This window comes from Haloterrigena salifodinae, assembly GCF_003977755.1.
GTDB lineage: Archaea > Halobacteriota > Halobacteria > Halobacteriales > Natrialbaceae > Haloterrigena > Haloterrigena salifodinae.
Genome location: NZ_RQWN01000001.1, coordinates 111,630 through 168,819, shown reverse-complemented (window position 1 = coordinate 168,819; position 57,190 = coordinate 111,630). Strand labels below are relative to the sequence as shown.

Sequence of the window (57,190 nt, the reverse complement as noted above, 5' to 3'; positions counted from 1 at the left end):
GCGCTGGACACCTCGCGGCGGCCGAACGTGGTCTCGGCGCTGACGCTGAGCGAGGAGACCGGTCGCGTGACGATCTTCGAGGGCGGCTCGTTCGAGACCGACAAGCGGTCGGAACTCGGCGGCGAATGGAATCCGGAGACGTACGCGTGAGTTCGTCTCGAGCAGGTCGCCGGAACGGTTCACACCGATCGCGTTACTGGAGTCGGCTCACTCGGATTCGATCGCGTCCTCCCCAAGTCGCTCGCCGCAGTTCGGACAGCGGTCGTATCGAAGGTCACGGCTCGAGCGGTGGACGGCTTCCATCGCCGCCCTGATCCGTTCTTCCGCGTTCGATTCGTCGGTCGGCGAGAGGGAGGCCCCTTCGACCTCGATCAGGAACCGGGCCACCTCCGTCGCTTCGTAGACGATGTCGTCGACCTCGTCGGCCGTGAAGAAGTCGGCGTAGGCGCCGTAGAGAAACGTCGCGCCCGCTCTGCGAACCTTCTCCTCGAAGGAGCGGCGCGACTGGCAGACGGCCTGGCGCGTGTACTGGTCGTCCATGAAGGGGACGAGATCGGGAAGGTGTTCCCCGACGGTCGTCATCTCGACGCCCGTCCCGGTTCGAAAGTCGGCACAGAGGCGCGCGATCGCCCACTCGCGGGCGGTGAAGGCGACGCGGTCGCGAAGGAACTCGGTGACGCGGTCGTAGTCGGCGCCCTCGAGTCGCTCGAACCGATCGGTCTCGGATGCGTTGCTCTCAGCGGGTGAATGCGTATCTTCGGGCATGGTTGGTTTCTGCGGTTGCCCGCGTCACGTACAGGGGTTCGACGAGGATAACGCTGTCCGTCGGGGGTGGGATCGAGCGATCCGACCCCTCGTACCGACGGCCGATCGGCCGGCGAACCGCGGTGGTTGAAACCAGTACCGTACCGCTTGCTCAGCTCGAACCGGCCAGTTTCACTTTCACCGCGGTACGCGAGTCCTTTTTACCGGCGATCCCCTTCCCAGCACATGGTCCTCACGAAAACGAGCATGGGACACGCAGCAGCGGGTGACGAGCGAACAGCCGACTCGCGAGTCGATCGCGACTCGACCGAGGTGACCGGCAGTGTCGCGTAGTTCATCGCCCGACGGTATCGCGGCCGATCCGAACCATTCCCGCGCGGAGAACGGCCCCACGCTCGAGCGAGTGACGTTCCGAGCCACGGACGAGCAGCTCTCGGCGCTCGAGTCGCTCGTCGACGACGGCGTTTACCACTCCAAGAGCGAAGCCCTCCGAGCCGGCGTCCAACAGCTTCTGGAGCGACACCGAGACGCCGAGACGGACGCGGGAGGTCGGTCCAGTTCGGCCTCGAGGTAGCCCGTCCAGGCGCCGCGATCGGCTGCGAGAACGGATACGGTCGACGATCAGTTCGCCATCGCTCCAACGGGCGCTATTCGACGGGTGTGCGAACGGACCGTTCTCGACCGACCGCCGAAACGTACGCGTCGTAGCTGCCGAAGCTCGCAACGACGGTTCCCGCGATGACGTCGTTCCACAGCGGCAGTCCCTCGAAGCCGAGGACGAACGGGGCGAGAAGGAGCCAGAGCCCGAGAGTCGCGACGAGCCCCGCACCGGTCGCGCTCGCGGGATGGCGTCCGGTGGTCCCGACGCGGTTGTAACCGACGACGAGCAGTACGACTGCGCCGACGACGACGTCGTTCCAGCGACCGATCGCCGGCGCACCGAGGACGAACGGCGCCGCGATCAGCCAGCAGCCGAGTATCCCGTTTCCGCTGGCGGTCAGTTTTGCGGTCGCGTACATGAATCCGAGTTCGTGGCTCGATGAACGGCGGTCGGCGCTCGCAGCTCCCGATTGAGACCGTGGCCGTCCCGATCAGGCCGTCGCCATGTTTCGGCAGGTCTCCGCGCAGTCGCGGAGGGCGTCCGCACAGACCTGACAGTGGTCGTCGTCATGGCGTTCGCACTCCTCGGCGCACTCCTCGCAGGCGCCGGCGCAGGCTTCGGCGAGCTCCGCGCTGTAGTTCGAGTTCCGAGCCATGAACCGGGCGTGCATCGTCGTCAGGTCGGCGACGTCGCGACAGAGTCGGAGACAGTCGGCCATCTCCTCGCCCTCGCCGGCGCACTCGTCGGCACACCACTCGCACGCTTGGGCGGCTTCGAAGCAGTTGTCGATACACTCCTGCATCTCCTCGTTCTCGCTGACGTGGTCGATTTGAGTCAGTGCCATTGCGATCGAACGGTCGCCGGCGACCGGCTTTGTTATCCACAGGCCACCGCGATCCGACCGAACGGTGAGGCGCGATACTCGCGGTGGGAACCGAGGGATAGCCGATCGGTGAGGGGCGGTTCACGGACGATTACTAGGGCTCTAATGACGGATTCGACGGGACCACTGCGCTGCTTCTGGCCGTTATCGCCCAGCGTCGGGGTCTCCCTACCCGGTCAACACACCGATGAAATACCATGCCGCAGCTTAACGACTACCGAAACTGAAGTCCGCGGTGTGATCCGTTCCGTCCACCTTCTCGGCATTCCGTTCGCGATCATCGCCGGCACCGGCGCCGGGGTGTTCGCGCTCCTGTCCTGGGGCATCTTTCGAGACTCGCCCTTCGGTACGGCGATCGCGCTCCTCTCGGTCGGGATGGCCGCGCTGACGATCTACCACACGATGTTGCTCGTCGTCGAGCCGGCGTCGCCGGTTCTGGACGTTCTCCGGAGCGCGGCGAACACGATCGTCGCGATCTTCATCGGCCTGCTGATACTCCGCCACCGACAGCTCCGCCGCGAGCGATCGGGAGGTGAGGCCGCGTGGACGGACTGACCCCCGTCATCGGCTACAACCTGGCGATCGGCGTCGTCGTCGCCCTCGAGCTCCTGTTCCTCCTCTCGCTCGAGGAGTCGGTGACGGCGTACCGTCGGTTCGTCCTCGTCACCGTCGCCGGACTGGTGCTGGCCGTGATCGGCGGCCCGATCGTCGAGTTGGTCGCGCCGCAACTGGTCCACTGGGTTCACGGCGCGGCCGCGTTGCTGGTCGTCTACGGTCTCTACGATCCCGTGACGAACGACGTGCGGACGACGGAGTGGGAGCGCGTGCTATTGAGCGAACCGTCGCAGCTCCGGCGGCCGGCCGAGTGGATGACGCCGATGGACGACGAGATCCTCGGTGCGCTTCACGGCACGGACCTCGTGTTGACGCCGGCGGTCGTCGCCTTCAACACCGGGTTCAGCCGGAAGGAAGTGAACCGGCGCCTAATCGAACTCGCGGACCACGGATTCGTCGAAAAGGTCGAACGGGGCAAGTATCGGCTGACGCGGCGCGGCGAGCGGTATCTCCGGGGACAACTTCGGGCGACCGCGTCGGCGGACGCCGAAACCGGGGTTCGGGGTTGAGTCGTCCGCCAGACACCGGTTCGGCGTTGAGCCGCCCGGCAAGCAACGCGCCGCCTATCCCGAAACTCACTCCCGATCAATCGCGGTCACTCGCGACGTTCCGCGAGCGCCCGCGCACCGTATCCGAGCGAGGCGACGGGATCGGACGGTTCGTCGTGTTCGTAGAGCAGCCACTCGGCACCGGCATCGCGGGCGGCCGCCGCGCACGCGTCGGTATCGACCTCGCCATCACCGAGTTCGACTGGACGGCCGTCGGCCACGTCCTTGAGGAGGACCAGCGGGCTCCGACTCTCGAGTCGCTCGAGTAACGCGGTCGGATCGTGACCGGCCGCGGCCGCCCAGCCGACGTCGAGTTCGATCAGCAGGGAGTCGTCGGTCTCGTCGAGCAGGAATTCGAACGCGCACCGATCGTCGCCCTCGAGCGGAGCGAACTCGTGGTCGTGGTTGTGTGATGTATCACGCGGGGGAAGAACATCATCGTTCGCCGTCGGCTGTGTACTCGGAGAGTAACGGCGGTATCGGACGCTCGTTCGACCGGCTGAACGGATGTCGCTTCTCGTTGGCGTTTCCTGCCAATTGAGGGAGAAGAATTGATGAATTCGCAGGAAAAGAGTGTCCGGTAACGAATGCCCACGGAACAGCTGGAGATGCTCCTCACCGACCCCTCGATGCAGGAGGCCATCTCGGTGATTCTGGAACGGTCTAACGACGGCAGGGAGGAACTCGAGTGGAGCGACGTCAGCGATGCGCTCTCGAGTGCGCAGTGGGGCCGACTCATCGAACAGGAGGTACTCGTCAGCGCCGGCGCCGGGTTCACGGTCGCCGAACCCGAGGGGGTTCGTGCCCGACTCGAAACGGACGACCGACGCCCGAGTTCGAACCGCGAGACGATCGAACCGTACCGCTGGTTGGCACTGGATAAGGCCGCGGGAGCGACCGCAGTCGCGTTGTTTGCGGGGTACTGGAGCCCGCAGCTCCGAGACGTCGTCGCGTCGACCGAAAGCGTCGTTCTCGGACCGATTACCGAGATCATTCCCTTCTACGGGATCATCGTGCTGCTCTCGATCGCCACGGGCCTCTATTCGACCGTGTTGCAGTCTCGGCTGACCGACCACGAGAAGATCCAACAGTACACCCAGCGGATGGAGGCGTTACAGAACCGAAAGCAAGCGGCCGAAGAACGTGGCGACGACGAGGCTCTCGAGCAGATCCGACAGGAACAACGGGAGGCCGCCGGCGATCAACTCGGGCTGTTGAAGGTCAAGTTCCGCCCGACGGTGTGGGTGATGCTGGTGACGATTCCCGTGTTCCTCTGGCTCCGCTGGAAGGTCAACGGCGGCCATCTCGGCGCCGGCCAGATGGGGTTAGTCGTCCCATTAGCGGGTCACGTCACTTGGCAGCAGTCCCTCGTCGGACCGATGTCGACGTGGATCGTCTGGTACTTCCTCTGTTCGATGGCGTCACGCCAGATCATCCAGAAAACGCTCGGTATCCAGCGGTGAGCGACGGACGAGTTCGAAACCGCTCGCGCCGTTTCGGCCGAAACCGAGCGATAAAGACGGATTGATGCCGTATCGCTCGAGCGGCTCCGTCGGCGTGTCGTCCGAAACGGATGAGGGACGAGCGTATGCATGCTATATCGATTTGTCTCGGACGGACGGAGAGTAAGCAAATGCCATACGAACCGCCGGTCGAGTGTCCGCTCTGTCAGGAAACGCTGGAACTGGACCAGACGCTCGAGATGCACCTCATCGGCTCCCACACCCAGCGCGAGGTCGCCCGCTATCTCGCCTCCCACCACGAACGAGTACAGCCCCGCTCGGTTTCGGACTGAACGTATTCTCCGTCCTCTCTGACCGTCGATCACGGCGCCGTCTCGCGATCCATCCCTCGCCGGTGTTCTCGGCGACGACTGCCGGCGACCCCGGATTGCCGACGTCGCGCCAGCCGAGGGCTCACAGCACGTCGATCACGTCGATGTTGGCGCCCGAGGCGCCGTCGACGGTCGGGTCGCTCGTCGGATAGTCGGCCCGCTCCGGCGGGAGCGGGGCCAGGGGTCGCGCTCGAGTCAGTCGCTAACCAGAGCGACGGCGTCGGTGACAGCGTCCGTCGATCGGATGCTCGAGGGACGCGCGGATCGCTGGTCTGGCTGCTCGAGGGGATCGTCGCTGGTGACCGGCTCGGTCGGGCACACATCCACAGACTTTGCCCAGAAAAGAATCGGTGGCCGGTCGCTTTGCATACCGGACCAGCTATCAGGCTGACTGAAAGACGGTGGCCCTGAGAGTGACGGTCCCCGCCTCGCGCTCGAGCGAGAGGCGCGACGGTTCGGCTTCGACGGGAAATCGCCCGCGAGCCGGCGGTACCGATCGACGCCCGAACGAGAACCGGTTATCGAACCAAAGCGGAACCGGTGTTCGATCCGCGATTCGTTAGTCCGAACCCCGTTAAATACGCATCGCCTAGGGATGAACATGGATCGAGAGGAGTACCCGATCTTGATGCTCGTCGCGATCGCGGTGATCGGCATCGGCATCGTCACGACGTCGAAACCGCTCGCGCAGTTCTTTGTCGCGGGAACGCGCGAGTTCGTCTCGACGACGGTCGCCATGGCGTGGATCACGTGGTGGGCGCTGGTCATCGGCTTCGCCATCGCCGGCGGCGTGGAGGCCTGGACGTCGACGGAGGCCGTCTCGGACCTGCTCGAGGGTCACGGCCCGCGCGAGATCGGCTACGGGTCGCTGTTCGGCTTCGTCTCCTCGTCGTGTTCCTACAGCGCCATCGCCACCGCGAAGAACCTCTTCAAGAAGGGGGCGTCAGCGGCGGCGTCGCTTGGTGCGTTCATGTTCGCGTCGACGAACCTCGTCATCGAGATCGGCGCGGTCATCGTGCTCCTGCTCGGGTGGCAGTTCCTGGCCGCTGACGTCATCGGCGGCTTCCTGCTCATCGGGCTGATGGCGCTCGGGTTCATCTACGTCGTCCCCGACGGTATCATCGAGCGGGCGCGCGAGAACGTCCGCGAAGAGGGCGAGCCGACCGCGCAGGACCCGGTCTGCGGGATGGAAGTGAATCCCGAGGAGACCGACTACTCCACCGAGGTAGACGGCGAGACCTACTACTTCTGCTCGCAGTCGTGCATGGAGAGCTTCGATCCCGACGAAGCGAACACGACGATCCGCGAGCAGGCCACCTCGCTCTCGGGCTGGGAAGCGCTAGCTGACAAGCAGTGGAAGGAGTGGGGGATGCTCTGGGACGAGATCGCTATCGGGTTCGTCTTCGCCGGCCTCATCGCCGGCTTCATCCCTCGCTCGGTCTGGACCTCGGTCTTCTCGGGACCGATCCTCGGGATGCCGACGTACGTCGTCTGGACGTCCGCACTGGGCGCGATCATCGGCGTCGCCACGTTCGTCTGCTCGGTCGGAAACGTCCCCTTCGCGGCCGTCCTCTTCACGAACGGCCTGCCGTTCGGGAGCGTCCTCGCGTACATCTACGCCGACCTGATCGTCCCGCCGATCGTCGACGCCTACCGGGAGTACTACGGGACGACGTTCGCCGCCGTCCTCTCGGCGATGATCTTCGTCTCTGCGGTCGTCGTCGGCGTCGTCGTCCACTTCCTGTTCGCGGGACTGGGACTGATCCCCCCACGCTCGAGCGCGACCGTCGCGGAGGTCTCGATCGAACTCAACTACAAGATGGTGCTGAACGTCTTCGCTACCGCCGTCTTCGCCATCCTCTACTGGCTCCACCGCTCGAGTCCCTCCGAGAGCGGCGGCGGTGAACAGCCGACCCACGCGCAGATGGGCGACTGACGGTCGGCGGAGACACCGAAACGGCACGGCGGAGTCAGTCGTCGGAGCGCGACGGCGACGGTCCGATATCAGTCGCTCGCGCGCCCTTTCCGACCCACTTCCGAACGACCCGTTTCAGGGACGACTGGACAGGGCGGTGCTTCCGCGTCATGACGACCGTTCCGTCGAACTCCTCGCCGATCGTTTCCGGGATCTCGCCGAACAGGACGCGCTGGAGGATGCCCTCACCGGCCGCTCCGATGACGATCGTGTCGAACCCACCGTCGCGGGCGTATTCGAGGATCGCGTCGTCGATCTCGTCACGCTCTGCGATCGCGGTATCGATGTCAACGTCGATACCGGCGTCGGCCAACGCCTCCTTTCGCTCGCGGAGGTGCGACTCGGCGGCGTCGGCATCGCCGTCGGTGACGGCGTGAAAGAGCGTAACGTCGGCACCGATATCCGCGTACGCGATCGCGAACCGTTCCGCGAGGTCCGCGTGGGGTCCGCCGGCCGTGGGCACGAGAACACGGCTCGATGCCGGCGCTCCGTTGGTCTTCATTACGGCGACGTCACACGGTCCGTTCTCGACGACGGTGTCGATGTTGGAACCGAGCGCGTAGTCCGAGAATCGTTTGCGTCTCCCCCGCCAGCCCATGACGACGAGATCGCTATCGCGCTGATAGGCTACGTTGTTGATACTCGTTCCGACGTCGTGGCCGATCGTCACGGTCCGGTGGGCGGGGACGTCGTCGGGAATGTATTCCAGCACGTTGTCGAGGAGCGCTCCCTGCTCGTCCGCGTAGCGGCGACCTTCTGAGAGCGGCGTCTGGTCGGGTACCGTTGCGACGCTCGTCAGAAGGAGTTCTCCGTCTTCGCGGCGAGCGATCGCGCTTCCCGCGCGGATCAGTTGCTCGGCGTTACTCGGGTCTGCGAGGGGAACAAGCACCTGATACTCGCGATCCACCGGCGCGCGTTCCTCGGTGATGAATCGCGTTTCTTCCCTGGCTTCCGTCTCGCGGACGCGGCCGCGGGAGTACAGGAAAAAGATGCCGACGCCGACGAGGATCCACGCGAGCGCGCCGTACCACGCCAGCGGACTGTAGTTGAACAGGTAGACGGCCAGGGCGAGTTTCGTGAGGATGCCGATGATCGGGACGTAGGGGAAGTACGGCATCACGTAACCGTAGTCGATCTGATCGCCCCACTCGCGGCGGATCACGATCGCGGCGTAGTTCACCTGTAAGAAGAGCAGAAGGAACATCACGTCCGTCGCTGCCGCCACGGCCTCGATCGGTAGCACGACGGCCATGAAGATGATGAGCGCCCCGGAGAGCGCCGTCGCGACGTGGGGCGTCTGTTTCTCGGGATGGACCGATCCGAATGCGTCCGGAAGAACGTGGTCCCGCCCCATCGCGAACGACACACGCGTCGAGGAGTAGGTCGTCGCGTTCAGCGCCGACAACGTCGAGAAGATACCGGCCACGAGGATGACCACCGTCCCGTACGGCATGATCTGTCCGGCGGCCCGCGCGAGACCGAACTCGCCGAGATGCCCGAGGATCTCCCAGACGGCCGCGTCCTCGATATTCGCCGGAACCGGCGGCAGGTTGGTCGCACCGTGCCCGCCGGAGGCGGCGCCCTCCTGGGCCAGTTCGAACAGCCCGGGCGTCACCGACACCGCACCGATGAGCACGATCGCTACGAGCATGTAGATCGTAACGACAATCGACATCGAGTAGAAGACCGCCTTCGGAACCGACTTCTTCGGCTCGACGACCTCCTCGCCGGACTGGACGATGATCTCGTACCCCTCGAAGGCGATGAACGTTAGCCCCATCGCGATGAAGATGCCGCTAAAATCCCGGGGAAGAAACGGGCGAAACCGACCGCTCGCCTCGGCCGGGTGACCGACGATGTACCCGAGGCCAAACGCGATGAGTACGAGGATGACGGTGATCTTGACGAGTGTAACGACGTTCCCGGCGAGGCCGGTCTCCTTCGCCCCCCGGTAGTTGATGTACGCGAACAGGACGCCGGCGAACGCGGCAAACACCTTTTCCGGACCGATCGCGAGCACGGCCAAGTCGATCGGCTCGAAGAGCGGGATGCCGAAGTAGTCGGTCAGGAGCAGGTGGACGAAGGCGCCGAATCCGAGGGTGTACAGCGATCCCGCGACGGCGTGGGCGAACCACGACATCCACCCCGCAAGGAACGCCTGTGATCGGCCGAGCGCTTCCCGGACCCAGAGGTACCCGCCGCCGGCCTCCGGGATCGCAGATCCCAGTTCGGCGTACACCATCCCCGTAAAGATCGTGATGAAGCCGTTGAACGCGAAGGCCATCACGAGACCCGGGCCCGCCTGTCCCGCGGCTAGTCCCGTGAGTACGAAGATGCCGGCGCCGATCATCGCCCCGACGCCGATCATTGTGATGTCGAACAGTGACATGTCGCGCGCCAGTTCCTCATCGTGCTCGTGTCCCGGCAGCCCTTCGGCCTCGCTCATGGCGACTCCTCTCCGTCGGGTCGGTCCAGAGGCCCCTTCCGGTACTCGCCCGCGGCGATCTTATCGACGACGTATTTTCCGTGAAGAACGGCGAGCTGGAGCCACACCCACGCCAGCAGCGTGAGGACGGCTCCGAGTACCAGCGTCGAAACCATTGTTAGCTATTCAACCCAGGGATAGGTAAACAATCAGCATGCATCGCCGGTTCGCGCCCGCATTGAGGCGGTCCGATCGTCGCCCTCGAGTTCCTGTATCTCCGCTCGCTCAAGGCGTCCGTGACGGCCTACCGATAATTCGTCCTCGTCACCGTCGCCGGGCTCGTCCTCGCGGTGATCGGCGGTCCGATCGTCGAACTGGTCGCGCCGCAACTGGTCCACCGGGTCCACTGCGCGGCCGCGCTGCTAGTCGTCTACGGACTGTCCGATCCCGTGACGAACGGCGTGCGGACGAGCGAGTGGGCGCGCATGCTGTTGAGCGAGCCGTCGCGTGCCCCGAAGACCGATCGCGAACCGCTGCGAGCGTCCGTGCCCCGCCGCGGTCGCCCAACAGACGTCGAGTTCAATCGACAGCGCGTCGTCGGTCTCGTAGCGTGTACAGTTGAATCCCGATCCGGATCATGTTGTCGACCTATCACGAGGCGGAGAAATGAGCGTCGCAGTTCGGCGCCGGTGCTACGTTCGCGCTTCGTCGACGCAGAAGCTCCGTCGACGCCGAAGACGCTGCTGATACCTGCCGGTCAGCGAGCACGTCTCGGTCATCGAAATCGGGCGGAGTGCGATCGGAATCAGCGGTCGCGACGCCGGCCCGCGATGCGTTCCTCGCCCGTGTTCTCGGCGACGACTTCGTAAAGGAGTGCACGACCGCCGTCGGTTTTCGGACGGAGAATTCGACCGAGTCGCTGGGTGAACTCCCGCTCGCTGCCGCTACCCGAGAGCACCACCGCGACCGACGCGTCGGGGACGTCGACCCCCTCGTCCAAGACGTTCGAGGTCGCGATCCGGGTGTAGGTCCCCTCCCGAAAGCGCTCTAAGATCTCCCGTCGCTCGGCGGCGCCGGTCTGGTGGGTGATCGTCGGTATCAGAAATCGTTCGCTGACGTCGTACGCGAGGTCGTTGTGGGCCGTGAAGACGATCGTCCGCTCGCCGCGGTGGTCGTCGAGGATCCCCTCGAGGGCCTCGAGTTTGGCCGCGCTGCCGAACATAAGCTCCCGTGCGCGCTGGCGAGCGAGCAGGGCCTCGCGGGCCTCGGGATCCGATCCCGACCGCTTGACCAGTTCCTGATAGTCCGAGCCGCTGCGCATCTCGATCCCCGATCGGGCGAGGTAGTCGGTGAACACCTCCTGGTTGCGCTCGTAGGCCTCGCGCTCGTCGGGTGTCAGCGACACCGCGAGGCGCTTGATATCGTAGTTCGCCAGGTGGTCGCCCGCCAGTTCGTCGGCCCCGACGCGGTGGACGAGCGGCCCGACGATCTCCGCGATCACCTCGTGGGCGCCGTCGGGGCGTTCGAACGTCGCCGTGAGTCCGAGGCGGGCGGGCGCCGCGAGCAGGCGCCCGATCTCGCGGTAGCCCTCGCCTCCGAGGTGGTGGACCTCGTCGAAGACGACCAGTCCGAAGCGGTCGCCGACCGAGTCGGCCTTCAGGTATGCCGAGTCGTACGTCGAGACCGTGATCGGCTCGAGGCGCTGCTCGCCTCCGCCGAAGCGTCCGATCGGACACCGAAACTCCCGCTCGAGTTCGCGCTGCCACTGCTCGAGGAGGTCGATCGTCGGCACGACGACGAGCGTCGGCACCGAGAGGCGCTCGATCGCCTTCAACGCGATGACCGTCTTGCCGCTGCCCGTCGGGAGTTCGAGGACGCCTGCGGGCGCTCGTTCCGGGGCCGGTCCGGCCCCGGATCCGAGGCCATCGCGCCAGCGGTCCGTCTCGAGCCACGCCGACAGCGCCTCGTGTTGATACTCGCGGAGTTCGTACGCCGAGTGGAGGTCCGGAAGGGACTCGAGTTCCAGCACTCGGTCGTCGATTCGGTCGGCGTCCGCGGTCGCGTCCACCAGGGCAGCCCGAAGGTCGGCGTAGCGAAACGCGGGAACGCGCCGCCCGTCGGTGCGCGGATCGGCCGCGAGGTCGGGGACCGCCTCGCGGACGGCGTCGAGGGCGTCGCTCTCGAGGTCGTCGATCCGGACGGTGCCGTCCTCGTACCGGAGCGCGATCGGCGGTGACTCCGGACGGTCGTTCTGGGGCCGCGTCACGGTCCCTACTCGCGGCCGAACGACCAAATACTGTCGGGCTGGCGACGGGCGGGACGACGATCACGGTACCTCAACCCTTTTATTACCGCTGTTCGTTGACAGCCACATGAGCGAAGACGAGGGCACGGACGCTCCCGCCCAGGGTGTCCCGTCCGAGGACCACTCCGGCGACGCCGATCCGTCCGACAGCGAATCGACGACGGACGCCGACGAATCGGCCGTCAACGCCGACGCGACGAAGACGGAGACCGACTCGTCGAACTCGTCGGCCGCCGGCGAGGGCTCGGAGGAGCACGCGGGCGACGAATCGAGCGCGGACGCGACCGGCGAGACGGCGTCGCGACCCGAAACGAGCGACGACGTCCAGCAACTCCTCGATCGCGTCACGGAGTACGACGACGAACTCGCGCACAAGATCAACGCCATCGTCGAGGAGGCCCGGGACCTGAATGGGACCGTCTCCGACCAGCGCGAGGAACTCGAGGACCTGACCGAACGCGTCGAGGAACAGGCCGCGACGATCGAGGACCTCCAGGACGAACTCGAGGCCCGCGAGGAGCGACTCGAAGAGACCGAAGACGAGGTCGAGGACCTGAAGAGCCGGCTGAAGCGCAAACAGGCCGACTTCCAGAACTACAAGAAGCGGGCCAAGAAGCGCCAGGAGCAGATCAAGGACCGCGCGACCGAGGACCTCGTCGAACGACTGCTCGGCGTCCGGGACAACCTGAAACGCGCCCTCGAGGAGGACAGCGACGACGCCGACAGCCTCCGCGAGGGCGTCGAGATGACCCTCAGGGAGTTCGACCGCATCCTCGAGGACGAGAACGTCTCGGAGATCGATCCCGAACCCGGCACCGAGACCGATCCGCAGCGCCACGAGGTCATGATGCAGGTTGACAGCGCCCAGCCCGAAGGGACCGTCGCCGACGTCTACACACCCGGCTACGAGATGGGCGACAAGGTCATCCAGAACGCGCAGGTGACCGTTTCCAACGGCGAACTCGAGGCCGAAGACGGCGAGGACGACGCGACGGACGAAAGCGACGAGGCTGTGGACGACGGATCGACGGCCGATTCCGACGGGGACGAATCGGACGACGAGAGCGAAGGTGCGATCGAACTCGGCGGCGAGGTCGCAGACGAGGACGGTCAGACGGAGGGCGACGACGAAGCGACCGCCGACTCGGAGTAAGGTTGCAGACTGGATAGAAATCTACCATTTCTCTCGGCGATTTCGCGTCGATTATCGGCCGTTTTTCGACTTCGTGTCATATTCACAAGATCGCGTTTTGGGCCGTTAGAGTGGCCTCTATAACCCGTTCGGGAGATTTTATTCGGCCCCCGATATTCCCTAGTAACCTTTAAAACAAAGTGCGCACAATAGCCCTCCACGATGGCGAGCAACAAGATTCTCGGAATCGACCTTGGGACGACGAACAGCGCCTTTGCAGTAATGGAAGGCGGCGATCCGGAGATCATCGTCAACTCCGAAGGCGAACGGACGACGCCCTCCGTCGTCGGCTTTACCGACGACGAGCGACTCGTCGGGAAACCGGCGAAGAACCAGGCCGTTCAGAACCCCGAGAAGACGATCCAGTCGATCAAGCGCCACATCGGCGAAGAGGACTACACCGTCGAGATCGAGGACGAGGAGTACACGCCCGAACAGATCTCGGCGATGATCCTCCAGAAGATCAAGCGCGACGCCGAGGACTATCTGGGCGACGAGATCGAGAAGGCCGTCATCACGGTCCCGGCGTACTTCTCGGACCGACAGCGCCAGGCGACCAAGGACGCCGGCGAGATCGCCGGCTTTGAGGTCGAGCGCATCATCAACGAGCCGACGGCCGCCTCGATGGCCTACGGCCTCGACGACGATTCCGACCAGACCGTTCTCGTCTACGACCTCGGCGGCGGGACGTTCGACGTCTCCATTCTCGATCTCGGCGGCGGCGTCTACGAGGTCGTCGCGACCAACGGCGACAACGACCTCGGCGGCGACGACTGGGACGAGGCGATCATCGACTGGCTCGCCGAGGAGTTCGAGGCGGAACACGGTATCGACCTCCGCGACGACCGACAGGCCCTCCAGCGGCTCAAGGACGCCGCCGAGGAGGCCAAGATCGAACTCTCCTCGCGCAAGGAGACCGAGATCAACCTGCCGTTCATCACGGCGACCGACGACGGCCCCATCCACCTCGAGGAGTCGCTCACCCGCGCCAAGTTCGAGTCGCTGACCAGCGACCTCATCGACCGCACCGTCGAGCCCACCGAGCAGGCCCTTGATGACGCGGGCTACGAGAAGGACGATATCGACGAGGTCCTCCTCGTCGGCGGTTCCACCCGCATGCCCCAGGTCGAGGAGAAGGTCGAGGAACTGACGGGCAAAGAGCCCCAGAAGAACGTCAACCCCGACGAGGCCGTCGCACTGGGCGCGGCGATCCAGGGCGGCGTGCTGGGCGGCGAGGTCGACGACATCGTCCTGCTCGACGTCACGCCCCTCTCGCTCGGTATCGAGGTCAAGGGCGGTCTCTTCGAGCGCCTCATCGAGAAGAACACGACGATCCCGACCGAGGAGTCGAAGATCTTCACCACGGCGGCAGACAACCAGACCTCCGTGCAGGTCCGGGTCTTCCAGGGCGAGCGCGAACTGGCCGAGAAGAACGAACTGCTCGGCGAGTTCCACCTGACCGGCATCCCGCCAGCCCCCGCCGGAACGCCCCAGATCGAGGTCACGTTCTCCATCGACGAGAACGGGATCGTCAACGTCTCCGCCGAGGACAAGGGCTCCGGCGAGAGCGAGGAGATCACCATCGAGGGCGGCGCCGGGCTCTCCGACTCCGAGATCGAGAAGATGCAGGAGGAAGCCGAGAAACACGCCGAGGAGGACAAGGAGAAACGCGAGCGCATCGAGGCTCGCAACACCGCCGAGGCGACGATCCAGCGCGCCGAGACCCTCCTCGAGGAGAACGACGAGGAGGTCGACGACGATCTCCGCGCCGACATCGAGGCCGCGATCGAGGACCTCGAGGAGACGATCGACGACGGCGACGCCGACGCCGAGGACATCGAGGCCGCAACCGAGGACCTGAGCAAGGAACTCCAGGAGATCGGCAAGCAGATCCATCAGGAGGCCGGCGCAGCGGGCGCCGGCGCTGGCGGTGCGGCCGGTGGCGCCGCAGGCGGCGCAGCCGCCGGCGGCCCCGGCGGCATGGGCGGCGGCCCGAACCCCGGTCCCGACGCTGGTGCGGCCGGCGGCGAAGACGAGGAGTTCGTCGACGCGGACTTCGAAGACGTTGAAGACGACGACGAGTAAGTCGTCGTCTTCAGCCCGTCAGACGTAGTCTGACGACGTCGACGACGAGGACGAGTAACTCGAGTCCGAGTCGTCGGCTCGGAAGGCGGACGGCAGTGAGCCTTCCGTAGTTTCGAAAAGTGAGCGAAGCGAACTTTTCGAAGTAGACGAAGATGAGGACTAACAGGACGAGTCCTCTGTAGAGACCATACCTAGCGGTCGCGGTGTAAGCACTACACCCGCGAGCGAACGAAGTGAGCGAGCGGCCTTTTTAGCGTAGATTTTTGCGCCGAGCGGTTCCTCGCGAAGCGAGGAATCCCGAGGCGAAAAAAGGTACTTGTGGAACGTTCGTTTCAAGTGTCTCAATCGACAATCGGTGTACAACGAATGAGCGAGGACTTCTACGACGTACTCGGTGTTGACGCCGACGCGTCCGCCGAGGAGATCAAACAGGCCTACCGGCAGAAGGCCACCGAGTATCATCCGGACGTGAGCGACGACCCCGACGCCGAGGAGAAATTCAAGAAGATCCAGAAGGCGAAGAAGGTCCTCACCGACGAGGAGAAGCGCCAGGCCTACGACCGCATGGGCCACGACCGCTACGAACAGGCCGAGAAACACGGCTTCGACGCCAGCGAGGGCGGCGCCGGTGCCGGCGGGATGGGCGGCGGCCCGTTCGGCGGCATGGGCGGCGGTGGCGGCATGGGCGGCGGCGGTCTCGGCGACATCTTCGAGCAGGTCTTCGGCGGTGGCGGCGGGCGCGGCCGCCGGCGACCGCGCAAGGGTCGGGACCTGCGAACCGAACTCGAGATCAACTTAGAGGAGGCCTACGAGGGCGTTCAAAAGCAGTTCACCGTCGAGCGACCCGAGGAGTGCGACGTCTGTGAGGGCGAGGGCCATCCGCCGGAGGCGGACTCCCAGACCTGTCCGGAGTGTCAGGGCCGGGGCCAGGTGACGCAGGTCCAGCAGACGCCGCTGGGCCGGGTCCAGCAGACGACCACCTGTCCGCGCTGTGAAGGCGACGGAACACTGTACTCCGAGTCCTGCGACGAGTGTCGGGGCGAGGGCTACGTCCGCAACGAGGCCCAGTTGACCGTCGAAGTCCCCGCCGGTATTCAGGAGGGCCAGACACTTCGGATGGAGCGCGAGGGCGCGCCGAGTCCCGAAGGCGGCCGGCACGGCGACCTCCTGATCGACGTCTCGGTTCAGGACCACGAGGAGTTCGAACGCGAGGGCGACGACCTCCAGTATCGGCTCCCCATCTCGTTCCCGCAGGCCACCTTCGGCGACACCGTCGAAATCCCGACGCTTTCCAGCGCCGTCGAACTCGACATCCCGAAGGGAACCCAGAGCGGCGAGACCTTCCGCCTCGAGGGCGAGGGGATGCCCCGACTGCGCGGCCGCGGGCACGGCGACCTCCACGTGCAGGTGCAGATCGTCACCCCCGAGAGCCTGAACGAGGAACAGCGCGAGGCCCTCGAGGCGTTCGCCGAGGCCGGCGGCGACGAGATCGAGGTCAACGAAGGCTTCTTCGAGAAGATCAAGCGGGCGTTCTAAGCGGACGGACAGTTCCTCGCTCCGAATCGCCGTCGCGACGGCGGCGTTCCGAACCGTCAGCGAACCCGTTTCGATCCCGTCGATCCATCACTGAACGCGTCGTCGACGAGACCGGTTTTCTCGTCAGCACGACTCGTCGTAACTCTCTGACCTCTGCTATCGGATACTTGTGTGACGGGTTCATCACCTCGCGGCACGTAGTATAGACGGGTGTCCCCGGTATCGGACCGCAGCGTCGGGACGGTTCGAGACGACGCGGGAGATCCACAGGAGGGAGACAATGGTAACAACCGAGACGCGAGCGGAAATCGAAGAGTACCTTGGACGCGTTCCGAGCTGGATCGACGCGCTCCCGGAGCCGGCCGCGGACCACAGCTGGGGGATCGTCCGCGACCTCGAGCTCGAGGAGACCGAACTCGAAGGGCGGGAAAAGGCACTGGTCGCCCTCGGCGCGGCGTCGGCGATGCAGTGTCCGTACTGCGTGCACTTCCACAGGGAGGAGGCGAAACTCGAGGAGGTGACCGACGAGGAACTGTCCGAAGCGATCGGGGTCGCCAGTAGCGTGCGATACTTCTCGACGGTGTTACACGGTGCGGAGATCGACCACGAGACGTTCGTCTCCGAGACTAAGGAGATCGTCGACCACGTCAGGGATCAGCAGGCCGCGGCGCCGAGCGACGACTGAATGACCGGGACACCGGTCGCAGTCTTTCTTTGGACTCCATCGATACGGTCGACTCGAGCGTCGCCGCCGCACGTCTCACGGGAACACCCAACACAGCTATGACGACTGTCGCCGAACGAACACGTGGGGATACCCATGTCACAACAGATTCTGCTCCTCGCGGGCGACTTCGTCGAGGACTACGAGGTAATGGTCCCGTTCCAGGCGCTCCAGATGGTCGGCCACGAGGTCCACGCCGTCTGTCCCGAGAAGGAGAGCGGCGACGCCTGTCCGACGGCGATCCACGACTTCGAGGGCGATCAGACCTACACCGAGAAGCCGGGGCACAACTTCGAGCTAAACCACGACTTCGACGCCGTCGATCCGTCGGAATACGACGCGCTGGTCGTCCCCGGCGGCCGCGCACCCGAATACCTCCGAACCTACGACGAGATCATCGAGATCGTCCGGCACTTCTTCGAGGCGGAGAAACCCGTCGCGTCGCTCTGTCACGGCGTCCAGCTCCTCGCCGCCGCGGACGTCCTCGAGGGACGGACCTGTACCGGCTATCCGGCGCTCGAGGCCGACGTGACGATCGCCGGCGGCGAGTGGGTAGACGGCGTCACGCGCGACGGCAACCTCGTGACGGGACAGGCCTGGCCGGACCACCCCGACTGGCTCGCTGAATTCCTCGACGTGCTCGGCACCGAGATCGATCACGCGGACGCCGCGCCGGCCGCCGCGGACGACTGACGACGTCTTGTACTCGCGAGCGTAGACGGACGACGGCTCGGCGCGCACGAGCGACGGTCCCGTCGTACGACGGCCGTTGACGGTCGCTCGCCGACTCGAGTCGGCGCGCTTTTTTCGACCGACTCGCGAGGGAGTAGTATGACCGCCGCAACAGTCGACGACCTGCTGACGCGCGAACTCCGGGACGAGCACACGTCGCTGGTTGATGCGACCGGACGGGAGTTCGACCACCACTGGCTGTGTACGACCGCGTGGAAGGCCGGGAACTTCCTGCGACACGCGGGCGTTCGCGAGGGCGTCACCGTCGGCGTCGTCGGGGAGGCCCCGCTTCCGTTGCTGGCCTTCTTCGGAACGACGCTGCTCGAGGGGACCACCCGCTTCGATCCGCCTGCAGACCTCGCCGACGCCGAGGACTTCCGGGCGCTCGTGGCGCCGGTTCGAGACCTCGAGTCCGACGCCTACGACCTGCCGCCGGGCGCCCAGCGCGTCGGCTACGGCGCGAAACCCGACGAGCCCGACGTCCACCACTTCGACGCCGGCCTCTGGAGCGAGAACCCCTCGTTCCCGCCGCTTTCTATCGATCCCGAGACCGCGCTGCTGACCGACGGCGATCGGACGGTGAGCCACGCCGACGTCCTCGAGGCCGCTCGCGGAGTCGTCGATGACTACGGCCTCGAGACGGGCGACCGCGTGGTCGTCCGCGCCCCGCTTTCGGATCCCCGGACCGTCGCGGCGGGCGTGCTCGCGCCGCTGCTGGCCGACGGCGTTATCGTCCTCACCGGCGACGACGAGACGCCGGTCGAACGCGGCGCGTACGCCGTCTCGGACTCGAGTGACGACGCAGTGCCCGAACCGACGCGGATCGACCTCGACGACGTCGGGCTCTGACTCGTGTTTCTCGAGTGGCGCGTGGTGGATCGCGCCGCGCAAAAGGGTCGCGTGCGAACGAACGGCGTTCGGCGCGAATCGTGGTGTGACGAGCGTTCTGCTACCGTGATCGATGGCTCGTCAGTCCGCGCTCTCGCTCGGTTGCGGTCGGTTTTCGGAGACGGAACGGCGGGCCACGAGGACGAGCGGGACCACCGTCAGCAGCGTCGCCACCAACAACGGCCCCGTTCCCGTCGAGAGGCCGATCACGGCCGCAACGTCGGCGTAGAACGTAAAGAGAAGGAACGCCGGGAAGACGGTCCCGATGGCGTACCGCCACGGGATCACCAGCGGGCGCGAGAGCGGCCCCGCGCCTTCGAGGTACTCCTCGATCGCGGCCGGACCGAGCACCCAGGCCGTGTACATCATAAACCCGGTCAGGCCGAGCACCAGGAGGAGATCGACGAGCTGGTCCGCGAACAGCGTAAACACCGCGGGGCTGAACGCGTTCACGCCGCCGGTGAGTGCGACCAGTCCGAATAGCCCCCACGTCGCCGTCGACCGCTCGAGATCGAACTCGTCGACCAGAAACGAGACCGGGATCTCGAGCATGCTGATCAAACTCGTGAGGGCGGCGAGGAGCACGACGAGGAAGAAGACCGCGCCGAGGAGTCGCCCGCCGGGCAGGTTCGCGAACGCGCCGGCGATCCCGACGAACAGGGCGCCAGGGCCGCCCTCGGTCGGCCCCGGCGCGAACGAGAACAGCAACGGGAAGACCACGAGTCCGGCCAGGATACCGATGCCGAGGTTGAACACGGCGATGGCCGAGGCGTCGAGGGGCAACGAGCGGTCGTCGTCGACGTAGGAGGCGTAGGTAATCATCGTTCCGCTGCCGATCGAGAGGGTGAACAACGCCTGGCCGGCGGCCGACCCCAACACCGAGAGGAAGTTCTCCGCGAGGTAGGCGCCGTCGAACTCGAGGTAGAACTCGTAACCCTGTGCAGCGCCGGGCTGCTGGGCCGCCCAGACCGCGAGTCCGATGAGCAACAGGACGACGCCGGGCATCATCACCTTCGTCGTCGCCTCGATGCCGCGTCTGATCCCCGCGGCGACGATCAGCGACGTGGCCGCGAGGACGGCGAGTTGGAAGCCGAACGCTTCGGCACCGTAGCTGATCGCCGCGAAGTGGGCGCCGGGATCCGCGAAGTAGGCGCCCGTCGCGCTCTCGAGGAAGTACCGAAGGATCCACCCGCCGACGACGCTGTAGAACGACATCAGCATGATCGAGGTGACGACGCAGAGCACGCCCAGCGCCGTCCAGAAACGCGATCCGGCGAGCGATTTGAACGCTCCGACCGGGTTCCGATTCGCCCGTCGACCGATCACGAACGCGGCCAGCAATCCCGGCACCCCGACGACGAGGACGATAAGCAGATACAACAGCAGAAAGGCGCTCCCGCCGTTTTCCGCGGTCATCCACGGGAACCGCCAGATGTTCCCCAAGCCGATTGCGCTTCCGACCGCGGCCAGAATGAATCCGGCGCGACTCGCCCAAGTCTCACGTGCCATGCTGTCTCACCGAACCAACTCGGCGCGCATAAGGATTTCTCGTTCGGGCTGCCGTCGGATCCGAAACTCCAGGATCGCTCACAGCTTCCGATACGGCAGTCCCTCGAGCGCGGGCCCGGAGAGCACGTCCCCCTCGTGGGTAAACCGCGAGCCGTGACAGGGGCAGTCCCACGTCCGCTCGGCGTCGTTCCACCGGACGAGACAGCCCATGTGCGGACAGACCGCGGAGACGGCGTGGACCGAGCCCCCCTCGTCGCGGTAGACGCCCATCGGGCGGCCGGTCCGGCGAATGATCCCGCCCTCGTCGGGGTCGGGAATATCGCTCCCGTCGGCGCCGATCGAGGCGAGGAAGGACTTGATTCGATCGCCGACGAAACTGCCGCCGACTTTCGCGTTCTCCTCGAGGAAGCTCTTAGCCGACGCCTTTGGGGTGAACCGCTGGGGGTCGAACACGTCGGCCCAGGGATTCGTGCCGTCGACAATCAGGTCGGCGAGGATCATCCCCGCGGCGGTGCCGCCGGACATTCCCCAGCCCTTGAATCCGGTACCGACGTAGACGTGCTCGGCCAGCGGATCGATCTGCCCGATGAAGGGTACCTTGTCGACCGGCGAGTAGTCCATCGTCGACCACCGGTACTCGATCGATTCGACGCTGAAGTGTTCGCGGGCGAACTGCTCGCAGCGTCGATACCGTTCGGAGGTCGGCGGCCCGCTGACGCTCGGCTTGTGGCTCTGGCCGCCGACGAGGACGAGTTCTTCGGGTTCGTCGGTGTCGTCGGCCGGTTCGGCCGGCTGCGTTCGAATTGTGGCCGGCGGCGATGCCGTGTTGTAGTACATCCCCTCGGGCGGCTCCTCGTCGACGCGGACCGCCAGCAGGTAGGCCCGGTGGGGGTGCATCCGCGAGAAGTAGCCGGCCCGATCGAACACGGGGAAGTGCGTGGCCACGACGACGTCGTCGGCGACGACCGCGCCGCGTTCGGTCTCGACGCGACAGGGCTCGCCGGGATCGATATCGACCGCGCGGGTCTCCTCGAAGACGGCGCTGTCGCCGTCATTCTCGTGGATCTGCTCGGCGATCGCGAGCAGGTACTTCCGCGGGTGGAACTCCGCCTGCTCGTCGAACCGAACCGCCCCGTTGGTCTCGAACGGGAGGGGCGTCTCTTCGACGTACTCGGCCGGGAGCCCGAGCCGCTGGGCCGTCTCCACCTCCTCGCTGACCTTCGAGACGTCGTCGGACGACGCCGCGTACGTGTAGGCCGGCGTCCGCCGAAAGTCGCAGTCGATATCGTGTTCTTCGACGCGGCGTTCGACAGCGTCGATCGCGGCCTCGTTCGCCCGGGCGTACTGTCCGGCCCGCTTCCGTCCGAATTTGGAGACGAGCGTATCGTAGATCAGCCCGTGCTGGGAGGTCAGTTTGGCCGTCGTGTGGCCGGTCGTGCTCTCGACGATGCGGTCCGACTCGAGGACCGCGACCGTCTTTCCAGCCTCCTGCAACTCGATCGCGGCGGTCAGCCCAGTGATGCCGCCGCCGACGACGGCGACGTCCACCTCGAGGTCGCCCTCGAGCGGGTCGTAGTCAGTGGTCGGCGTCGTGGCTAGCCACAGCGATTCCGGGCGCGGGGACGCGGATTCGGGGTCGAAATCATCCGACATGGGGTATCAACGGCTCGTGCTATCGACACTCGGGACAAAAGGGATGTGGGGTGATAACGCACGCTCGCCTCGCGGGCGGGGGAGATAGAGACGCGGCAGCTGCCGCCGTCGAGCGGTCTCTGAGTAGACGGATCGCTCGAGCGGGGAGGAGCAGGCGGCAGGTTTTACTCGTTCCTTCGATAGTAGTGCATCTATGTGCGAGACGAGGCGGCACGGCCGACGCGGCCGGCATCGACGGCAGAGCGCTAGCGGGTCGCTCGGCGCCGGCTCGATGGAGCAGCCGACGAACTGCGGTCGAGACGGGGCCGGTCTCGGACCGATCGCGGGTCGGAACTGGCCGCTGGAACGGTCGAACATTCGGGGGCGTTCGCCGTGAAGCGGCGGCTGCTGGGGACGATCGCGGCGGCCGTCAGCCTGACGGTGCCGTGGGTCGCCGTCTGGGTGCTAACCGCTGGTCTCCCCGCGGTCGGCTACGATCCGGCGCTGTTCGCGAGTCTGTCGACGCTCGCGACCGTCGCAGTCAGCGGCGTCTCGATCCTCGGAGCCGCGTTCCTGCTCGCGTGGGCGGCCGAGACCGCCGAGAAGGACGTCCCTAGAGCGTTCGCGATCGCGATCCTCGCGGTGCTGGCGGTCGCTCCGGAGTACGCGGTCGACGCCCTCTACGCCTGGAACGCGGGTCAATTTGCGGGGACCCAACGTGGCATCGAGGCCGGGAACCTCGCCGTCGCGAACATGACCGGCGCCAACCGCATCCTCATCGGACTGGGCTGGTCCGGCATCGCGCTGTTTACCATCTTCCGTCGCAAATCGGACGAGGATCCCGCCGTCAAGGACCGCGCTGGATTCCTGCGGGACGCAGTTTCAATCGACCCCGACATCAGCCTCGAGATCGTCTTCCTGCTGTTGGCGACGCTCTGGGCGTTTCTGGTGCCGCTGAACGGCGGTATCGATATCTTCGACATGCTGATTCTGGTCGGCCTCTACGTCGCCTACATCGCGATCGTGATCCGCGGCGACGTCGAGCCCGAGGACGTCCACACCGGCGTGCCGGCCGCGCTCCAGCGGCTCCCCAGACCCGCACGAATCGCCACCATCATCCTGCTGTTCGCCTACTCCGGGTTCGTCATCTTCGTCGCCGTCGAACCGTTCGCCCACGGCTTAGAGGAACTCGGGACCGAAGCCGGCATTCCGCCCTTCTTCATGATCCAGTGGATCGCGCCGCTGGCCTCGGAATCGCCGGAACTCATCGTCGTCGCCTACCTGGTCAACAAGGCGCGGTCGACGGCCGGCTTCAACGCCCTGATCTCCTCGAAGCTCAACCAGTGGACGCTGCTCATCGGGACGCTCGTCGTCGTCTACTCGCTCGCGCTGGGAGAGTACGGCGCGCTCCCGTTCGACTCGAAGCAGTCGGCCGAGATCTGGCTCACGGCCGCCCAATCGTTCTTCGCGATCGCCCTCCTGGTCAACTTCGAGGTCACGGCCTGGGAAGCGGTCACGCTGCTCGTGTTGTTCGTCTCGCAGGTCTTCCTCGAGTTCGCCGTGATTCGCGAACTCATCGTGCTGCCGATCACGACCGAGGAGATGCTGCTCGTCTACAGCGCGGTCTACATGGTCCTCGGTCTACTGCTGTTCGTCAGCCGACGCGAGGAGTTCCGGCTACTCCTCGAGCGAAGTATCGGAACGATAACCAGCGCGTTCGGGGGCGAGGAACGCCCACAGCAGGCCGACGACTGAACGCTGCGGGTCGACCGCCGCGGGGCGAACCGAAGAACGATCCGTTTTTGCACCGATTCCCCCAATCGGCGGTATGGAGAAGCTCATCGAGTCGCTTTCCGACGCCCCGATCATCGACAAGGACGGCTACGAGTACCTCGTCCACCCGATCAGCAATGGCGTGCCGATGCTCGATCCCGACCTGTTGCGCGAGGTCGTCGTCGAGGTCATGCAGACGGCCAACCTGGACGTCGACAAGATCGTCGCCCCGGAAGCGATGGGGATCCACCTCGCGACCGCCCTCTCCCTGCAGACCGACATCCCGCTGGTCGTGATCCGCAAGCGTCCCTACGGCCTCGAGGGCGAGGTCTCGCTCCACCAGCAGACCGGCTACTCCGAGTCGGAGATGTACATCAACGACGTCGAGGCGGGCGACCGCGTCCTGATCGTCGACGACATGCTCTCGACCGGCGGGACGCTGGCGGCCATCTGCACCGCGCTGGACGACATCGGCGCCGACATCGTCGACATCGTGGTCGTGATGCGGAAGGTCGGCGACTCCGCGCTCGACGAGACGCCGTTCGAGGCGACGAGCCTCCTCGACATCACCGTCGAAGACGGCGAAGTCACGGTTCACTGATCGGCACTCGTACGGCTCCCATCGTTCGTTTCGCTGGACCGAGTAGCGGCGGCCCCCGTCGCTGCTACCGCATTTCTGTGCACGATAGTGGATATAGTAGCCCCCGACAGACCGCTCGATGGGCGCATATACGAGAATTTTTGTACATCGATTCGCTACGGGGAGGGTATAGCATGTCGAACGAAACTGACGGGGGCATTCAGATCGAATACGGCGTCGACGACAAACCGCCGTTACCGAAATCGATTCTGCTGGGCTTGCAACACGTTGCGGTCATGATCGTGCCGGCGACGGCGGTGGCGTACGTCGTCGCGAACGGTGTCGGTCTCGAGGCCGACGCGGCCTATCTCGTCCAGATGGTCCTGCTGTTTTCCGGACTGGCGACGATGGTACAGGCCTACACCGTCGGCCCGGTCGGTGCTCGGCTGCCGATCGTCATGGGCTCGAGTTTCACCTTCGTCGGCGCGACGATCGATATCGGCGCCAGCTTCGGACTGGCCGCCGTCTTCGGCGCGATTCTCGTCACCGGCTTCGTCGTCGAGGGCCTGATCGGCTGGCAGTTCAAACGCATCAAACCCTTCTTCCCGCCGCTGGTGACCGGTCTCGTCGTCGTCATCATCGGTCTCTACCTGATCCCGGTCGCGATGGACTACGTCGCCGGCGGCACCGCCGCCGAAGCGGCGGGCACCTTCGGCGGCCTGCAACACCTCGGACTGGCCGCGCTCGTGCTGGCGATCGCCGTCGGTCTCAACATGTTCACGCGCGGCGTCACGCGACTGCTGTCCGTGCTCGTCGCGATCGTCGTCGGCTACGCGACCGCCATCGCTCTCACGTTCGCGACGGGCCTCGAGATCGTCGACTTCGGACCCGTCGGCGAGGCCGCGTGGATCGCCCTGCCGTCACCGACCCGCTTCGGCTTCGAGTTCGAGCCGATCGCGATCGCCACGTTCGCCGTCCTCTTTCTGGTCTCCTCGATGGAGACCGTCGGCGACATGTCCGGCGTCACGGCCGCCGAAGGCCGGAACCCGACCGACGAGGAGTTCCGCGGTGGGCTGTTCAACGACGGCCTGCTGAGTTCGATCGGCTCGATCTTCGGCGCGTTCCCGATCACCTCGTTCTCCCAGAACGTCGGTATCGTCAACTTCACCGGCGTGATGAGCCGCCACGTCGTCGGCATCGGCGGCGTCTTCCTCGCCGTCCTCGGCCTGAGCCCCAAAGTGGGTGCCGCCGTCACGACGATCCCCAGTGCGGTCTTCGGCGGCGCCGTCCTGCTGATGGCCGGGATGGTCGCCGCGAGCGGGTTCCGACTGATCGTCACGCACATCGAACTCGATCGCCGGAACACGGTCATCGTCGCCGTTTCGCTCGGCCTCGGCCTCGGCATCGCGACGACGCCCGAAGCCCTCGCGGGACTGCCGAGCCGCGCCGAACTGTTCTTCGGCCAGCCGGTCATCGCGACCGCGCTGTCGGCGCTAGCGCTCAACACGTTCGTCCCCGGCGACTCGAGCCCGCTGTTCGACGCCGCCCCCGTGGCGACCGACGCGAGCGCGGACTCGGAGACCCCCGCCGCCGGACCGAGCGATGACTGAGCATCCGCCGGCGTTCTCGAGACCGAGACGGTCTCTAACGCCTAAATAATCCTTTTCCGGTCGTTCGTGGTACCGCCGTCCATGCCAGACGTCGTAATCGTCGGCGGCGGTCCCGCCGGCCTGAGCGCAGCGTTGTTCACCGCGAAGAACGACCTCGAGACCGTCGTTTTCGACACCGACGAGACCTGGATGCACAAGGCTCACCTGTTCAACTACCCCGGAATCCGGAGCATCAGCGGTGACGAGTTCATGGAACTGACCCGCGGGCAGGTCAGCGACCGCGGCGCCGACGTCCGCGTCGGCGAGGAGGTGACCGACATCGACCCCGGCGGCGACGGCTTCACCGTCGAAACAGAGGACGACGCCTACGAGGCCGACTACGTCGTCCTCGCGACGGGCGCCGACCGGTCGATGGCCGAGGACCTCGAGGTGGACTTTTCCGACGACGGCACCGTCGACGTCGATCTGGACACCGAGACGAGCGTCGACGACCTCTACGCGACGGGCGCGATGGTCCGCGACGAGGAGTGGCAGGCCGTCATCGCCGCGGGCGACGGCGCCTCGGCGGCGCTGGACATTCTGAGCAAGGAGAAGGGCGAGCACTTCCACGACTTCGACGTTCCAGACGACGTCGCGTGATTTCGGCCGGCGTATCGAACTCTCGACGGTGTCGCGTTCCTCGAGTCGCCTCGAGTGATGCGCCGCCGATTCGTCGCCGATCTCTAATCCCCCTTTAGAGTTCGTGGAAAGAGGATTTTCGGGCGGTGGATGAGCCGATTTGTGGCCTGCGTGTTCGGGGTCCACGACTAAGCGCGTGCTCGTTGCCGGTGTTCGTATGGCGACCACTAACGTCGACCGCATCGACGACTTCGAGGAACTGTTCCACCACAAACTCGCGCAGATGTACTACGCCGAGCAGGAACTCGTCGAGACGATGGACGAGATGGCGATCAACGCAACCAACGAGCGGATGAGCGAGGGGTTCGCGGACCACCGCGACGAGACGCGGACGCACGTCCAGCGGCTGGAGGACGTCTTCGCGGCCCTCGACCAGCCGGCAGAGCGACGGGAGAATCCCGTCGTCGACGCCCTCGAGCAGGAACGGATGACCCTCGAGGACGCCATCAACGACGACGACATGCTCGACATGGCGTATCTGAACGCCGCGATGATGACCGAGCGCATCGAGATGACGGCCTACGAGGGGCTCACGACGATGGCGAACAAGATCGGCTACGACGACGAGATCAAGAAACCCCTCAAGTCCAACCACGACGAGGAAGAGTCGGCCTACCGCGAACTGTCGGCGATGGAGACGGCCTCGGACATGAAGTCCCTGTGGGACCGGCTGACCCCCTCGTAGGGACATCGTGATCCGAAGCGGTACGGGGTCCTTCCCGGCGATCACCCCTACGCCGGCGTCAGGAGCGGCAGCCGCGCGCTGGTCGGCCCCCGGTCGGCGACGCGATGTGTTCCGGCCGCTATCCGTCATTTTCCAACTGGGTGCTCGCACTGTACCTCGCTCCCTCGACGAGCACGCGGTCTCCCTATCAAACCGAACCCGGCGGCGTCCGTCGATTGCTCGAGTTCGACGCCCGCGACCGACCCGTCGAATCGATCAGCCGACGCTCGCCTTCGGCGGGACGCAGGCTCCGTACTCTCCCGGTCCGCTGCTTCGGGAGACCGCCGAACTGCCGAACGGTCTAACAGTCCGAGGTCGTCTCGGGCACGACACACGGCGCGTTCCACGAGCGAACGGCCACCTTCGATTCGGCGGACCGGTCGTTCCACGAGTGGACGTCGCCGCGGGCGCTCGAGTCCTGTTTAGAGTGAGATATCCGACGATTGGCGACCTCGAGGACTGGGCCGACCTGGCCGTGGCCGACCTCGAGGAGCGGACACCGTTCGGAATCGTCGACGGAACGGACGGGATCGTGTTCGAGTTGTTCGCCGGCCAGTCCTCCCTCGAGCGGATCCGACCAGACCTCGAGCCGCGGAAGATCGGCGCTGAACCTGATATCGAAACTGACATTCAACAGTCTTATCACGAAACCGTCTAATCAGGGAGATATGAATCGCCGAAAACTGTTGCTTACGAGTGGTGTGACGCTCACGACCGCGCTTGCCGGCTGTTCTGGTGACACTGACGAAAACGGTGACGTGAACGGCAACGCCAATGGGAACGAGAACGGTGACGAAAACGGCGGCACGAATGGTGACGGAACCGATACTGAAAACGAGTCGGACCCCGACGAGAACGATGGAGACGACGAAGTCGACGAGACCGCTAACCAACCGGAAACGCAGACCTTCGAGGGGAGCGGTGCGACAGTCGAAGAAGTCGAGATTGAGGGCGGACTAACCGTCGTCGACGCCGAGCACACTGGGGAGTCGAACTTTCAGGTCCGAATCTACGAGGGCGATGACGACGAGTACGGGACCGGCTTCGTCAACGCGATCGGTAACTACGAGGGCGCCAGTGCTGACCTCATCGAGGGTGGAACCCAGACGATGGACGTCGAAGCGGACGGAAGCTGGCGACTTGAAGTCCGCCAGCCGCGAGCAACCGAGACCGAAGCCGACAATCTCCCGCAGAGCTTCAGTGGGAACACGCCGGACATCGTCGGTCCGATTGCGTTCAACGGCCGGCACACTGCTTACGGGGAACACGACGGCGAGTCGAACTTCCAGGTCCGTGTCTATCCTGAGGATGGTATGTTCGGTGAGGGCGTGTTCAACGAGATTGGCGAGTACGAGGGGGAAACGACGTTCAGTCACGACGGCGTCGGCTGGGTTGACGTCGAGGCCGACGGTAACTGGACCGTCGAGATGGAATAACTGCGAAAAAGGGGATCGTTCTACTCACCGATTTCAAGCCACATGACTCAATTTTGATGAGTTTGGATGACTTCGTGGAAGATCTCGTATACGGTTCGTGGTCCCCTATACTGAGCAAAAATCCTCCCCGCCAAGGGCTTATTAGTTCACACCTTAAGTAAGGGACAATGAAAACCTCGGACTCTTCCTCTAGTATCACTATCGACGATGTTCGGAGATTCTTTACCCAATTAGACCAGCCAGAGACCCCGATATCGGTTGAAGAAATCACCTCGGAGCTGGACTGTACACCACAGACGGCACGCGGTTATCTGGAGGATCTCACCGAACAGGGAGAGTTGCGAACGAAACAAATCGATGGTTCCACCCGGGTGTGGTGGTCCACTGAGAGCGGTGGGATGGACCGTCAAAATCCGGACAGTGAGCAGCTCAGTGCCTTTGTAAGAGAGGTCAAGGATTACGCCATCTTCATGCTCGATCCCGAGGGCACGGTCGTTAGTTGGAACGAGGGAGCCAAGCGAATCAAGGGGTATTCCGCCGGCGAAATTATCGGCCAGCACTTCTCGGCGTTTTATACGAAGGACGATATCGCCACTGACGTTCCCGAGCAGAACCTCGAACGGGCCGCGGCCGAAGGCCGCGTCGAGGACGAAGGGTGGCGGATTCGGAAAGACGGCTCGCGCTTCTGGGCGAACGTCACGATCACTGCCATCAGAGACAACGGAGAGCTTCAAGGATTCACTAAGGTCACTCGAGACATGACCGAGCGGCGTGAGTACGAGCAACAGCTCGAAAAACAAGCCGACCAGCTCGAACGTCGGCGGACCGAACTCGAACAGGAGCTCGATGAGGTCTTCGAGCGAATTGACGACGCCTTCTACGCGCTCGACGATGAGTTCCGGTACGAATACGTGAACGAACACGCCGAAGAGCATTTCGGGGAGCCGGCCGGCAAACTCATCGGTCAGAAACCGTGGAAAGTGCTTGGTGTCGATAAATCCGACCCGATCTTCGAACGGTTTGACGAGGCCTTAGCAACGCAGGAACCGCTGCGGTTTAAACGCTACTCGGAGCCACTCGGCATCTGGGCGATGATTCGGATTTACCCCTCCGAATCTGGCCTCTCCGTGTACTTCGAAGATATAACCCAGCGCAAAGAGCGCGAACGGGAACTCGAACGGGTGTACGATCTTCTCGAGCGTGCGGAGCACATTGCGGACGTCGGCGGTTGGGAGATTGATCCGGATACGCGCGACGTCTTCTGGACGGATCATCTCTTCGAGATTCTGGAGATTCCCTCTGACGAAGAGCCGCCATTGGATGAAGCGTTGGACGTGTATCTCGATGATGATCGACCGAATGTCGAGCGTGCTATCGATAAGGCGGTTCAATCTGGCACGTCCTTCGACGTCGAGACTCGGTTCCGGACGCCTACCGGCGAGGTGCGGTGGCTCCGAGTCATCGGTGAACCCGATATTGAGGACGGAGAGGTCGTTTCGCTCCGCGGCGCTGCCCAAGATATCACGGAACAGAAAGAACGCGAACGGGAACTCCAACAGATCCGGGACCGAATGGAGTTCGCGCTCAACGCCACGGATGCAATCGTTTGGGACTGGAATGTCGACGAGAATCAGACGTCCTTCTACCCCTCAGCGGAGTCGTTGTACGGGACCACTGTCGAGACCTGGGACGATTTCATCGAGATCGTCCACCCTGACGACCGAGAACAAACCGAGGAAAAGATCAGGAAATCACTCGAAACAGGTGAACCAAAAGAGGAAGAAATCCGGATTGATCGGGACGGAGAAGAGCGCTGGATCGAAGCTCCAGGTCGGCCTATCGAAGACGAGGACGGATCGACGCGGATGATCGGCGTCGCACGGGACATTACCGAACGGAAGACCTTCGAGCAGAAGTTGCGAGAGTCAAACGAGCGGCTCGAACAGTTCGCCTACGCGGCTTCCCACGATCTCCAAGAGCCACTCCGGATGGTATCCAGCTATCTCCAATTGCTCGACCAGCGTTACGGCGACGAACTCGACGAGGACGGCCGTGAATACATCAACTTCGCTGTGGATGGCGCGGCCAGAATGCGGGAGATGATCGACGGCTTGCTCGAATATTCCCGAGTCGAGACCCAGGGAGATCCCTTCGAACCAATTGGCCTGGAGACGGTTCTGGAAGATGTTTTAGATAATCTCCAGTTCCGGATTGAGGAGCACGATACGGAGATTACGAGTGAGGACTTACCCGAGGTTGAGGGTGACGCCAGCCAACTCCGTCAAGTCTTTCAGAATCTACTGGAGAACGCCATCGAATATAGTGGCGACGCGCCACCCCAAGTACATATCTCGGCCGAACGAGCCGGTAACAAGTGGGTCGTATCGGTCAGCGACGACGGAATCGGCATTGACCCCGATGACCAAGACCGTATCTTCGAGATCTTCCAACGCCTTCACTCCCGTGAGGAGCACGACGGAACGGGGATCGGACTTGCACTGTGCAATCGAATCGTCGAACGTCACGGAGGCGAAATATGGATTGATTCGGAACCGGATGATGGAACGACGTTCTCGTTCTCGCTCCCCGCAGTAGAGAATAACTGCTAGGCTCACGTTCGGTTCGGTCCTCTGTATCGTCTCTGGAAGGGTAATAGACAGTGTGAACCGTTCACCAGGTTCCGTCGGGAATGGAATCGTTGGACGGCAGGTATAGGAGCTGTCGAGTCGGATCGAGAGAACCGGTTGATTGGCGACCGCGAAGCGTGCAGAATCCGTCCTGTCAGCCACTCGATCGGTACCGGCCGTCAACGATAGCGACGACCGCAGCGGTCCCGTTGTCGTCACGGTGATGCATGAGTATGTCACCCACGGTGTTTATAGTCGTGGCCGTCTCAGGAAGAGTACAGTCGGGCGATAGCAAGTCCGACGGCCGATGGGCGCACCGTACTCGACGGCGGGCCGCGCACCTTCGTGACGTATTGCAACGGGCGTCCACCGTCGCTCCGGACCCGTTACCGCGCGGCCCGTTTCCGCGATCCCGTCGAGATGTAACGAACGACGAAACCTTTTCACCGGTCAGTCCACCGGGAGCGGGGACGACTCGAGGCTCGCGTCGGAACGGCCCCGCTCACGGATTCGCCGCGTTTTCTCCGCTGTCTCGTCCGGGAGCCCCGCGAGTCGAGGTGCGTGTCGATTTGTCGTGGGTAACTTTCACACATATATCTTTTTGGTCTCGACTGCATAACAGCCTGCAAGAATGCAGTACGACGCCGTTCTGTTCGACTTCGACGGCGTCGTGGTCGAGAATCCCTCGCCACGGCGCATGTACGACGCGCTCGCGCGGACCTACGAGCAGCTCGGCCGCTCCGACCCCGCAGCGGAGACGGTCCAAGAGGTACTGAGCGGCGACTTCGAATCGATCGCCGACCGCTGTCGACAGCTCGAGGTCGACACCGATACCTTCTGTTCGCAGGCGGCCAGCGAAATGATCCGGACCCAGCTCGCGGACGTCGAACGCGGCCTGCGTTCGATGTACGACGACGTCGCCGCCGTGCGATCGCTCGAGGCGCCGCTGGGGGTCGTCAGCGACAACCACCCGACCGTGGTCTCGCGGCTGCTCGACCGCTTCGGCCTTCGATCGCTGTTCGAGACCGTCTACGGCTGTCCGCTCACACCCGACGGCCTCTCTCGGCGCAAGCCCGATCCGACCAACATCGAACGCGCCATGGACTCCCTCGAGGCCGAGTCGGCGCTGTACGTCGGCGATCGACCGGTCGACGTGCAGGCGGCCCACAACGCGGGCATCGACTCGGCGCTAGTCGCCCGCGCGGACGACGAGATGGAGACCGGAACGGCGGAGTCGCCCGACGCCGCTCCCACCTACCGACTGGCCTCGCTCACCCAGTTGCCAGCGGTCCTCGAGTAACCTGACGATCGCCTCGGCCCGATCTCGAGCGGGCGGGTCCGTTCCGAGGTCCTCGTCGCGCGTGTTCTTTACGTTCGGCGTTCCTCGAAGTGCTCCTCGCAGAGGGCGTGATAGCCGCTATCGTCGGAAACGAGATCGTCCGCGGGCGTCTCCTTGAACAGCGCGACGCCGTCTGCCGCGTCCGCGCCGCAATCGACGCAGGTCCCGGGTCCGTGCTGACTGCCGGTGCTCCGGTGGCCGGCGCCCGTGTACTCGTCGCCCGCCGCTCGGAACGCCGCGCAGTCCCGACAGAGTCGCCACCGATTGTCGATGTCGGCGAGTTCGAAGACGTGGTACGCCATCTCGTGCTGGATGAACGGCACCGCCGCGTTACAGAAGAGACAGTCCATGGCCGGCCGTGCGCCGAGGAAGTGGGTACGGTTCCCCACGAACTGTCAGGGAACGACGCGCCGCACGGAGCCGACGCGAGTCGACCGCGAGGACGTTCGGGATCACCGCAGATTCCGGCCATCGCTTTTTGCGCTCGAAGGTGGGAGCGACCGCTATGAACAACGCAGACTGGAACGACCTTCGATCGCAGTGTACGGCCCTCGAGTCCGGCGCGCAGCTCCTGACGCCGCTGTCCGAGCGGCCGTTCCGAATCGAGACCGCCGCCGAGGACCGAATCGTCGTCCGCTTCGCGGACAGCACCGAGGAACGCCCGCTCTGGCGCGAGCAGTTCGGCGTCTTCGACGACCGACTCGAGGGCCAGGGGATCGCCGTCGGCGACCTGCAGCCGGGCGTCGAACCCTACGCGACGGTCCTCACGCTCTCCGACTCGTACACAGTCAAGGACGACACGATCGTCAGCGACGAGGACGCGACGGGCGGCGAGAGCCCGTTTCTCGTCTCGGCGGCCGACGCGCGAACGCCGCCGGAGCGGCTCCACGACGACGCCCTGCTGTTGGCCCACCTCGTCGAACACTTAGACGTCGACGACCACGGCGCCCTCGAGTCGCTCGATACCGATTCCCTGACGGACTACTACGTCCTCGCCTCGGACGTCCAGCGCGGGGCCGACGGGGTCCGCGCGACGGCCCGGGACGAACTGCTCGATCGGCTCGGCCCCGAGCAGGAACTGCACGGCCGCTTCGGGACCGTCCGGCGGACGACCCGCACGCGCCGGCGTCCGAAGGACGACGAGACCGTTCTCGCCGCGCTCGACGAGCGCGGGATCCCCCGCGAGTGGGTCCTCGGCGTCGACCCAGACAAACTCGACGTCGTGCTGTCGGTGACCGACCTCGAGGAAGACGCGGTGTTCGACGCCGAAGAGGACGTCTACGTCCAGAAAATCGGCGTCGATGAGGACGAGAAATACTCGCGGCTGCAGGGGCTTGCTAACCGCATCGACGAACTCGCGGACGCCGAGGGCGAGGCGCTCACCGACGACCTTGAGGAGATCGAGGAGCGTCTCGAGGAGGCGCTGACGGCGGGGTAGTCGCCCGGTCCGACGGTCAGGGCCGCAGAATCCGATACCCGTTTCCGAGAGCCGACCCTACCGGTCGGTAGCCATGCGTTCCCGCTCGACGGGCACCCGCTTCCTGATGGTCGCCGTCGGCTGCCTGCTCCTCCTAACGTATCTCGGGGTCGCCGGGATCGGCTACCTGGCGCTCGCTACCCTCTGGCGGGCGGCCCCCGGCCCCGCGACGACCGCGCTCGTCGTCGTCGGTACCGGACTGCTGGTCGGCTACCTGAGCTACCGATTCGGCACGTTGGCGGTTCTCTCGCGGCTCGAGGCCGTCGAACTCCCGCGGTCGCGGGCCCCGAAGCTCTACTACCGTCTCGACCGCCTCGAGGAACGGATGGGCGTCGGCGCGCCGACGATCTACGTCGCTCAACTCCCGGCGCCCAACGCGTTCGCCATCGGCTCGGCGCGCAGCGGCGCGATCGTCCTCGACCGGTCGCTGCTTCGGTTCCTGACCGTCGACGAACTCGAGGGGCTGCTCGCCCACGAACTCGCCCACCTCGAGGGGTACGACGCGTTCGTCCAGACGCTGGCGCTGAGCGTGTTCCAGACGGTCGCCGGACTCCTCTTCTTGCTTGTCTCGCCGCTCCTGCTGGCGACCGTCGGCGCCGCGCGAGCGATCGCGTGGATGCGCGGCCGCCCCGGTGCGTGGCCGCATACGATCTTCGGTCGCCTCCTCCGGCGCCTCGAGCGCGGCGTCCAGCTGGCGTTCCTGCTGGTGACCCTCGCCGTCCGCGCCCACTCGCGTCGGCGGGAGTACGCCGCCGACGACCGCGCGGCCGCGGTCACCGGGAACCCGCTCGCGCTCGCCCGCGCGCTCCGGAAGATCCAGCGCGTGGCCGATCCGCGCCGCGGGCTGCTCTCGCCGCTGTACGTGCACACCGAGGACGACGACTGGACGCGACTCTTCTCGACGCACCCCGACACGAGCGAGCGGGTCGAACGGTTGGTCGAACGGGCGCGGACCGGCTCGGCGAACGGCCGGTCGAAACGGGTTCAGTGACCGCCTCGAGACGGTCCGGACTAGCGAGAACGATATCGTAACAGGGTTGTTGGAGACGTAGAACCGACGAGCGGTAGCGACGATCGTCTCGAGCCGTTCGAGAACGCGTTTCGGGCGACGAGTGACTATCGGCAAACGAGAGCGGCCGGCGAGATGACTCGGGGAAGGGTCCCGGCAGAATCGGACGGGACAGCCCGTTCACACACCGGTCCAGCTGCACTCGACGCACCTGAGAGCGCCGCCGTCGTCGACCGTCGTTCCCGAACAGGTCGGACAGGAACTCACGCGCGTGCCGCCGTCGGTGACCGCGCGCTCGCGCGTCTGCCTGCGCTCGAGTTCGGCAGGCAGCGTCGGGTGGTAACTCGCACAGACGTGTTCGGTTCGCCGATGGGTCATGGTCTCGGTTCGGGTTCGGTGCTCGAAGAGACGCGATACCTCGTCACCGCAGCGTTCGCATTCGACCATTGTGTGCTAATAACTACCACAGCCAAGGATAAGTATTTCCCACTTGTAGACATACTTGTCTATTCTTAGCTAGTATAGCGCTGCCCCCCGGATACATGAGTTAAGGGCGCAGTATATGGCGGTAGAATTGTTCGAACGTTCATCCAGGTAGCTGCAGCAAGGGAGTCGATCGATGACGACGGCTCCCCGTTGCGCTACGGGAGGCCGAATCGAGCGTCCGCGAACCCGCAAATGCTTTTGGCTGCACGGGTCGTACCTCGAATCATGTACGTGCGGGACGCGAAAAACAGGGAAGAGGTCTGGTTGCTCGATCACATCGAGGCGATGGGGCTCGACGAGACGGCGTTCCGCTCGCGCGACTACGTCGTCGCGGTGGACGAAGCCTCCGGCGAGAAGGCCGGCTTCGGGCGGATCCGGATCCACAAAACCGACGGCACTGCGTCGGCTAACGCCGACTCCGATCGCGCTGGCGGGCGCGCGGACGACGTCTGCGAACTGACCAGTATCGGCGTGCCCGAGGGCTGGCGCGAACAGGGCGTCGGCGCCCACGTCGTCGAACGGCTCGTCGAGTACGCCGGCGACGAAGGGTTCGACACCGTCTACGCGCTGACCGGCGAGGGTGCCTACCTCGCCCAGTTCGGCTTCGAGCGCGTCGAGGAGTCGGAACTGCCGGCGGTGCTCCGGGACCGACTCGAGGACAAGCGCGACGGCGTCGATCCGGACGCCGTGCCGCTCACGATCGACGTCGACCGGTTCCGAATGCCCGACCGCCTCCGCGAGGCGTTCAAACGCGCTCCCGAGGGCCGCGAGGACGTGTCGAACGACGAATCGGCCGAGGACTTCGGAATCGACACCGAGTCGGCGACGTACAAGTACGATACGGGTCGATAACGCGTCGGAAACGTCCCGGTCGCGCTCGGTCCCGCCGAGGATCGAGCGACGGCTCAGTTACGCCGATCGTGTACCTGCTGTGGCTGCCTGTCGAACCCGTGAGCGAACGCGACCCACGCAATCGCGGAGACGGCGAGGATCGGCGGCAGGATCGCGAACCCCCACAGCGGATCCAGCCCCCAGCCGAGTAACAGGACGAGGTTCGCCACCCCGATCGCGAGAAACGGGGCGACGTACAGCGCCGCCCGACGGCGGTTTCGGTCGTCGTCGGTCGGTACCGGCGGCTCCATACCGGCCCTACCACGGCATCGCTGAAAAGCGGTCGTGCCGCGCCGAGTGACGGTCACGAAATCGGAGGTGTACGAGGCGACGGCGGCGCCGCTCGAGACGATTCCGCTGGCCCACTGTCACGACTCGAGACGATACTGGCCGCCTTCATGAACCTTCAAGCCCCAGCCCGTCAATCAGTAACGATAATGTTCGACCAGGACGATCTCGAGGAGATCCGTGCCAGCAAGGAGGAGTGGCACGAGGAGGAGGTCGCGCCCGTCCTCGAGCGCTTCGGCGAGCGCAAGGACACGTTCACCACCGATACCGGGGGCCAGGGGGTCGATCGGCTCTACACGCCCGACGACGTCGCCGACCTCGACTATCAGGAGGATCTGGGGAACCCCGGCGAGCCGCCGTACACGCGCGGGGTCTACTCGACGGGCTATCGCGGGCGGCTGTGGACGATGCGCCAGTACGCCGGCTTCTCGACGCCCGAAGACACCAACGAGCGCTACCACTACCTGCTTGACGAGGGGCAGACGGGGCTCTCGATGGCCTTCGACCTGCCGACCCAGATGGGCTACGACTCCGACGACCCGATGGCCGCCGGCGAGGTCGGCAAGGCGGGCGTCGCCATCGACTCGCTCGCGGACATGGAGACCGTCTTCGACGGCATCCCGTTAGACGAGGTCTCGACGTCGATGACGATCAACGCGCCCGCGTCGGTGCTGCTGGCGATGTACATCGCGGTCGGCGACCAGCAGGGCGTCGACCGCTCGGAGCTTCGGGGGACGATCCAGAACGACCTCCTGAAGGAGTACATCGCGCGCAACACCTACATCTACCCGCCCGAGCCGTCGATGCGGATCATCACGGACATCTTCGAATTCTGCGCCGACGAGACGCCGAAGTTCAACACGATCTCGATCTCGGGCTATCACATCCGCGAGGCGGGCTCGACGGCCGCACAGGAACTGGCCTTCACGCTTGGCGACGGCATCGAGTACGTCGAGACGGCCATCGAGGCCGGCCTCGACGTCGACGACTTCGCCCCGCAGCTTTCCTTCTTCTTCAACGGCCACAACAACATCTTCGAGGAGGTCGCCAAGTTCCGCGCCGCGAGGCGGATGTGGCACGACATCGTCGAGGAGCGGTTCGATCCGGACGATCCCAAGTCCAAGCAGCTGAAGTTCCACACCCAGACCGCGGGCTCGATGCTGACCGCCCAGCAGATCGAGAACAACGTCGTCCGCGTCGCCTACCAGGCGCTGGCCGCGGTGCTCGGCGGCACCCAGAGCCTCCACACCAACGGCAAGGACGAGGCGCTCGCGCTGCCGACCGAGGAATCGGTTCGGACTGCCCTGCGCACCCAGCAGATCCTCGCTCACGAGTCCGGCGCCGCCGACACCATCGACCCGCTGGCGGGCAGCTACTACGTCGAGTCGCTGACCGACGAGGTCGAGGAGGATGCCTACGAGATTCTCGAGGAGGTCGAGGAGCGCGGCGGGATGCTCGATGCCGTCGAGCAGCAGTGGGTCCAGCGCCAGATCCAGGACACGGCCTTCGACCGGCAGAAGGAGATCGAGGAGAAAGAGCGGGTCATCGTCGGCGTCAACGAGTTCCAGACCGAGGACGAAGAGCCCGAGATGGACGTCGAGGAAGTCACTCAGGAAGACCAGCAGCGCCAGATCGACGGCCTCGAGACGGTCCGCGGGGAGCGCGACGACGAGGTCGTCGACGCGAAACTCGAGGCGCTGCGCGAGGCCGCACAGGGCGACGCGAATCTCATGCCCTACATCATCGAGGCCGTGAAGGTGTACGCGACGGTTGGTGAGATCTGTAACGTCATGCGCGACGAGTTCGGCGAGTACCAGCCCGGCGGCGCGGTTTGACGAACTAAACCCGCGAGTTGATTCGAGTAACGCTACCGATGTGTCTCGAGTAATACTCGTTTACAGACGCTGCCGTCGGGCGGTTCGGAGACAACACTCCGTTGAGCGGGGAACTCGGGGGAACGGTCGGCTCTGTTTATCCGAATATCGGCCGACGGCGGTGCCGTGAGTCACCCATGAGCGAGCGATCCGATGAGCGGCCGAATTCGGTACCCGAATCAGCGACCGACTATACCGCGACGTCCCGCCGGCGCCTGTTGCAGGCCGCCGCGGCCGCCGGCGGCGTCGTCGCGCTAGGCGATCTCGCGGCCGCCCAAGAGACCGAGACGATCGAACTGGGCGGCCAAGTCAGCGGCTGGCAGGGCGTCTCGCCTGAGGCGATCGCCGGCGAGACGAACCCGACACTGGAACTCGAGGCGGGGACTACCTACGAACTCACGTGGGAGAACCTCGACGGGCAGCCCCACAACTTCGTCATCGAGAGCGGCGAGGGCGACGAACTCGAGCGGACGGAACTCATGATGGAGCAGGGCGAGACGCAGACGCTCGAGTTCGAGGCGACCGAGGAGATGGCCGAGTACTACTGCGAGCCCCATTCGGCGACGATGCGCGGGGAGATTTCGGTCGGCGGCGGTGGTGCGGGCGGGGCGGAGCAGGACGAAGCGACTGACGAGGAGGCCGCAGCATTCTTCGATCCCGGCGCGGAGATCGGCGTGCGAACGGTCGCAGAAGGGATGACGGCGCCGACGGACATGGCGGTCGCCGACGAGGAGCAGGAGCGATACTTCGTCGCCGACCAGACAGGCGAGCTCTGGGTCGTTACGGGAGACGGCCTGCAGGACGAGCCGTTCCTCGACGTCAGCGACCGGTTGGTCGAACTCGGCACGTTCGAGGGCGACTACGCCGATCCGAATCAGGACTACGACGAGCGGGGACTGCTCGGCGTCGAGTTCCATCCCGAGTTCGCGGAAAACGGCCGCTTCTTCGTCCACTACAGCGCGCCGCCGAACGACGAGACGCCGGACGGCTGGAGCCACGTCGAGGTCGTCTCCGAGTTCCGGACGACCGAGGACATGAGCGCGGGCGACCCCGACTCGGAACGGGTTCTGATGGAGTTCCAGAAGCCCCAGTACAACCACGACGCCGGTCCGATGGCGTTCGGCCCCGACGGCTACCTGTACGTCCCGATGGGCGACGGCGGCGGGGCCAACGATGACATGGAGGGTCACGTCGAGGACTGGTACGACGACAACGCGGGCGGGAACGGCCAGGACGTCAGCGAGAACCTCCTCGGAAGCGTTCTCCGCGTCGACGTCGATCAGGAGGGCGAGGATCGACCGTACGGCATCCCGGAGGATAACCCGCTCGTCGATTCCGACGAGGGGCTCGACGAACACTACGCGTGGGGATTCCGGAACCCCTTCGGCATCTCATTCGACAGCGACGGACGGCTGTTCGTTTCCGACGCCGGTCAGGACCTCTTCGAGGAAGCGAATCTCGTCGAGGCAGGCGGCAACTACGGCTGGAACGTCAAGGAGGGAACCCACTGCTTCAGCACGGAGAGCCCCAGCCAGCCGCCGGAGGACTGCCCCGACTCGGCGTCCGACGAACCGCCGTACGACGGACAGGAACTGCAGGACCCGATCGTCGAGTATCCCCACGTCTACCAGGAGCAAGTGGTCGGCATCACGATTATCGGCGGCCACGTCTACGAGGCCGGAGATATCGACGACCTCGACGGGAAGTACGTCTTCGGCGACTGGACGGCTGACCCGGCACGACAGTCCCCGCAGGGGCGAATCCTCGCCGCTTCAGAGCCGAGTGACGGGGCCGGAGGGATGACCGGCGACGGCAGTGGCAACCAGACCGAAGAGATGAGTCCCGACGACCAGGAGATGCCGGAGAACGTGACGTCCGGCGAGGGCGGCATCGAAGAGGGAGGCTTCGAGAACGAGACGAACGCGACTAACGAGACGAACGCGACCAACAAAACGGTCGAGGGCGGCGCAGACGTCGGCGGTAGCGGCCAAGAGCAGGTCGTCCCGCGAGACGAACTCTGGAACATGGAGGAACTCCAGCTCGCCGGCTCCGAAGACGGCTCGTTCCCGTACTTCGTCCGGCAGTTCGGGCAGGACCTCGACGGCAACGTGTACGTGCTCGCCAATCAGATGGGCGTGCCCGAGGGCGACACGGGCACGGTCTTCGAGATCGTCCCGCCGGGAGAAGGCGAGTCGCTGGAACCGCCCGCGGAGGACGAAGCGGTCGAATCCGGGAACCAGGAGGCCAACGGGAACGCGACCGAGGACACGCAGGACGAGGCGATCACCGAGGACGGGAACGTCTCGGACAACGAGAGCGTCGCGGACGAGAACGTCACGTCCGAGGAGAACGCGACCGACAACGAGACGTCCAGTACGAACGTGACCAGCGACGGCGCCTGAGCCCGCCGTCGCCGCGTCGCTTCGGTTCGACGGTTCGGTCCCGCTCAAGTCGACTCGAGCCACCCGTCAGGCCCGTCCCCGAACCAGCGGCGGTCGCGACTCTCTTTGCCGGCCCGGGGTTGATGGCTCCCGGCGTGAAAACCGGAGCCATGCGCGAAACCGTCTCGACAGCGACCGTTACCGCAGGGAACGCCGAGATTCCGGCGCTCGGATTCGGCACCGCCAGAATGACCGGCGACGAGTGCCGGCGGGCCGTCGAGACCGCCCTCGAGGTCGGTTACCGACACATCGACACCGCCCAGATGTACGACAACGAGCGCGCCGTCGGCGAGGCCCTCGCCGCTAGCGGCATCGGCTGTGAGGACGAACGCAGTGAGTCCTCGGAGAAGCGAGCGGGAGCGTCGGGAGCCGAGCAACGCGAGGATCCCGGGAATGCGAGCGGTGAAACCGCGAGCGAGAAGCGACACGTGAGCCGCGAGGACGTCTTCGTCGTCACCAAGGTCCACCCCGACAACGCCGCGCGCGACGACGTCATCGAATCGACCCGCGAGAGCCTCGAGCGACTCGGACTCGAGGCGGTCGATCTCCTCTTGCTCCACGCACCAAGCGACCGCGCGCCCCTTGAGGAAACGCTGGCCGCGATGAACGACCTGCAGACGGAGGGCGCCGTCGATCATATCGGCGTCAGCAACTTCTCGGTGGAGCAACTCGAGTCGGCCCTCGAACTGTCCGAGACGCCGATCGTCGCGAACCAGGTGAAGTACCACCCGTACCACCACCAGGACGACCTGCTCGAGTACTGCGTCGATCACGACGTTTGCCTGACGGCGTATAGCCCGCTCGCGGAGGGGACCGTTCCGGGCGACGACCGACTCGCCGAGATCGGCGAGCCCTCCGACAAGTCGGCGTCGCAGGTCGCGCTGCGCTGGCTCGTCCAGCAGCCCAACGTGGCCGCGATTCCGAAGGCCTCGAGCCGCGAGCACATCGAAGCGAACGCCGACATCTTCGACTTCGAACTCTCGAATGACGAGCTGGCGGCGGTCGCCGACGTCGGCGACGGCCTCTGGGATCAGGTGGCCGCGACGCTCGGGTTGCGTTGAGCTCACCCGGGTTATCGTTCGATACGAGACGGAAAATTCGTGTCACCCTGTCGTATTAGCCCAGGTTCGATTGGGCTGACTGTCTTTCGTGAATCGATGGCACTCGGCATCGAGTGAGCCCGAAGTGGTCGACGAACAGCCGCTATACTCCCCGTTTTCCAGCCAGAGAACGCGAGTTCCGTCGTCGCCAGACAGGAATTCGTCCGACGATCCCCGGTCGTGCGTCAGTTCGAGCCGGTATTGAACGCCCATAGTACAGGAGGCGTTTGAACGGGGCTGACCGGTGGATTCGACGGAGACACGGAATGTAGTTAGGTCCGCTCTGACCGGTGACGTCCGTTCGGTCCGTGCGGAGAGGTTCGCCGTCTCGGTACCCGTTTCGATGAATGAGACCCTCGTATACGACCCGTTGCCGTGTCCGCTTGACGCGTACGTCGCGATATCGTCCTTGCACCCGGTTTCGAGATGTTCGAACGACGATACTGAGAGTTTCGGGGACTCTGACTCACCGTCAGTTGCGGAAAACGGACTCAACGGTCCGATAACGAGTACGAAGAGACTAGCTCCGATACAGCAGAGGAGGACCGTTCGACGGGAGGGGACGGGGACCATATATCCTGACTATTTTCATTCAAATTTGTAAACATATCGATCAAATTATCGGCAGGCATCCGGTTCGGCGCCGTCTGGGTCCCTCGAGCGGTCATTGGTAGTCACGAACCGGAGACGAGGAATTGTCGGCATCCCAGCGCTATTTGTCGCGCGCGGTGAACGAGCCACCGATGCACTTCGATCACGCAGGGATTGCGACCGAGGACGCACGGGACCTCGCGGCGCTGTACGGTGACCTCTTCGGCCTCGAGGTCGCCCACGAGGAGGAGTTCGACGGGCTGCGCGTCGTCTTCCTCGAGTGCGGCGATGGCTACTTCGAACTGCTCGAGCCCCTCGAGGAGGGCACTATCGCGCACTATCTCGAGGACGATGGGGCTGGCATCCATCACCTCGCGCTCGCGACCGAAGATATCGAGGGGGCCCTCGAGACCGCGCGCGAACACGACGTCGCGTTGATCGACGACGAACCGCGACCCGGCGCGTGGGGCCACTCGGTCGCGTTCCTCCACCCCAGGGACACCGGTGGGATTCTGATCGAACTGGTCGAACACTGAGTGCGAAACAGAACGGAACGGGATGGAATGGAACGAGCGGGAACCGACGGGTATCGACGCTACTCGAGTCGGTTCTCGCTCTCGCCCGGTTCGCCGCGGTCGACGTCGATGCGGTGAGGTTCCGGCTGTTCGCTCTCGCCGCCGCCGCTCCCGCCGACCGGAATCTTCGTCCGGAGGTCGCTGGCGAACGACTGAACCTGATCGACCAGCGTCTCGACTTCCTCGGCAAACTCGTCGACGGTGCGCTCGACGTAGTGGACGCGCTGGGCCGGAACCCGGCGGACGATATCCCGCCCCTCGTCGTCCTCGCCGGTCTTGATGATCCAGTGGTCCTGGAAGTAGGCGATATGTTCGTTAGGCACCGACTTCCGGACGGTTTCGTCGGGTTCGTCGTACACGATCGTCGCCTCGCCAATGTCGCGCTCGAGTTCGAGGTCCTCGTCAACCATAGCCGCGCTAACACGCGGGCGCGCGTAGACTCACTGCTTGCGAGCGACCGGTCGCCCTTTTGAGCCACTCATCCGACGCGCTCGGCCCTTAGCCGAAGTTCTCGATCAGCGCCTCGTCGGGATCTCCGCCGGCGTCCTCGATGGTGTCCGCGACGAGCGTCACGAAGTCCTCGAAGCCGAACGCATAGACCCGACCGTCCTCGAGGTGGCTCTCGAGCGCGTCCTCGAGCCCCGCGTCGTCGTCGCCGTCGAGAACGACGACGTCCGCGCCCGCGTCCTCGAGGGCCTCGAGGCGATCGGTGTGGGCCGGCGCGTCGGCCCGATAGATGACGACCGCGTCGTGGCCCGACTCGTGGGCCGCCTCGGCGATAGCGACCGCGGGGCCGACGCCCGGGCCGCCCGCGACGGCGACGACGTCCTCGTCGTCCTCGTAGGTGATCGTCCCGAACGGGCCCTCAACGTGGACGGTCTCGCCGCCCTCGAGGTCGGCCAGCCACGGCGAGAGATCGCCCTCGGGGTCGATCCCGACCGTGATCTCGAAGGTCTCGCCGACCGATGGGGACGAGAGCGTGTAGTGGCGCATGACGACCTCGTCGTCGTCGACCGTCTCGTCTTCGTCGACGTCACGAGGCGCAGCCCGGAGTAGAACGAACTGGCCGGGGCGGGCGTCGAACTCGTCCGGCGTCTCGAGTTCGAGCGCGACGGTGTCGGGGCCTACTTCGCGGATCGATTCGACGGTGACTGGCGTCCCCTCGATTGGCATGTCGACCACGTTTAACGGCCGGTCGAAAAGGCGTTCCGTTCCCCGGCGGGCCGTCGGTAGCGGTCCTCGAAAAGCGCCGGCTCGATCTGCGTCAGGTACTGAGAAATACATCATGATAGATCGGGCACAGCGTCGCTTCCCGGCGATTTCGGCAGTCGGTCTCGTATTCCGATTCTCGTATTAATTCGATACTGAGTAATGAAAACTGTCGCTTAGCCCCGGACATAACGGCGACTGTTGCGGAGGTCCGGCTATGCTTTCAGAAGCCTTTTCATTTACTGGGAGCAAGGGTCGGCATAACATGGCTGAGGACCTCAACTGGGCGGTTGGAGGCGAGGCCGGGGACGGTATCGACTCCACGGGTAAGATCTTCGCTCAGGCACTCGCCCGAGCGGGACGGCACGTATTCACGTCGAAAGACTTCGCGTCGCGTATCCGCGGCGGCTACACAGCCTACAAGATTCGAACCTCCGTCGAGGAGGTCCAGAGCGTTGTCGATCGCCTGGATATCTTGGTCGCGCTCACGCAGCGAACGATCGACGAGAATCTCGACGAACTCCACGACGGGAGCGCCATTATTTACGACGGCGAGCGCTCCTGGGAGGCCGAGATCCCCGACGAGATGACGGCGGTCGACGTCCCGCTGAAGTCGCTGGCCGAGGACGCCGGCGGCGCGATCATGCGCAACATCGTCGCGCTCGGCGCCGCGTGTGAGATCACCGACTTCGACGTCGAGTACTTGGACGAAGCCCTCGAGAAGCGCTTCGGCGGCAAGGGCTCGCAGATCGTCGAGAACAACAAGGAGGCCGCGCGCCTCGGACAGGAGTACGTCGCGGAGAACTACGACCTCGATCATCTCGGCTATAGCGTCGAGACCACGGACAACGACTACGTCCTGCTCAACGGCAACGAGGCCATCGGCATGGGTGCGATCGCCGCCGGCTGCCGGTTCTACGCCGGCTACCCGATCACGCCCGCGACCTCGATCATGGAGTACCTGACGGGCCGGATCGAGGACTACGGCGGCCACGTCGTTCAGGCCGAGGACGAGCTGTCGGCGATCAACATGGCGCTCGGCGGCGCGCGAGCGGGCGCTCGAGCCATGACCGCGACGTCCGGCGCCGGGATCGACCTGATGACCGAGACGTTCGGTCTGGTCGCGACCAGCGAGACGCCGCTGGTCATCGCCGACGTCCAGCGTTCGGGCCCCTCGACGGGGATGCCGACGAAGCAGGAACAGGGCGACCTCAACATGGCGCTGTACGGCGGCCACGGCGAGGTGCCGCGGTTCGTCATCACGCCGACGTCGATCACCGAGTGCTTCTGGAAGACCGTCGAGGCGTTCAACCTCGCCGAGAAGTACCAGACGCCGGTGTTCCTGGTCTCGGACCTGGCGATGTCCGTCACCGAGCAGACGTTCCCGCCGGAAGCCTTCGACATGGACGACGTCGAGATCGACCGCGGCAAGCTCGTTGACGACGACGAGGAGGTCGACGAGTGGCTCGACGCGCAGGGTCACTTCCGCGCCCACGCCGTCACCGACGACGGCGTCAGCCCGCGCGCGATCCCCGGCACGGCCGACGGCGCTCACATGTCTACCGGCCTCGAGCACGATGAACTCGGTCGCCGGACCGAGGATCAGGACGAACGCGTCCAGCAGGTCGACAAGCGCTACCGAAAGGTCGAGACCGCCCAGGAGCAAGAGGACTGGGACTACCGCGAGTTCGGTGACGAAGACGCCGACAATCTCATCATCTCGTGGGGCTCGAACGAGGGCGCGCTCGTCGAAGCGCTCGAATACCTCGAGGAGGACGGCATCGACGTCCGCGTAATCTCGGTGCCCTACATCTTCCCGCGGCCCGACCTCTCGGAGGAGATCGAGGCCGCCGACGACGTGATCGTCGTCGAGTGTAACGCGACCGGCCAGTTCGCCGACCTGATCGAACACGACGTACTTACCCGCGTCAAGCGCATCAACAAGTACACCGGCGTCCGCTTCAAGGCGGACGAACTCGCCGAACAGATCACCGAGCAACTCTCCGCGGAGGTGCCTGCATAATGAGCTCAGACGTACGATTCACCGACTTCAAATCCGACAAGCAGCCGACCTGGTGTCCCGGATGCGGCGACTTCGGGACGATGAACGGCATGATGAAAGCCCTCGCCGAAACCGGCAACGACCCCGACAACACGTTCGTGGTCGCCGGGATCGGCTGTTCCGGCAAGATCGGGACGTACATGCACAGCTACGCCCTCCACGGGGTCCACGGCCGTGCGCTTCCGGTCGGCACCGGCGTCAAGATGGCCCGTCCGGACATCGAAGTGATGGTCGCCGGCGGGGACGGTGACGGCTACTCGATCGGCGCCGGCCACTTCGTCCACGCCGTCCGCCGGAACGTCGACATGTCCTACGTCGTCATGGACAACCGCATCTACGGCCTGACGAAGGGGCAGGCCTCGCCGACCTCGCGGTCCGACTTCGAGACGTCGACGACCCCCGAAGGCCCCAAGCAGCCGCCGGTCAATCCGCTGGCCCTGGCGCTGGCCTCGGGCGCCTCGTTCATCGCCCAGTCGTTCGCCTCCGACGCCCTGCGCCACCAGGAGATCATCCAGGAAGCGATCGAACACGACGGCTTCGGCTTCGTCAACGTCTTCAGCCCCTGCGTCACGTTCAACGACGTCGACACCTACGACTACTTCCGCGACAACCTCGTCGACCTCCAGGACGAAGGTCACGACCCGAACGACTACGAGGCCGCCAAGGAAGTTATCCTCGACAGCGACAAGGAGTACCAGGGCGTCATGTACCAGGACGAGAACTCCGTCCCGTACCACGAGAAACACGGCGTCACCGAGGACATGTCCGAGATCCCCGACGGCGCGCCCGACGACGCGATGGACCTCGTCCGCGAGTTCTACTAACGGCCGACGAATTTTCGTCTTTTTCGCGCGCTACCGAAGTAGCGACGGTACTATCAGTAGATAGTAGCGCGGTTTCTTTATTCAAAATCCCATCTGAAACTGAGTTGGACGATTCGCTAAGTACAGATGCGGGTATATCGCTGAGTTACTTGTCAACAACACCCGTGTATGAGTGTTTATACTGTGCTAAACGCATATCGCACATATGACCGGGAGTGGAACTGTCGAACGGATTTTCATCGCACCTGAAGCCGAAGCAGAGATGGAAGAGCAGACCGACGTTGAAGCAGTTGCCGGAAAGGGACTCCGGGGTGATCGCTACTTTAGCGAGATAGAGACGGGAACCTTCGTCGAGTGGGAGCCAGATGAGGAACGCCACGATGGGTACGACCTCACGCTGATCGAGCAAGAGGCTGTAACAGCAATTGAACGTGAAGCGGGAATCGACCTCGCACCGGGAGAACACCGACGAAACATCGAAACCCGTGATGTCGCACTCAATCATCTCGTTGGACAACGATTCCGAGTTGGTGATGCCATCTGTCAAGGGGATAGACTGTGTGAACCCTGTAATCATCTTCAGCGCATCACTCAGGACGGCGTATTGCAGGCACTTATCCACAGAGGTGGACTCCGAGTAGACATTCTCGAAGATGGGATGATTCGTGCAGGAGACGTAATCGAACCGCTCGAATAATCCGAACTCTCTCGTTTATAAACAGTCCGTATTCCTGCTTGCGGCTGCCACATCTGATGGCCAATCGACCCGCTTGCGGATCGGGACGTCGGGAGGAGAGGGGGATGTGCCTACGGTAGCGCCTTCCGAAGGTCCTCGCAGAGGTCATCGGCGTTTTCGAGGCCAACGGATACCCGGACTAACGTCTCAGGAATCTCCGCTGAATCCTCACTACGGCTGAACTTGTCGGGAATCATTAGTGACGGCACCTCAACAAGGCTCTCGACCCCACCGAGACTAGCTCCCGGCGTGAATACCTCAAGCCCCTCAATGAACGCCTCAAGTTCGATGAGTGTGCCGTCAAACTCGAAGGACAGCATCCCGCTGTACCCCGACATCTGTTCGCTCGCAAGATCGTGTTGCGGGTGGCTCTCAAGACCCGGATAGTGGACACGAGCGACTCGATCATGGCTTTCGAGGAACCGCGCAACTGTCATTGCGTTCTTCTCGTGGTGTTCCATCCGCGCTGGTAGCGTCTTGATACCTCGCGCAACAAGGTAGCAGTCGAACGGCGAAAGCATATTCCCAAGCCCAACCCGCTGTGCGAACGATAATTGCTCGAAAACCCCACTATCGTCAGTGATAACGGCACCACCTATCGAGTCGGAGTGTCCGTTGAGGTACTTGGTGGTGCTGTGAACGACGATGTCGGCACCCAGTTCGAGTGGGGCTTGATAGTACGGACTCGCAAAGGTACTGTCCACACCGAACAGGGAACCGTGGTCATCGGCCATGTCGGCTATCGTTTGGACATCGCACAACCTAATCAAGGGATTCGACGGTGTTTCTGCCCAGATCAGGTCAGTGTCCGCATTGACTGCATCGGCGACGTTATCGGGGTCACGGGCGTCAACGAAGTCGATGTTAACGTCGAGATGTCCGGCCATGTGTTCCGTGAGCAGTTTTTCGGTTCCGCTATAGATGGAGTCCGAGGAGACGACGTGACCTCCCGGGGGGACTAGCGACAGCATCGTCGTCGATGTGGCGGCCATTCCGGAGGCGAACGCCAGCGCATGTTCACCGCCTTCAAGGCGAGCTAACTGCTCTTCGAGGGCTGCCCGCGTCGGATTGCTCTCGCGCGAATAGTCGTGTTCATTGGCATCCTTTCCGCTTGCCCACTCGAACGTACTCGAGAGGTGGATCGGCGGGACGACGTCGTTCGTTCCATCCCTGTGAGGATGTGTTTCAGTTTCAGCTGCGCCGACTGCAATGGTTGCGAACCGATTCCTGTCGGACTGGCTATTGTGTCGTATCATCGAGTACTCACCATGGTGGTCCATTCGGACCTAATTTAGAGGGGTATTCATAGAATGTTCTCAATTGTAAGGGAAAGGCGTGAAGTTCCCGGCGAGGGTGGCCAGAAACCCAACCCCGATTTAGGCGTGGGTCGACGAGTCGTTGGTTGCTAACCGTTGTTTGTTTCGAGGGAAAGAATCTTGTTCGCCTAGATAGATGAAGAGCCCGGATGTATTTGGTAACGTTCCGCCTCGCTCCCGGGGAGTACGATGCGGAGTTTCATGAGTTGAACGACGCGATACAAGCGGCTGCCGAGGACACAGAGGGATATCTGGGTAAGCAGACGTGGCATGCACCGGATAATGAGGAGGTTCTTGTTGTCTACTACTGGGAGTCGTTGGACGCAATCGAGTCATTTGGAGCGGATGCGGACCACAAACACGCGAAACAACGGTGGACGGAGTGGTATGATGCGTATGAGGTCACCGTCACGGAAGTCGTTGAGACATATGGGAGTGGATTCGGTGACGATGCGAGCCCACTCGTGTAGGAGACCACCGACTGATTTGATTAATGAAGTCCGCAAGCGGATAACGAGTGCCTCCCTGCATCGATCAATTCAGTTGCCCTGATCGGAATCTCCTGTTCCTGCAAGATACATGCCCTGTACTGAACGTGAATTTCACTCCTCTATCTGAATAAAGAAATCGTATTACCAACTACTGCTATGTTGAATGGTGACGGATACAGAACGAGCGGTTGAAGAGTGCCGATCTCCCGTTCGACTCGACGACTTGAGCCCGCCGAGCTGGCGCTCGATCAGACGGGGTGTTCGACGGACTCCATCAGCTCCTCGACGGTCGCCGACTCCGCGGCGAGCGCGGCGGGATAGCTGCCGACCAGCACCAGTCGGTCGCCCTCGTGTGCGAACGACGTCACCGCGACGTCGACGTCGATTTCGTCGCCCTCGAACGTCGTCGTTCCCTCGAACACGTCGACCGACCGTCCGTCGCCGAGGATCTCGAGGCCGAACGACTCCCGGTGCGTGAGATTCTCGATCGAGGCGCCGCTGCGCTCGAATTTGCCGCGGTACTCCGAGAGCAGTTCCTTGTTGCTCAACTCCCCGATCGGATTGAACGACCGGCCCGCGACCGAGACGTCGGGGATCGAAATCGCGGCGAACGCGCAGCCTTCACCCTTGACGCCGCGGTACTCGATCTCCTTCGTGTACGTCGAGGCCCAGACCGTCGCTTCGACGTCGCGCTCGACGCCGACGTCGACGCTCTCCTCGATGGTCTCCTGCTCGACTGCGTTCTCCTCGTAGTCGGCCGCCTCGAGCGCGTCGTCGGTCGGTGCCGCGCGTTCGGCCGCGACCTCGAGCGGGCCGTTTCCGAGCGCGAAATCGAGACAGCCGGCCGCGAGTGCGAGTGCGCCGGTCGCGCCGGACGCGAGAACCGTTCGGCGAAACGTAGTCATCATCCTGACCTTCGTCAGCAACTGTATATTCCTTGTGGCAGGCCGGCTCGGCTGTCAACGCGGCGAAATTAGTGGAACCGGCGGTCCGTTGCTCGGGGGGACGGCGAACACAGCAAGCGTTATCGGGGTCGACCCCACCGGTTTAGGCATGACCGAGTTCGCCAATCGGGTCGAGCAGGTGTCGATCAGCGGGATTCGCGAAGTGTTCGAAGCCGCCAGCGAGGACGCGATTAACCTCGGGCTGGGACAGCCGGACTTCCCGACGCCCGCCCATGCTCGCCGCGGGGCGATCGAAGCGATCGAGTCGGGCCACACGGACGCCTACACCTCGAACAAGGGCACGCGCAGCCTCCGAGAAGCGATCTCGGCGAAGTACGACCGGGACTACAGCCTCGAGATCGATCCCGCGGACGTCATCGCGACCTCGGGCGGCAGCGAGGCGTTGCACCTCGTCCTGCAGGCCCACGTCGATCCGGGCGAGGAGGTCATCTTCCCGGATCCCGGCTTCGTCTCCTACGACGCCCTGACTAACATCGCCGACGGGACACCTAAACCGGTGCCGCTGCGCGAAGATCTCACGCTCGATCCCGCGACCGTCGAGGAGGCCATCACCGACGACACCGCCGTCTTCGTCGTCAACAGCCCCGCGAACCCGACCGGCGCGGTCCAGAGCGAAGAGGACATGCGAGAGTTCGCCCGAATCGCCGACGAACACGACGTACTCTGTCTCTCCGACGAGGTCTACGAACACATCGTCTTCGAGGGCGCACACCACTCGCCGATGGAGTTCGCCGAGACCGACAACGTGGTCGTCGTCAGCGCCTGTTCGAAGACCTACTCGATGACCGGCTGGCGGCTGGGCTGGGTCGCCGCTTCCAACCGCCGCATCGAGCGGATGCTGCGCGTCCACCAGTACGGCCAGGCCTGTGCCTCTGCGCCCGCCCAGTACGCGGCCGAGGCGGCGCTTACGGGCCCGCAGGAGCCGGTCGAGGAGATGGTCGAGACGTTCGAACGGCGGCGCGACCTCGTCGTCGACGGCCTCGAGGACGCCGGCCTCGAGGTGCCGACGCCGGAGGGGGCCTTCTACGCGATGCCGAAGGTGCCCGAGGGCTGGTGTGACGAGGTGTTGGACCGCGGCGTGGTCGTGGTGCCGGGCGACGCCTTCGGCGAACACGGCGAGGGGTACGCCCGACTCTCGTACGCGACGGGCACCGAGGATCTGAAGGAGGCCCTCGAGATCATCGACGAGGCGACGCAGGCGGTGCAGTAAGGATCGCCGCCCCCGTCCCGATTTGCGATACCGGTAACTCGAGTAACACGTTTATATTCCTGTCCGTCCTCTATTAACGTACATGGACGAGATCACCATCACAACGACGGATAGTCTCGAGGGCCGAGAGATCGTCGAGTACCGCGGCATCGTCTCGGGCGAGGCGATCATCGGCGCGAACGTCGTCAGCGACATCGCCGCCGGCATTCGCGATATCGTCGGCGGGCGCAGCGGCTCCTACGAGAAGAAAATCGCGACGGGCCGCGAGGAGGCGACGGCCGACATCCGCGCGGAGGCCGAAGAACTCGGCGCCGACGCCGTCGTCGGCGCGTCATTCGACTACGAGGAGATGGGAGAGGGAATGCTGTGGGTCAATATCTCCGGGACTGCGGTGACGACGCGTCGCGAGTAGGGTAGAGACGCGCCTGTAACGACGACCCTCGTTCGATGGGTGGACGTGCGAACTGACCGGCCACAGGTGAAGCGCGTGCGGAAATCGCATCCAGTCTGAATCAGCGGTTCAACCGTCTATTTCAATTGGACGCCAGCGATCTACCACAATCTCGCTCGTAGTCATTAGCATCGATTGTTTCCCAAAGGGGGATTCCGTTACCGTCCGAACCGATCCAATACGCTATCTGGATAGCGTACGCGCCCAACTCCTCCGCAGATTTGATCGTTACCCAATCTGAACGGGTGTCCATACGCACGTGGACACGGAATTGTCCCGCCTCGTCGGGCCACTCCTGTGGAATCCATTGCTGTTGAATCCGTCCACCTCCTTCACGACTATCGATAGCATACGAATTAGAGAACAGTTCTTCATTCTCGTAATCGACACGCAGATGAACGGTGTGCGGTTTGGTATCTGCATTGATTACTTCGATACAGTTGAGAATCGGGTGGTTGTCGGAAAGACGTGAGGAAGTACATCCTGAAATCGCACCAGTGAGTAGAGGGAGCGGAGTTCTGAGAATAGCGCGACGAGAGAGCAGATACTCAGGTTTTCAACAAGTTTGTATAAACGTTCTGTATGATCGTTGGACTGGCGACACCTGTGCGCCCTGTATGCAGCAGGTCAGTTCTGACGTCTCGTCGAGAGGGCAGTGGCCGCTCCGGTAACGGCTATGAGCGGCTCTGACCCAAAATCACGCTACGACCGCTTGTCGGCGACACAGCCGCCGTTGGCCGCTCTACTCGCCGAACCCCTCGAGGATCGTCTCGCAGAAGGCCTCGAGGTCGTCCGGGTTCCGACTCGTGATCAGGCCGTCGTCGACGACGACCTCCTCGTCGGCCCACTCGCCGCCGGCGTTGCGGACGTCGGTCTGGAGGCTGTGGTAGGACGTTAGTTGCTTGCCGTCGACGACGTCCGCCTCGACGAGCGTCCACGGGCCGTGACAGATGACGGCCGTCGGCTTGCCGGCCTCGACGTGCTGGCGGAGCAGGTCGACGCCCTCGTCGTGGGTCCTGAGGGTGTCCGCTCCGACGGTGCCGCCGGGGACGATCACCGCGTCGTAGTCGTCCGCAGAGACCTCGTCGAAGCTCTTCTCGATCTCGTAGCTCTCGCTCTCTTCTAAGTCGTTATTGACCGTCTGTCCCTCGCCGGTCTTGCTGCCGACGACGTCGACCGTCGCGCCGGCGTCCGTGACGAGGTCCTTCGGTTCGACGAACTCTACCTCCTCGGTGCCTTCCTGTGCGAGGAATACGGCGACCGTTACGTCCTCGAGTTCGCTGCCGTCGACGTCGATATCTACCATGTGTTCGATCAGGGGCGGCGATCGGACAAGCGTTTGACTTGCTGGTGCAGCCGCGGCGATTCGACCACTCCTCGACCGCGCGAGCCGCCGGGAACTGTAGTCTTATACGCCTCTGCGGGCATGATACCAACGAGATGCGCGCTGTACGCCTTCACGACCACGGCGACGCGGACGTACTGCAGGTAGATGACGTCGACCGACCCGAGCCCGGCGAGGACGAACTGCTCCTCGAGGTGGCCGCCGCGGGGATCAACCCCGTCGACACCTACTTCCGGGACGGCTCGTACGAACCGGTCGGCGTACCCTTCACGCCGGGCGTCGACTTCGCCGGCGTCGTCGCCGAGACCGGCGCGGGCGTCGACGGCTTCTCGGCGGGCGACCGCGTCTTCGGGACCGGCATCGGCAACGGCGGCTTCCAGGGCGCCTACGCCGAGTACGCGACCGTCCCGACGGACCGGGTCGTCCACCTGCCGGACGACGCGGACCTGTCCGAGGCCGGCGCAGCGGGCGTCGCCGCCGTCACCGCCTGGCGCGCACTGGTCGACCACGCCGCGCTCGACCCCGCCGAGTACTGTCTGGTCCACGGCGGCTCCGGCGGCGTCGGCCACGCCGCGGTCCAGATCGCCGACGCGGTCAGCGCCCGGGCCATCACCACCGCTTCGGAGGAGTATCACGGGACCCTCGAGGACCTCGGCGCCGAAACGGTCCTCGACTACGGACGCGACGACCTCGCGGACGCCGTCCTCGAGGCCAGCGACGGGGGCGTCGACGCCGTGCTGGACCACCGGCTGGACGACTACCTCCAGTTCGACGCGGACGTCGCCGCGACCGGCTGTCGCGTCGTCGGAATCGGCGAGAACAGCCCCGACCCGGGCTTTTCGAATGACGGGGCCGCCCGCTCGAAGGACGTCAGCTACCAGTTCATGAGCATGTTCAACACGCCGGACCTGCGCGTCCCGCTGCGCGGCGTCGCCCACCTCATGGCGACCGACGAGCTGTCGATCGAACTCGCGCGGACGTACGACCTCGAGGAGGCCGCACAGGCCCAACGCGACGTGATGAACGATAGCTTCCTCGGGAAGTTGGTCCTCGAGCCGTAACGCGACCACGTTCGAGGGTTCGACAGGCGATTACGTGACGACGCGATAGCGACCTCCGCTGTGCTGTCCAGTTCGCTATCTACTACAGAATAATAGTTCGCTGCTCGCTCGAGAAACTCGCCGAAATCCGTTATCGGAGCGGTCCGCAGACGGCCTCCTGCCGGTCCAGCAGCGTGCGACCGCGCTCGCGGAGGGTGAGCGTCTCCGTCTCCGAATCGTAGTCGATCGCGCCCGCGGCGGCCAACTTCGGGACGTGAAGGTGGTGCAGCGAGATGCGAACCTCCCGTACGTCCCGCGAGGAGACGCCGGCGAGGTCCGAAATCGCTCCCGGGTCGGGGGTCCGCGCCTCGGTCGCGATCGCTTCCGCGATCTCGGACAGCGTCGCGGTGCCGTCGGCGCGCTCAAGGGAGCGCAACAGGGTCCGTCGCCGCTGATCGGCCAACAGACCCATCACCGTATCGACGTCCTCGCCGCTGAAATCGTCGACATCGGGGCTCGCGGACGGAGAATTGCTGGACGGAATCATACCCCCTATAGACGTCGCACGGTATTTAACCGATTTGTGAGTGCGATCGAAACACCAGGCCGGTATCGGCCGAAATAGCTGCCGTAGCGCCCGGTATCGTTGATTTGCGCTTGAGACCGAACGCGTCAAACGAGATCGGCGACCGCTTCCATCGTCGTCTCCTTTTCGGCCTCGGTCATCTCGTTGACGAAGCCGATCCGAACCGCGTCGACGTCCTCAATGGCCGCGTACTCGTCGACCCACTCCCGGACCTCCTCGGGCGTCCCCGCAGGGGCGAGGTCGTCAAGCACCGCGTCAGGGAGGGCCGCGGCCATCGCGTCCGTGTCTCGCTCGTCCCAGGCGTCTCGAATGTCCGCGACGACGTCGGCGTACCCTTGCTCGGCGACCGAATCGCCGTAGTAGGGACCGTAGGCGCCGAGCAGGAACGCGATCGTCGATCGCGCCTTCGCCCGCGCGGTTTCGCGGTCCTCGCTGGCGATCCCGCGGACGATGGGAGCCACGCGCAGGTCGTCGAGGCTCTTGTCCGCGAGGTCAGCCCCTCGCTCGAGATCCGCCAGCCGGTCCTCAAGGCCTGCTTTCGTAAAGAGTTGGGGCGCCCAACCGTCGCTGAAGCGGCCGGCCATCTCGGTGGCCGTCGGACCGAGCGTCCCGAGGTCGATCGGCGGCGGGTTCTCGGGCACCTCGCGCTCGTAACCGAGCCCGGCGATGTCGAAGATTTCGCCCTCGTAGGCGGGATTGCCGTCGTCGTAGACCGACCGAATCACCTCGATGGCCTCGCGCGTGCGCCGGAGCGGCCGGTCGAACTCGAGGCCGTGCCAGCGTTCGGTGATCGCGGGCGAACTCGGGCCGAGGCCGAGGCGGAATCGGCCGTCGGAGGCGTCGTGCATCGTCAGCGCCGTCTGGGCGAGCAGCGCCGGCGAGCGCCCGTACGGCGAGATGACGTCGTTGGAGATGCCCAGTTCCTCAGTACGGTCGGCGGCCAGCGTCAGCGGCGGGACGATGTTCCAGCCGGTCGTCTCGCCGACCGTGATGCGGTCGAAGCCCAACTCCTCGGCCTGCACGGCGCGGTCGGCGACGTCCTGCGGCCGCTCGTAGTCGTTGAGCCGCACCAGCAGGTCCAATTCGGCGTTCACGGGTCCGCCCTCCACAGCGGTCGAATCGGTCGGCTGACTGTCATCGTCCGCTACCGCGACAGCCAGTCACATAAAATTGTGATGTTCTCGGTCAGCCGCGCGCTCGACCGATC

The 57,190-nt window shown here is 64.6% G+C and carries 57 protein-coding genes (1 of these 57 running past the window's edge); 38 read left to right on the top strand and 19 right to left on the bottom strand.

The window, feature by feature from the left end; all coding sequences use genetic code 11:
• A protein-coding gene (locus EH209_RS00835) for a diadenylate cyclase (protein WP_126661110.1) crosses the window boundary here: on the top strand, positions 1-150 show its 3' portion. Its footprint begins 423 nt before the window's first position; the window shows 150 of its 573 coding nt (coding positions 424-573); its start codon lies beyond the left edge, outside the window; the stop codon is at positions 148-150.
• Between the two features lie 57 nt (positions 151-207).
• On the opposite strand, the gene EH209_RS00830 is transcribed toward EH209_RS00835, so the two are convergent.
• A complete protein-coding gene (locus EH209_RS00830) occupies positions 208-765 on the bottom strand; it encodes a DUF5806 family protein (RefSeq protein ID WP_126661109.1) in 558 nt (185 codons plus the stop codon).
• A 322-nt stretch (positions 766-1,087) separates the two neighbouring features.
• Here EH209_RS00830 and EH209_RS00825 point away from each other — a divergent pair, with 322 nt between their 5' ends.
• Positions 1,088-1,339 (top strand): ribbon-helix-helix domain-containing protein, encoded by a 252-nt coding sequence (locus tag EH209_RS00825; protein ID WP_126661108.1) that lies wholly within the window; start codon positions 1,088-1,090, stop codon positions 1,337-1,339.
• A 73-nt stretch (positions 1,340-1,412) separates the two neighbouring features.
• Here the strand turns inward: EH209_RS00825 and EH209_RS00820 are convergent, their stop codons facing one another.
• Positions 1,413-1,784: an SPW repeat domain-containing protein gene (locus EH209_RS00820; RefSeq protein WP_126661107.1), complete on the bottom strand. Its 372-nt coding sequence runs from the start codon at positions 1,782-1,784 to the stop codon at positions 1,413-1,415.
• Positions 1,785-1,856: 72 nt separating this feature from the next.
• Entirely contained in the window at positions 1,857-2,210 is a 354-nt protein-coding gene (locus EH209_RS00815; protein WP_126661106.1) for a four-helix bundle copper-binding protein, read from the bottom strand.
• Positions 2,211-2,486: 276 nt separating this feature from the next.
• On the opposite strand from EH209_RS00815, the gene EH209_RS00810 reads away from it, so the two are divergent.
• The 7 genes from EH209_RS00810 (at position 2,487) to EH209_RS00790 (ending at position 7,182) form a co-directional block, all read left to right on the top strand.
• Positions 2,487-2,804: a hypothetical protein gene (locus tag EH209_RS00810; protein WP_126661105.1), complete on the top strand. Its 318-nt coding sequence runs from the start codon at positions 2,487-2,489 to the stop codon at positions 2,802-2,804.
• The gene (locus EH209_RS00805) at positions 2,792-3,373 is read left to right on the top strand and encodes an ArsR family transcriptional regulator (RefSeq protein WP_126661104.1); all 582 of its coding nucleotides are present in this window, start codon (positions 2,792-2,794) and stop codon (positions 3,371-3,373) included. The genes EH209_RS00810 and EH209_RS00805 overlap by 13 nt, the downstream gene beginning before the upstream one ends.
• Before the next feature lie 155 nt (positions 3,374-3,528).
• The gene (locus EH209_RS24355) at positions 3,529-3,681 is read left to right on the top strand and encodes a hypothetical protein (RefSeq protein ID WP_211338308.1); all 153 of its coding nucleotides are present in this window, start codon (positions 3,529-3,531) and stop codon (positions 3,679-3,681) included.
• 12 nt (positions 3,682-3,693) lie between these two features.
• Positions 3,694-3,825, top strand: coding sequence for a hypothetical protein (locus tag EH209_RS24890; RefSeq protein ID WP_282957078.1), 132 nt, complete (start codon positions 3,694-3,696; stop codon positions 3,823-3,825).
• A 174-nt stretch (positions 3,826-3,999) separates the two neighbouring features.
• On the top strand, positions 4,000-4,875 hold the full coding sequence (locus EH209_RS00795; protein WP_126661103.1) for a DUF106 domain-containing protein: 876 nt from the start codon (positions 4,000-4,002) through the stop codon (positions 4,873-4,875).
• 170 nt (positions 4,876-5,045) lie between these two features.
• On the top strand, positions 5,046-5,207 hold the full coding sequence (locus EH209_RS23815) for a hypothetical protein (protein ID WP_164721978.1): 162 nt from the start codon (positions 5,046-5,048) through the stop codon (positions 5,205-5,207).
• Between the two features lie 640 nt (positions 5,208-5,847).
• Positions 5,848-7,182, top strand: coding sequence for a permease (locus EH209_RS00790; RefSeq protein ID WP_126661102.1), 1,335 nt, complete (start codon positions 5,848-5,850; stop codon positions 7,180-7,182).
• Between the two features lie 34 nt (positions 7,183-7,216).
• Here EH209_RS00790 and EH209_RS00785 read toward each other — a convergent pair whose 3' ends face one another.
• The 4 genes from EH209_RS00785 to EH209_RS00775 all read right to left on the bottom strand — a co-directional run bounded on the left by EH209_RS00785 (position 7,217) and on the right by EH209_RS00775 (position 11,912).
• On the bottom strand, positions 7,217-9,667 hold the full coding sequence (locus EH209_RS00785) for an amino acid permease (protein WP_126661101.1): 2,451 nt from the start codon (positions 9,665-9,667) through the stop codon (positions 7,217-7,219).
• On the bottom strand, positions 9,664-9,822 hold the full coding sequence (locus EH209_RS23810; protein ID WP_164721977.1) for a hypothetical protein: 159 nt from the start codon (positions 9,820-9,822) through the stop codon (positions 9,664-9,666). The genes EH209_RS00785 and EH209_RS23810 overlap by 4 nt, the downstream gene beginning before the upstream one ends.
• Before the next feature lie 33 nt (positions 9,823-9,855).
• A complete protein-coding gene (locus tag EH209_RS24350) occupies positions 9,856-10,053 on the bottom strand; it encodes a hypothetical protein (protein WP_204747576.1) in 198 nt (65 codons plus the stop codon).
• Positions 10,054-10,451: 398 nt separating this feature from the next.
• Positions 10,452-11,912: a DEAD/DEAH box helicase gene (locus EH209_RS00775; RefSeq protein ID WP_211338307.1), complete on the bottom strand. Its 1,461-nt coding sequence runs from the start codon at positions 11,910-11,912 to the stop codon at positions 10,452-10,454.
• A gap of 106 nt (positions 11,913-12,018) precedes the next feature.
• Here EH209_RS00775 and grpE point away from each other — a divergent pair, with 106 nt between their 5' ends.
• From grpE to EH209_RS00745, 6 genes are all read left to right on the top strand, one after another.
• A complete protein-coding gene (grpE, locus tag EH209_RS00770; RefSeq protein WP_126661099.1) occupies positions 12,019-13,104 on the top strand; it encodes a nucleotide exchange factor GrpE in 1,086 nt (361 codons plus the stop codon).
• A 201-nt stretch (positions 13,105-13,305) separates the two neighbouring features.
• Positions 13,306-15,228 (top strand): molecular chaperone DnaK, encoded by a 1,923-nt coding sequence (gene dnaK, locus EH209_RS00765; protein ID WP_126661098.1) that lies wholly within the window; start codon positions 13,306-13,308, stop codon positions 15,226-15,228.
• 366 nt (positions 15,229-15,594) lie between these two features.
• A complete protein-coding gene (gene dnaJ / locus EH209_RS00760) occupies positions 15,595-16,764 on the top strand; it encodes a molecular chaperone DnaJ (RefSeq protein ID WP_126661097.1) in 1,170 nt (389 codons plus the stop codon).
• 280 nt (positions 16,765-17,044) lie between these two features.
• Positions 17,045-17,449, top strand: a complete 405-nt coding sequence (locus tag EH209_RS00755) for a carboxymuconolactone decarboxylase family protein (RefSeq protein ID WP_049941681.1) — start codon at positions 17,045-17,047, stop codon at positions 17,447-17,449.
• A 135-nt stretch (positions 17,450-17,584) separates the two neighbouring features.
• Entirely contained in the window at positions 17,585-18,181 is a 597-nt protein-coding gene (locus tag EH209_RS00750; RefSeq protein WP_126661096.1) for a DJ-1/PfpI family protein, read from the top strand.
• Positions 18,182-18,319: 138 nt separating this feature from the next.
• Complete coding sequence (locus EH209_RS00745; protein WP_126661095.1) at positions 18,320-19,069, top strand: hypothetical protein; 750 nt, start codon at positions 18,320-18,322, stop codon at positions 19,067-19,069.
• Between the two features lie 120 nt (positions 19,070-19,189).
• Here EH209_RS00745 and EH209_RS00740 read toward each other — a convergent pair whose 3' ends face one another.
• A complete protein-coding gene (locus EH209_RS00740; protein WP_126661094.1) occupies positions 19,190-20,617 on the bottom strand; it encodes a sodium-dependent transporter in 1,428 nt (475 codons plus the stop codon).
• 78 nt (positions 20,618-20,695) lie between these two features.
• On the bottom strand, positions 20,696-22,270 hold the full coding sequence (locus EH209_RS00735; RefSeq protein ID WP_126661093.1) for an FAD-dependent oxidoreductase: 1,575 nt from the start codon (positions 22,268-22,270) through the stop codon (positions 20,696-20,698).
• A gap of 372 nt (positions 22,271-22,642) precedes the next feature.
• Here EH209_RS00735 and EH209_RS00730 point away from each other — a divergent pair, with 372 nt between their 5' ends.
• The 9 genes from EH209_RS00730 to EH209_RS00695 all read left to right on the top strand — a co-directional run bounded on the left by EH209_RS00730 (position 22,643) and on the right by EH209_RS00695 (position 32,977).
• Positions 22,643-24,004, top strand: a complete 1,362-nt coding sequence (locus tag EH209_RS00730; RefSeq protein WP_126661092.1) for a sodium:calcium antiporter — start codon at positions 22,643-22,645, stop codon at positions 24,002-24,004.
• A gap of 73 nt (positions 24,005-24,077) precedes the next feature.
• Positions 24,078-24,623, top strand: coding sequence for a hypoxanthine/guanine phosphoribosyltransferase (gene hpt, locus EH209_RS00725; RefSeq protein WP_126661091.1), 546 nt, complete (start codon positions 24,078-24,080; stop codon positions 24,621-24,623).
• Between the two features lie 173 nt (positions 24,624-24,796).
• The gene (locus tag EH209_RS00720; RefSeq protein WP_126661090.1) at positions 24,797-26,212 is read left to right on the top strand and encodes a uracil-xanthine permease family protein; all 1,416 of its coding nucleotides are present in this window, start codon (positions 24,797-24,799) and stop codon (positions 26,210-26,212) included.
• 81 nt (positions 26,213-26,293) lie between these two features.
• Positions 26,294-26,851 carry an NAD(P)/FAD-dependent oxidoreductase gene (locus EH209_RS00715; RefSeq protein ID WP_126661089.1) on the top strand — a complete coding sequence of 186 codons (558 nt, stop codon included), beginning with the start codon at positions 26,294-26,296 and terminating at the stop codon, positions 26,849-26,851.
• Between the two features lie 196 nt (positions 26,852-27,047).
• Positions 27,048-27,575: a YciE/YciF ferroxidase family protein gene (locus EH209_RS00710; RefSeq protein ID WP_126661088.1), complete on the top strand. Its 528-nt coding sequence runs from the start codon at positions 27,048-27,050 to the stop codon at positions 27,573-27,575.
• Positions 27,576-28,041: 466 nt separating this feature from the next.
• Positions 28,042-28,272, top strand: coding sequence for a hypothetical protein (locus EH209_RS00705; protein WP_126661087.1), 231 nt, complete (start codon positions 28,042-28,044; stop codon positions 28,270-28,272).
• 10 nt (positions 28,273-28,282) lie between these two features.
• Positions 28,283-29,050, top strand: a complete 768-nt coding sequence (locus EH209_RS23805; RefSeq protein WP_164721976.1) for a cell surface glycoprotein — start codon at positions 28,283-28,285, stop codon at positions 29,048-29,050.
• 167 nt (positions 29,051-29,217) lie between these two features.
• Entirely contained in the window at positions 29,218-31,659 is a 2,442-nt protein-coding gene (locus EH209_RS00700) for a PAS domain-containing sensor histidine kinase (protein ID WP_126661086.1), read from the top strand.
• A 649-nt stretch (positions 31,660-32,308) separates the two neighbouring features.
• On the top strand, positions 32,309-32,977 hold the full coding sequence (locus EH209_RS00695; protein ID WP_126661085.1) for an HAD family hydrolase: 669 nt from the start codon (positions 32,309-32,311) through the stop codon (positions 32,975-32,977).
• Positions 32,978-33,045: 68 nt separating this feature from the next.
• Here EH209_RS00695 and EH209_RS00690 read toward each other — a convergent pair whose 3' ends face one another.
• Complete coding sequence (locus tag EH209_RS00690; RefSeq protein ID WP_249038720.1) at positions 33,046-33,405, bottom strand: hypothetical protein; 360 nt, start codon at positions 33,403-33,405, stop codon at positions 33,046-33,048.
• Between the two features lie 116 nt (positions 33,406-33,521).
• Between EH209_RS00690 and EH209_RS00685 the strand changes: the two genes are divergently transcribed.
• Both EH209_RS00685 and EH209_RS00680 read left to right on the top strand, forming a co-directional pair.
• Positions 33,522-34,454, top strand: a complete 933-nt coding sequence (locus EH209_RS00685) for a hypothetical protein (RefSeq protein ID WP_126661084.1) — start codon at positions 33,522-33,524, stop codon at positions 34,452-34,454.
• A 73-nt stretch (positions 34,455-34,527) separates the two neighbouring features.
• Positions 34,528-35,484 carry a M48 family metallopeptidase gene (locus EH209_RS00680; RefSeq protein WP_126661083.1) on the top strand — a complete coding sequence of 319 codons (957 nt, stop codon included), beginning with the start codon at positions 34,528-34,530 and terminating at the stop codon, positions 35,482-35,484.
• Between the two features lie 198 nt (positions 35,485-35,682).
• Here the strand turns inward: EH209_RS00680 and EH209_RS00675 are convergent, their stop codons facing one another.
• Positions 35,683-35,949 carry a hypothetical protein gene (locus EH209_RS00675; RefSeq protein WP_126661082.1) on the bottom strand — a complete coding sequence of 89 codons (267 nt, stop codon included), beginning with the start codon at positions 35,947-35,949 and terminating at the stop codon, positions 35,683-35,685.
• Between the two features lie 264 nt (positions 35,950-36,213).
• On the opposite strand from EH209_RS00675, the gene EH209_RS00670 reads away from it, so the two are divergent.
• The gene (locus EH209_RS00670; protein ID WP_126661081.1) at positions 36,214-36,840 is read left to right on the top strand and encodes a GNAT family N-acetyltransferase; all 627 of its coding nucleotides are present in this window, start codon (positions 36,214-36,216) and stop codon (positions 36,838-36,840) included.
• A 53-nt stretch (positions 36,841-36,893) separates the two neighbouring features.
• Here the strand turns inward: EH209_RS00670 and EH209_RS00665 are convergent, their stop codons facing one another.
• Complete coding sequence (locus EH209_RS00665) at positions 36,894-37,130, bottom strand: hypothetical protein (protein WP_008895111.1); 237 nt, start codon at positions 37,128-37,130, stop codon at positions 36,894-36,896.
• Positions 37,131-37,316: 186 nt separating this feature from the next.
• Here EH209_RS00665 and EH209_RS00660 point away from each other — a divergent pair, with 186 nt between their 5' ends.
• From EH209_RS00660 to mce, 4 genes are all read left to right on the top strand, one after another.
• Positions 37,317-39,002 carry an acyl-CoA mutase large subunit family protein gene (locus EH209_RS00660; RefSeq protein WP_126661080.1) on the top strand — a complete coding sequence of 562 codons (1,686 nt, stop codon included), beginning with the start codon at positions 37,317-37,319 and terminating at the stop codon, positions 39,000-39,002.
• Between the two features lie 176 nt (positions 39,003-39,178).
• Positions 39,179-41,443 carry a PQQ-dependent sugar dehydrogenase gene (locus EH209_RS00655; protein ID WP_126661079.1) on the top strand — a complete coding sequence of 755 codons (2,265 nt, stop codon included), beginning with the start codon at positions 39,179-39,181 and terminating at the stop codon, positions 41,441-41,443.
• Positions 41,444-41,592: 149 nt separating this feature from the next.
• Complete coding sequence (locus EH209_RS00650; RefSeq protein WP_126661078.1) at positions 41,593-42,543, top strand: aldo/keto reductase; 951 nt, start codon at positions 41,593-41,595, stop codon at positions 42,541-42,543.
• 782 nt (positions 42,544-43,325) lie between these two features.
• Complete coding sequence (gene mce, locus EH209_RS00645) at positions 43,326-43,709, top strand: methylmalonyl-CoA epimerase (protein ID WP_126661077.1); 384 nt, start codon at positions 43,326-43,328, stop codon at positions 43,707-43,709.
• A 59-nt stretch (positions 43,710-43,768) separates the two neighbouring features.
• Here the strand turns inward: mce and EH209_RS00640 are convergent, their stop codons facing one another.
• Together EH209_RS00640 and EH209_RS00635 are read right to left on the bottom strand one after the other, a co-directional pair.
• The gene (locus tag EH209_RS00640; RefSeq protein ID WP_126661076.1) at positions 43,769-44,158 is read right to left on the bottom strand and encodes a hypothetical protein; all 390 of its coding nucleotides are present in this window, start codon (positions 44,156-44,158) and stop codon (positions 43,769-43,771) included.
• Positions 44,159-44,246: 88 nt separating this feature from the next.
• Positions 44,247-44,921, bottom strand: a complete 675-nt coding sequence (locus EH209_RS00635) for an FAD-dependent oxidoreductase (RefSeq protein ID WP_126661075.1) — start codon at positions 44,919-44,921, stop codon at positions 44,247-44,249.
• Positions 44,922-45,222: 301 nt separating this feature from the next.
• Here EH209_RS00635 and EH209_RS00630 point away from each other — a divergent pair, with 301 nt between their 5' ends.
• From EH209_RS00630 to EH209_RS00620, 3 genes are all read left to right on the top strand, one after another.
• Positions 45,223-46,980: a 2-oxoacid:acceptor oxidoreductase subunit alpha gene (locus EH209_RS00630; protein WP_126661074.1), complete on the top strand. Its 1,758-nt coding sequence runs from the start codon at positions 45,223-45,225 to the stop codon at positions 46,978-46,980.
• Positions 46,980-47,843 (top strand): 2-oxoacid:ferredoxin oxidoreductase subunit beta, encoded by an 864-nt coding sequence (locus EH209_RS00625; protein WP_008895120.1) that lies wholly within the window; start codon positions 46,980-46,982, stop codon positions 47,841-47,843. Before EH209_RS00630 ends, EH209_RS00625 begins: the two co-directional genes overlap by 1 nt.
• A 205-nt stretch (positions 47,844-48,048) precedes the next feature.
• Complete coding sequence (locus tag EH209_RS00620; RefSeq protein WP_126661073.1) at positions 48,049-48,540, top strand: MOSC domain-containing protein; 492 nt, start codon at positions 48,049-48,051, stop codon at positions 48,538-48,540.
• Positions 48,541-48,650: 110 nt separating this feature from the next.
• Here the strand turns inward: EH209_RS00620 and EH209_RS00615 are convergent, their stop codons facing one another.
• Positions 48,651-49,835 (bottom strand): PLP-dependent transferase, encoded by a 1,185-nt coding sequence (locus EH209_RS00615; protein ID WP_126662492.1) that lies wholly within the window; start codon positions 49,833-49,835, stop codon positions 48,651-48,653.
• Between the two features lie 209 nt (positions 49,836-50,044).
• On the opposite strand from EH209_RS00615, the gene EH209_RS00610 reads away from it, so the two are divergent.
• Entirely contained in the window at positions 50,045-50,365 is a 321-nt protein-coding gene (locus EH209_RS00610; protein ID WP_126661072.1) for an antibiotic biosynthesis monooxygenase family protein, read from the top strand.
• Positions 50,366-50,634: 269 nt separating this feature from the next.
• Here the strand turns inward: EH209_RS00610 and EH209_RS00605 are convergent, their stop codons facing one another.
• Positions 50,635-51,294: a DUF6517 family protein gene (locus EH209_RS00605; protein ID WP_126661071.1), complete on the bottom strand. Its 660-nt coding sequence runs from the start codon at positions 51,292-51,294 to the stop codon at positions 50,635-50,637.
• A 145-nt stretch (positions 51,295-51,439) separates the two neighbouring features.
• Between EH209_RS00605 and EH209_RS00600 the strand changes: the two genes are divergently transcribed.
• Entirely contained in the window at positions 51,440-52,561 is a 1,122-nt protein-coding gene (locus tag EH209_RS00600; RefSeq protein ID WP_126661070.1) for a pyridoxal phosphate-dependent aminotransferase, read from the top strand.
• 82 nt (positions 52,562-52,643) lie between these two features.
• Positions 52,644-52,973, top strand: coding sequence for a YbjQ family protein (locus EH209_RS00595; protein ID WP_126661069.1), 330 nt, complete (start codon positions 52,644-52,646; stop codon positions 52,971-52,973).
• A 781-nt stretch (positions 52,974-53,754) separates the two neighbouring features.
• On the opposite strand, the gene EH209_RS00585 is transcribed toward EH209_RS00595, so the two are convergent.
• On the bottom strand, positions 53,755-54,318 hold the full coding sequence (locus tag EH209_RS00585; protein ID WP_126661068.1) for a type 1 glutamine amidotransferase domain-containing protein: 564 nt from the start codon (positions 54,316-54,318) through the stop codon (positions 53,755-53,757).
• A gap of 134 nt (positions 54,319-54,452) precedes the next feature.
• On the opposite strand from EH209_RS00585, the gene EH209_RS00580 reads away from it, so the two are divergent.
• On the top strand, positions 54,453-55,418 hold the full coding sequence (locus tag EH209_RS00580; RefSeq protein WP_126661067.1) for an NADPH:quinone reductase: 966 nt from the start codon (positions 54,453-54,455) through the stop codon (positions 55,416-55,418).
• Between the two features lie 130 nt (positions 55,419-55,548).
• Here the strand turns inward: EH209_RS00580 and EH209_RS00575 are convergent, their stop codons facing one another.
• Positions 55,549-55,944, bottom strand: a complete 396-nt coding sequence (locus EH209_RS00575; protein WP_126661066.1) for a DUF7344 domain-containing protein — start codon at positions 55,942-55,944, stop codon at positions 55,549-55,551.
• A 125-nt stretch (positions 55,945-56,069) separates the two neighbouring features.
• The gene (locus EH209_RS00570; RefSeq protein ID WP_126661065.1) at positions 56,070-57,077 is read right to left on the bottom strand and encodes a TIGR04024 family LLM class F420-dependent oxidoreductase; all 1,008 of its coding nucleotides are present in this window, start codon (positions 57,075-57,077) and stop codon (positions 56,070-56,072) included.
• Positions 57,078-57,190 lie beyond the last annotated feature (113 nt).

Coding starts and splice junctions, on each gene's coding strand:
- EH209_RS00610 (WP_126661072.1), top strand. CDS start 50,045: ATGTATTTGGTAACGTTCCGCCTCGCTCCCGGGGAGTACGATGCGGAG.
- EH209_RS00640 (WP_126661076.1), bottom strand. CDS start 44,158: ATGGTTGACGAGGACCTCGAACTCGAGCGCGACATTGGCGAGGCGACG.
- EH209_RS00700 (WP_126661086.1), top strand. CDS start 29,218: ATGAAAACCTCGGACTCTTCCTCTAGTATCACTATCGACGATGTTCGG.
- EH209_RS00795 (WP_126661103.1), top strand. CDS start 4,000: ATGCCCACGGAACAGCTGGAGATGCTCCTCACCGACCCCTCGATGCAG.
- EH209_RS00740 (WP_126661094.1), bottom strand. CDS start 20,617: ATGGCACGTGAGACTTGGGCGAGTCGCGCCGGATTCATTCTGGCCGCG.
- EH209_RS00820 (WP_126661107.1), bottom strand. CDS start 1,784: ATGTACGCGACCGCAAAACTGACCGCCAGCGGAAACGGGATACTCGGC.
- EH209_RS00635 (WP_126661075.1), bottom strand. CDS start 44,921: ATGCCAATCGAGGGGACGCCAGTCACCGTCGAATCGATCCGCGAAGTA.
- EH209_RS00665 (WP_008895111.1), bottom strand. CDS start 37,130: ATGGAGCCGCCGGTACCGACCGACGACGACCGAAACCGCCGTCGGGCG.
- EH209_RS00755 (WP_049941681.1), top strand. CDS start 17,045: ATGGTAACAACCGAGACGCGAGCGGAAATCGAAGAGTACCTTGGACGC.
- EH209_RS00710 (WP_126661088.1), top strand. CDS start 27,048: ATGGCGACCACTAACGTCGACCGCATCGACGACTTCGAGGAACTGTTC.
- EH209_RS00675 (WP_126661082.1), bottom strand. CDS start 35,949: ATGGTCGAATGCGAACGCTGCGGTGACGAGGTATCGCGTCTCTTCGAG.
- grpE (WP_126661099.1), top strand. CDS start 12,019: ATGAGCGAAGACGAGGGCACGGACGCTCCCGCCCAGGGTGTCCCGTCC.
- EH209_RS00655 (WP_126661079.1), top strand. CDS start 39,179: ATGAGCGAGCGATCCGATGAGCGGCCGAATTCGGTACCCGAATCAGCG.
- EH209_RS00670 (WP_126661081.1), top strand. CDS start 36,214: ATGTACGTGCGGGACGCGAAAAACAGGGAAGAGGTCTGGTTGCTCGAT.
- EH209_RS23815 (WP_164721978.1), top strand. CDS start 5,046: ATGCCATACGAACCGCCGGTCGAGTGTCCGCTCTGTCAGGAAACGCTG.
- EH209_RS00625 (WP_008895120.1), top strand. CDS start 46,980: ATGAGCTCAGACGTACGATTCACCGACTTCAAATCCGACAAGCAGCCG.
- EH209_RS23810 (WP_164721977.1), bottom strand. CDS start 9,822: ATGGTTTCGACGCTGGTACTCGGAGCCGTCCTCACGCTGCTGGCGTGG.
- EH209_RS00605 (WP_126661071.1), bottom strand. CDS start 51,294: ATGATGACTACGTTTCGCCGAACGGTTCTCGCGTCCGGCGCGACCGGC.
- EH209_RS00745 (WP_126661095.1), top strand. CDS start 18,320: ATGACCGCCGCAACAGTCGACGACCTGCTGACGCGCGAACTCCGGGAC.
- EH209_RS00680 (WP_126661083.1), top strand. CDS start 34,528: ATGCGTTCCCGCTCGACGGGCACCCGCTTCCTGATGGTCGCCGTCGGC.
- hpt (WP_126661091.1), top strand. CDS start 24,078: ATGGAGAAGCTCATCGAGTCGCTTTCCGACGCCCCGATCATCGACAAG.
- EH209_RS00585 (WP_126661068.1), bottom strand. CDS start 54,318: ATGGTAGATATCGACGTCGACGGCAGCGAACTCGAGGACGTAACGGTC.
- EH209_RS00785 (WP_126661101.1), bottom strand. CDS start 9,667: ATGAGCGAGGCCGAAGGGCTGCCGGGACACGAGCACGATGAGGAACTG.
- EH209_RS00620 (WP_126661073.1), top strand. CDS start 48,049: ATGACCGGGAGTGGAACTGTCGAACGGATTTTCATCGCACCTGAAGCC.
- EH209_RS00580 (WP_126661067.1), top strand. CDS start 54,453: ATGCGCGCTGTACGCCTTCACGACCACGGCGACGCGGACGTACTGCAG.
- EH209_RS00790 (WP_126661102.1), top strand. CDS start 5,848: ATGGATCGAGAGGAGTACCCGATCTTGATGCTCGTCGCGATCGCGGTG.
- EH209_RS00815 (WP_126661106.1), bottom strand. CDS start 2,210: ATGGCACTGACTCAAATCGACCACGTCAGCGAGAACGAGGAGATGCAG.
- dnaJ (WP_126661097.1), top strand. CDS start 15,595: ATGAGCGAGGACTTCTACGACGTACTCGGTGTTGACGCCGACGCGTCC.
- mce (WP_126661077.1), top strand. CDS start 43,326: ATGCACTTCGATCACGCAGGGATTGCGACCGAGGACGCACGGGACCTC.
- EH209_RS00750 (WP_126661096.1), top strand. CDS start 17,585: ATGTCACAACAGATTCTGCTCCTCGCGGGCGACTTCGTCGAGGACTAC.
- EH209_RS00600 (WP_126661070.1), top strand. CDS start 51,440: ATGACCGAGTTCGCCAATCGGGTCGAGCAGGTGTCGATCAGCGGGATT.
- dnaK (WP_126661098.1), top strand. CDS start 13,306: ATGGCGAGCAACAAGATTCTCGGAATCGACCTTGGGACGACGAACAGC.
- EH209_RS00575 (WP_126661066.1), bottom strand. CDS start 55,944: ATGATTCCGTCCAGCAATTCTCCGTCCGCGAGCCCCGATGTCGACGAT.
- EH209_RS00720 (WP_126661090.1), top strand. CDS start 24,797: ATGTCGAACGAAACTGACGGGGGCATTCAGATCGAATACGGCGTCGAC.
- EH209_RS00695 (WP_126661085.1), top strand. CDS start 32,309: ATGCAGTACGACGCCGTTCTGTTCGACTTCGACGGCGTCGTGGTCGAG.
- EH209_RS00715 (WP_126661089.1), top strand. CDS start 26,294: ATGCCAGACGTCGTAATCGTCGGCGGCGGTCCCGCCGGCCTGAGCGCA.
- EH209_RS00650 (WP_126661078.1), top strand. CDS start 41,593: ATGCGCGAAACCGTCTCGACAGCGACCGTTACCGCAGGGAACGCCGAG.
- EH209_RS00735 (WP_126661093.1), bottom strand. CDS start 22,270: ATGTCGGATGATTTCGACCCCGAATCCGCGTCCCCGCGCCCGGAATCG.
- EH209_RS23805 (WP_164721976.1), top strand. CDS start 28,283: ATGAATCGCCGAAAACTGTTGCTTACGAGTGGTGTGACGCTCACGACC.
- EH209_RS00595 (WP_126661069.1), top strand. CDS start 52,644: ATGGACGAGATCACCATCACAACGACGGATAGTCTCGAGGGCCGAGAG.
- EH209_RS00615 (WP_126662492.1), bottom strand. CDS start 49,835: ATGATACGACACAATAGCCAGTCCGACAGGAATCGGTTCGCAACCATT.
- EH209_RS00660 (WP_126661080.1), top strand. CDS start 37,317: ATGTTCGACCAGGACGATCTCGAGGAGATCCGTGCCAGCAAGGAGGAG.
- EH209_RS00830 (WP_126661109.1), bottom strand. CDS start 765: ATGCCCGAAGATACGCATTCACCCGCTGAGAGCAACGCATCCGAGACC.
- EH209_RS00685 (WP_126661084.1), top strand. CDS start 33,522: ATGAACAACGCAGACTGGAACGACCTTCGATCGCAGTGTACGGCCCTC.
- EH209_RS00630 (WP_126661074.1), top strand. CDS start 45,223: ATGGCTGAGGACCTCAACTGGGCGGTTGGAGGCGAGGCCGGGGACGGT.